This window comes from Vibrio sp. 10N.261.45.E2 (assembly GCF_002875705.1).
Classification (GTDB): Bacteria; Pseudomonadota; Gammaproteobacteria; order Enterobacterales; family Vibrionaceae; genus Vibrio.
Genome location: NZ_MCZZ01000142.1, coordinates 57,672 through 115,342, shown reverse-complemented (window position 1 = coordinate 115,342; position 57,671 = coordinate 57,672). Strand labels below are relative to the sequence as shown.

Genomic DNA, 57,671 nt, shown 5'->3' with positions numbered 1-57,671 from the left:
TTGTCTTGTCCCGGTTCGTCCTTCATACGCATGCTGAGTGCAATACGTTTACGCTGAACATCCACTTCCATCACTTTCACTTTCACGATGTCACCGGCTTTAACCACTTCACGTGGGTCAGAGACAAAGCGATCAGTTAGCGCTGAGATATGCACTAAGCCATCTTGGTGAACACCAATATCTACGAAGGCACCAAAGTTCGCCACGTTTGAAACCACACCTTCTAAGATCATGCCCGGTTCTAGGTCTGAAACGCTGTTTACGCCATCGGCGAAAGTAGCCGTCTTGAACTCTGGACGAGGGTCACGGCCCGGTTTATCGAGCTCTTTGATGATGTCGCTGACTGTTGGTACACCGAAGTTTTCGTCGGTGTAATCAATCGCATGTAAACCGCGTAAGAAGTCTGTGTTACCCACTAGAGACTTGATGTCTTTGTGGTTTTTCTCAGCGATACTTTTCACTACTGGGTAAGCTTCTGGGTGAACCGATGATGCATCCAGCGGGTTCTTGCCGTCCATGATACGTAGGAAACCTGCACACTGTTCAAAGGCTTTTGGCCCTAAACGAGCGACTTTTTTCAGCGTAGTACGTGCTTCAAAACGACCATTCTCATCACGGAAATCTACGATGTTCTGAGCGATGGTGCTAGACAAGCCAGCAACACGAGTCAGCAGCGCAGCCGAAGCGGTATTTACATCAACACCAACCGCGTTTACACAGTCTTCGACAATCGCATCTAGACGCTTCGCAAGCATGGTTTGGCTAACGTCATGTTGGTATTGGCCCACACCGATCGATTTAGGGTCAATCTTCACGAGCTCTGCCAATGGATCTTGTAGACGACGCGCAATAGACACCGCACCACGGATCGATACATCCATGTTCGGGAACTCTTTTGCTGCTAATTCAGACGCAGAATAAACCGATGCACCGGCTTCGCTGACAATGATCTTTTGCGCTTTTAGGTTTCCACGTTTAATCACGTCAGCCACAAAGCTGTCGGTTTCGCGTGAAGCCGTGCCGTTACCAATTGCAATCAAGTCAACATTGTATTGGCGAACCATCTGCTCAACCACATGTGCCGATTTGTCGTATTGCTTTTGAGGTGGGTGAGGGTAAATCGTTTCTGTTGCCAAAACCTTACCGGTTGAATCCACGACAGCGATTTTTGAACCGGTACGTAAACCCGGATCTAAGCCTAAGGTTGCACGAGGGCCAGCAGGTGCGGCCATTAGTAGGTCTTTTAGGTTGGTTGCGAATACTTCAATCGCTTCGATCTCTGCTCGCTCTTTCATCGCGCCCATCAGTTCGGTTTCCATGTGCATAGAAACCTTAATGCGCCATGCCCAGCTGATTACTTGCTTACGCCAAGCATCGGCAGGTGCGCTGCTTAGGGTAATGCCGTAGTGATCAGAGATGATGTTCTCACAGTAAGAACTACGGGCACCTTCTTCTTGCTCTGGGTCTGCGTTCATCGCCAGCGTTAAGAAACCTTCATTTCGGCCACGTAACATCGCAAGTGCACGGTGAGATGGCACCTTGCTGAGTGTTTCGTTGTGCTCGAAGTAGTCTTTGAACTTCTCGCCTTCTTGTTCTTTGCCTGTCACGACACGAGCGACTAACTCAGAGTTGCGTGTTAGGTGTTGGCGAATCTTTTCAAGTAGGTTTGCGTCTTCTGCAATGCGCTCCATGATGATCGCACGTGCGCCATCGAGTGCCGCTTTGATATCGACAATACCTTTATCGCTGCTGATGAAGTTCGCCGCTTCCGTTTCAGGATCGTGCTGTGGTTCATTCCACAACGTATCGGCTAGTGGTTCTAAGCCCGCTTCAATCGCGATCTGACCTTTGGTACGGCGCTTTGGTTTGTATGGCAGGTATAAATCTTCAAGGCGAGTCTTACTGTCTGCTTGAGTAATATCACGCTCGAGTTCTGACGTGAGTTTTCCTTGGTCTTGAATCGACTTAAGAATCGTTTGGCGGCGATCGTCTAGCTCGCGAAGGTAAGAAAGGCGGCTATCAAGGTTACGTAGTTGGGTATCGTCTAAGCCACCCGTAACTTCTTTACGGTAGCGGGCAATAAAGGGAACGGTGTTACCGTCGTCAATTAGGTTTACTGCGGCAGTGACTTGCTCAGAACGGACATTCAGTTCTTCAGCGATCAGTCGACAGATAGCTTGGCTCATCCGATGAATCTCTTATTTAATATCATGACAAATACATGGGGGTGAGCGTACGCTTTTTCTAGCTTTGGCTGTGTAATTATCCTGTCAGAAGTCGAATTTCCGTTTCTGATACCTGCTTTGTGCGAGATCTCTTACAAGTGATGTGAGACTAAGTCACTTTAAACCGATGAAATCGTCTTCTACGCTTCCTAAGTTATTGATTTTATTTAATTGCGTGTTTGTGGGCGCATTTCCCACCTGAAATGTTTTTTAGGACTACCTAGGAAACTCGCTCAATTACCGTAATATTTAACTTGTCGACAGGGAGTTGGCAGGAACAGGAAAAAGCCTAATGGACTAGGTATCTTCAGGATGAAGATTTGATTACTTAGGATGAGTGGTCAGCAAGGAAGTGATAATCTCTGGATGAGATTCGCCAGTCAGGATGACAGGCTAGAATGGACACCGCTAGGATGGCGATGAACAAAAAGGAAATTGGTTAAAGGATTTAGCCACTATCAAGGAAAGATGCAGGGAGCACCTTATCTCGAAGAGATAAACAGTAGCCGGATTGCTGCGATAGAGACTTAACCCCGCTAGGCGAAAGCCTTGCGGGGTTTTCTTTTATCTGGGATTTGGGTTTGTCTAAACACTCAACCCATCGCTCAGTATTGATTAAGTTTGGTTATTCGTTGTTTGCGTAGCTGATCGAGTTAATGAACCACTCTTTGTCGCCTTCCGGTGTTTTTACCGTAAACTCTTCATCCACTTCTTTCTTCAGTAGAGCTCTAGCCATAGGCGAGTCGATAGATATGTAGCCTTTAGCATCGCCGTAGATCTCTTCTGGGCCGACAATACGAAATTTCTTAATTTCTCCATCATCATTCTCAATTTCGACCCAAGCACCGAAAAAGACCTTACCTTCTTGTTGTGGCGAGTAATCAACGATTGTGACATCAGGTAGGAATTTGCGTAGGAAACGCACTCGGCGATCGATCTGACGAAGCAAACGCTTGTTGAAGGTGTAATCTGCGTTTTCTGAACGATCTCCAAGGCTTGCAGCCCAAGTGACTATTTTGGTGATTTCGGGACGTTTCTCGTGCCATAAGTGGTCATGCTCTGCTTTGAGCTTGTTATAACCTTCTCGGGTGATAAGTTTGGTTTTCATAAATCTGACTTAATGAAATGATGTTCTAAGATAGAATATATAGAAAGGCAACATACGTTAACAATTATTTAGGCGACTTTTTCTCCAATAATGTTACATTTTTAATGTCTTATACCAATATACAATTTACCAAGAATGCTTAACCTTAGGTTTAAGCTTTAATAGGTGGAACCATTACATGCAAGAAAACTACAAAATTTTAGTGGTCGATGACGATGCTCGTTTACGTGCACTGTTAGAACGCTATCTGTCAGAGCAGGGCTTTCAAGTGCGTAGCGTGGCAAACAGTGAGCAGATGGACCGCCTGTTAACCCGTGAAAATTTTCACTTGATGGTATTGGATCTAATGTTGCCTGGCGAAGATGGCCTATCGATTTGTCGTCGTCTACGAAATGCAAACAACTCGCTGCCTATCCTGATGCTGACTGCAAAGGGTGATGAAGTGGACCGTATTGTGGGTTTGGAAGTAGGTGCTGATGATTACCTACCAAAACCATTTAACCCACGTGAGCTTTTAGCGCGTATTAAAGCGGTATTGCGTCGCCAAGTGATTGAAGCGCCGGGCGCACCGAGTACAGAAGAGTCTGTGGTTGAGTTTGGTGAGTTCCGCTTGAACCTAGGTACACGTGAAATGTTCCGTGGTGAAGAGCCGATGCCTCTTACTTCGGGTGAATTTGCGGTACTTAAGTCATTAGTGACTAACGCACGTGAGCCAATGTCTCGTGACAAGCTAATGAACATGGCTCGTGGCCGTGAGTATTCAGCAATGGAACGCTCTATCGATGTTCAGATTTCACGTCTGCGTCGTCTAGTAGAAGAAGATCCAAGTAAGCCTCGTTACATCCAAACGGTGTGGGGCTTGGGTTATGTCTTCGTTCCAGATGGTAAGGCTGTGTAAGTCAGCTTATTAAGCTCTACAGCAGCTTTATCGATTCTGTAATTCTTACGGGCCATCTCATTGATATGTGATGGCCCGTTTTCTATTCAGCACAATTGTGATACCAATCGTAGCAAGTAACTGGTCATCCTAGCTTGTTAAAACGCTCGATAACTTCGTTAGAAATTTTGGTTGTAGAATGGCTACTTACCGAAAATTTCTGCCTTGTTCTCAAGCATTTTTCCTGCGCTATTTATGCTCATTTACTTACTGTGATTGGTATTATAGTTATAGTCATATAACATTTTCTTTGTCTTTCTACATATCGGGTACCCCATGCGCATACGTAGCTCCTTTACTCAGTCGATAGTGCTTTTCTTAACGCTCTTGGTTGCTAGCCAAATTTTTTCTTACTACGCCGTGTTTAACTACGCTTTGATGCCGAGTTTGCAGCAGTTTAATAAGATATTGGCACATGAGTTAAACTTGGTGTTGGACCAAGGCAGTGATATCGAAATCGATGCACCACTGCGCCAGCGTGTACTTGAGCAGTTAGGGGTAACTGTTCACGCCAAGGACAGCGAAGCTGCGGGTGAGTATTATCATGCGGTAGAGATCGACCTGATGAGCGAGGAGATGACCAAAGAACTGGGTTCTGAAACGAAAGTGCGGCTCATTTTGGGTAAAGAGAGTTATGTGTTGTGGATGGACATCGCGCAGATGCCTAACTCCTTGATTCGTATTCCACTATCTGAGCTACAAGAAGAAGATTTTGCACCGCTATTTCGCAATAGCTTGATCATGGCGATGTTGATTGTCGCTGGTGGTTGGCTGTTCATTCGATTGCAAAACCGCCCGCTCATTGCGCTTGAGAAAGCGGCGCAAGGGGTTGGGCGAGGTGATATTCCACCGCCACTGCCAGTACAAGGTGCTCAAGAGATTCGCTCAGTAACTCGAGCCTTTAATCAGATGTCGAAAGGCATTCAAGAGTTAGAAGAAGACCGCGCTCTATTGATGGCCGGTATCAGTCATGATTTACGTACCCCGTTGACTCGTATTCGCTTAGCGACGGAGATGATGTCACCAGAAGATGCCTATTTAGCGGAAGGGATCATCAGTGATACCGAAGAGTGTAATGAGATCATCAGTCAGTTTATGGACTACCTAAAGCCTGTCGACCGAAATTCGTTCCAAGCGGTGTTCGTTGATGATATTGCGCGTGAAGTGTCGAGCTCGGAAGGTGGCTATGAAGTTCAGATTGAAACGGATATTCCTGATAATATGAAACCTGCGTTGGGCAACCCAATCGCGATGAAGCGCGCAGTGAGTAACTTGGTGGTGAATGCGCTGCGTTATGGCAATGGTTGGGTCAAAGTATCAACTGGCATGACGGCAGACAATAAGCTTGCTTGGGTGACAGTAGAAGACAATGGCCCTGGTATTCCACAAGACCAGATTGGTAAGTTGTTTGAACCCTTCACGCGTGGCGATACCGCTCGAGGCAGTGAAGGAACAGGCTTAGGATTAGCGATTGTGAAACGTATCGTTAGCCAACACCAAGGTGCAGTAGTGGTGAATAACCGCAGTGAGGGTGGCTTAAAAGCGCAGATCAGTTTCCCCGTTAAGCCCTAGTTATCATCGGTCTGTATTATGGCGACAGGTTCGGTTCGGGGAGCTGTTAAGAGATCCCCGACTCGGTCATTCTTCCCTCTAGTGAGGAACGAACGAATAGGGAATCTCGCTCTTGGCTTATAGGTAAAGACCTTCGAGTATTGAGCTACCATTGATGTCAAAAAGGCTTCCTTGAGGGAAGCCTTTCTACGTTCTGGGCGATGGTATCTTGTCTAATTAAGCTTTGGAATAAACATCGCGTTCACCCAACCAGCGGTTGATGATCGCCTTGGCGTTGTCTGGGTAGCTATCGTGAATATGACGCGCGATACGCTGCACCTCAGGGATCAAACGTTGGTCTCGCACTAAGTCAGCAATCTTAAAGTCTGCTAAGCCCGTCTGCTTAGTGCCAAGCAGTTCTCCGGGTCCTCGAATTTCTAAATCTCGCTGAGCAATCACAAAACCATCATTACTTTCGCGTAGCACACCTAAGCGTTTCTGAGCGGTTTTAGACAGCGGTGAGTGATACAACAATACACAATGACTAGCGACCGAACCTCGGCCGACACGGCCTCTCAGTTGGTGCAGTTGCGCTAGACCAAGACGCTCTGGGTTTTCGATGATCATTAAGCTCGAATTAGGTACATCCACACCCACTTCAATCACAGTTGTCGCGACCAACAGATGTAGTTTGTTCTCCTTAAATTCCTGCATCACCGCTTGTTTCTCGGCAGGTTTCATTCTGCCGTGCACGAGGCCAATTTTCACGTCGGGCAGTTTGCGTTGCAGCTCTTCCGCAGTATCAGCCGCAGCTTGAGCTTCCAATACTTCGGACTCATCAATCAGCGTACACACCCAGTAAGCTTGCTTGCCCTCATTGAGACACGCATTTTTCACTCGTTCGACAATGTCATCGCGTTTGGTATCTGGAATCGCCACGGTTTGAATCGGTGCGCGACCCGGTGGCAACTCATCAATAATCGAAGTTTCGAGATCGGCATAGGCGGTCATTGCTAGCGTTCTTGGAATTGGCGTTGCCGTCATTACTAATTGGTGAGGGTAGTAGCCCTGCTTAGCGCCTTTCTCACGCAGCTCTAATCGCTGGTGGACACCAAATCGGTGTTGCTCATCAATGATTACTAAGCCAAGGTTTTTGAACTCGACGTGTTCTTGGAATAGAGCATGCGTGCCGACCACCATTTGCGCTTCGCCGCTGGCAATACGCGCTAGCTCAGTCTCGCGCGTTTTGCCTTTGAGTTTACCTGCAAGCCAACCCACTTGAATGCCCATTGCTTCAAACCAGTTGGCAAAGTTGATTGCGTGCTGCTCTGCTAATAGTTCGGTTGGTGCCATCAGTGCCACTTGTTGGCCATGTTCTAGTGCGCGAACAGCTGCCAGTGCTGCGACCAAGGTTTTACCTGAGCCTACATCGCCCTGAACTAAACGCATCATTGGGTGCGGCTTTTCCAAGTCAGCCTCGATCTCTTGGGTTACACGCGCCTGAGCATTGGTTGGTGAGAATGGTAGCTGAGCCAGTAGTTTATCTTTCAGGGTATTCACTGGAGGAAATGGCATCGCCTTGTCTTGTTGGCCTTTACTGCGAACAGACAACATAGATAGGTTTTGAGCCAGTAGCTCTTCCATAATCAGGCGCAGCTGTGCAGGGTGCTTACCTTCATCAAACAGCTCTAGGTCGATGCCCGGAGGTGGCCTATGAATGGTATGCAGTGCTTGTGCGAGGGTGATTTGGTGATCGTATAGGCCAGATGGTAGCAACTCATTGACGGCTGCTTTGTCGATAAGTTCTAACGCTTGGTCAGTCAGGTTGCGCAGCGTGACTTGTCTCAACCCTTCGGTGGTTGGATAGACTGGAGTTAAGTTAGCTTCAACATCTGGTTGCTGCCTTGGTGCAAAGAATTTGTAGTCGGGGTGGACAATCTCTAGCCCCATGTTACCGCGCTTGATTTCACCGTAGGCATGGACTTGTTTGCCTTCGGCAAAGTTGTTCTTCATGCCTGCGGTAAAGTTGAAAAAGCGTAGCGTAATGGTGCCGTTACCGTCACTTATCTTTACCGCCAACATCTTACGTTTACCGAAAATGGTATCGACGTGCATTACCTTGCCTTGCACTGCAGCCCATAAGCCCGCGTGCAGTTTTACGATTGGGTAGATGCGAGTTCGATCTTCATAGCGCAAAGGCAGGTGAAACAGCAGGTCTTGCACATTGTTAAGCCCAACCTTTTCCAGTTTCTCTGCGACTTTTGCGCCGACTCCAGATAAAGAGTTGAGAGGGATAGCAGATAAAAGCTGTGACATAACAAGGCTCATAAACGTAAGAAAGATGATCTATTCAAGCATTTTACTGGATTTTTGTACAGGGTAAAGCTTAGAAGCAGATACGGGATGCGAGTAAACGAGATTCGAAGAGATCAAGGGCGGATACGGGATGCGGGTAAACGGGATACGAAGGGATTAAGAGCAGATATCGGGAGTGAGTGAATGGGATATGGAATGATTAAAGCAATACATAAAATTAAAGCAGACTCAAAATACGAAAGGTTGAGTGGTGAAAAGCTTTTGCTCTTCGCATCTCAAGACTCGTATCTCTCATCTGCTTTATTTATCGAGATTCGAAAAAACTAAAAGCAGATGTGGAGCCAAGATAGTGAGTCACGAAGTCTTTTGGTCTTCGTATCTCGCCATCTCGAATCCCTCATCTGCTCTTGGATCAGTTCTTACGACGTCTTACTTTCAGCGCGTGTGGCATCACACGCAACTTCTTCATAATGCTCGCAAGGTGAACACGATCTTTGGTGGTCAGCAAGATTGTCACTGTGTACAAGCGTCCATCACGTTCTTCAGTTGAAATACCGTGGATGTTAGAGCCTGTTTTCGAGATAACGTTAGTTAACTCAGCCAGTGCACCTTGGTGGTTCTGCAGATCAACCTGAAGTTCAGCAGTGAACTCTTGCTCGTAATCGTCAGACCATTCAACCGCCATGTATCTGTCTGGTTCTTTTTGGTAACCACGAACGTTTGGACACGTTTCACGGTGAACCACAAGACCACGACCTGGAGATACATGGGCAATGATGTGATCATCTGGAATCGGGTGACAACAGTTGGCGAATGTCAGTAGTAGACCTTCAGCACCACGGATCGGAAGCTTCTTCCTAGGCGTGTCGCTGTTGTTTTCTACTTCTGTCAGTTCGTCAGCATCACCAAGCAGTCGACGAGCAATAACGATACTCATCAGCTCACCAAGACCAATTGACGCTAGCAAGTCTTCAACGTTGTCGAGACGTAAGTCAGATAACACATGTTCAACGTTCTCTTGGCCGATATCACCAATCGAGTGTTCGCCAAGTGCGTGGTTCAGTAGACGACGACCAAGGGTAATCGATTCTTCACGACGCATAGTTTTCAGAACCTGACGGATCTTAGTACGCGCACGTGATGTCACCACGTAGTTGAGCCATGCTGCATTCGGACGTGCGCCCGGAGCACTGATGATCTCAATAGTTTGACCGTTCTTCAGCGATTTACTCAGTGGGTAAGGGTTCATGTCGACACGAGCACCTACACACATGTTGCCGACATCGGTGTGCACCGCGTAAGCAAAATCGACCGCTGTCGCGCCAGCAGGAAGTTCGACAATGCGACCCTTCGGCGTGAACACGAAGATCTCATCTGGGAACAGATCAGATTTAACGTTTTCAATGAATTCGAATGAGTTACCCGCGCTTTGTTGCAGTTCAAGTAAGCTCTGCATCCAACGTTGTGCTTTAACCTGTGCGGTTGTGCCATTACTGCTGCGTGAGCCATTGCCTTTATAAGACCAGTGCGCCGCGACACCTTTGTCTGCCATTTGATCCATATCTTCAGTACGGATCTGAACTTCAACTGGCACCCCATGAGGGCCGATCATTGACGTGTGCAGAGATTGGTAGCCGTTGGCTTTTGGTACCGCAATGTAATCTTTCATGCGGCCAGGGCGAGGTTTGTACAGGCTGTGAGCCTGACCAAGTACGCGATAACAAGTATCTGGTGTATCAACCACCACGCGGAAAGCGTAGATGTCCATGATGGTGTGGAAGCGCTGTTCTTTAGTTTTCATCTTGTTATAGATGGAGAACAGGTTCTTTTCACGACCAAGTACGCGAGCAGGCAAACCGACTTCTTCAAGGCGGCCTTCGATTTCGCTATGGATACGTTGGATCATTTCCTTACGGTTACCACGCGCAGCTTTCACTACGTTTTTTAGTACGCGATAACGGTTAGGGTAGAGGGCTTCGAAGCCCAGCTCTTCTAGTTCGGTCTTGATGTTATGAATACCAAGACGGTGAGCTAGTGGAGAATAGATCTCTAGGGTTTCACGAGCAATACGACGCTTTTTGTCAGGACGAAGCGCCCCAAGCGTACGCATGTTGTGAGTTCGGTCAGCTAATTTGATCAAGATAACGCGGATGTCTTGCACCATGGCGAGAACCATCTTACGGAAGTTCTCTGCTTGCGCTTCTTTGCGATCACGAAATTTAAGCTTATCCAGCTTAGATACACCATCAACCAATTCAGCAACGGTATTGCCAAATTTTTCCTCTAGATCTTCTTTAGTGACATCACAGTCTTCAATCACATCATGAAGTAGAGCAGCTTGTAGGGTTTCGATATCCAGACGCATTTCTGCCAGGATTCTTGAAACAGCTACAGGGTGGATAATGTATGGTTCACCGCTTGAGCGGGTTTGCCCTTCATGGGCGTCTCTCGCTACCACATAAGATTGACGCAGAGCCTCAATTTGAGGCTCTGTTAGGTATTCTTGGGCAACGTCTTTGAGGCTATCGAATAGATACAAATTAAAGGCCCGGAAGGTTAATTAGTTCGAATGACGTTCTTATCGAGTGTGAGCGATGCTGCTTACTGCTGCAAGTTCAGCCGCTTCTTGCTCTTGTTGCTCTTGACGTTCACGAGCATCTAGTACGTCTTTAGTGATAAGACCTTCTTCGATTTCGCGAAGAGCGATAACCGTTGGCTTATCGTTTTCTTCAGGCACTAGTGAATCTTTACCGCCAGTTTGCATTTGACGTGCGCGGCGAGCCGCAATAAGAACTAGGTCGAAACGGTTGCCAACTTTTTCAACAGCGTCTTGAACAGTTACGCGTGCCATGAGGACTCCAAATAGTAATTAACTAATAAATTTTTGATGACGAGAAAGTATACAAGTTTAACTAGAGACTTTCTAGATCACCGTATACTTATCTCAATGGAAAATCTAGGGGATCTAGATTATTCCGCCAATAAAGCAGTAAGCATGCCGCTGTATTTAGCTGCTTGCTTATCTTCTTTCAAACGCTCCGCACGAATGATTGCTCTGAAGTCCATTAGGGCTGCATCAAAGTCATCATTCACGATTACATAGTCGTACTCACTGTAGTGAGAAATTTCAGACTTTGCTTCGCTCATGCGTTTCGCAATAACTTCGTCGCTGTCTTGACCACGAACATTTAGACGACGCTCTAGCTCACCATTTGATGGTGGAAGAATGAATACACTCTTCGCTTGAGGCATCTGTTCACGGATCTGACGAGCACCTTGCCAGTCAATATCGAGGAATACATCGATACCGCGGTCTAGGTTTTCTTCAATCCAAACGCGTGAAGTACCGTAGTAGTTGCCGAATACTTCAGCGTACTCTAGGAATTCATTCTTCTTGATGAGATCTTCGAAGTGATGCTTCTCTACGAAGTGGTAGTGAACACCATTTTCTTCACCAGGGCGCATACCGCGAGTGGTGTGTGAAACAGATACCTTCATTGCGTAGGTTGGATTGGTTTCTAGCATTGCTGAGATCAAGCTCGACTTACCTGCGCCACTAGGTGCAGATACGATGTAAAGAGTACCTTTGCCCATCTGTATATTTCCACTGTTGGTTGGATTGAGTGAAGGCGATAAACCGACACTATAAAAGATAGCACTGACTCTAATTGTGTTCCGGTGATTGCGCGTATTAAGCGGTAACTGGTGAAAATTAGGTCAGAAAAATGGAGGCGAAGAGTAGCATATTTAGATGATTGAGAACAACTGGCTTGATCGTTATTTATTAGCGAATGATCTTCTCAAGGATCTTTGTAGAAATGTAATAACTCATCAGCTGCACTTTTTTATGTGATCTGGACAAAATTTGTTGAAGTTTTAATCTCAATCCTTACAATCCGCGCAAACGATTAAATGCTGTATATATCTAGTGATATGGACTAGATGTTTCTACTACCGAGCCTACCTTGGTGACTACAGTTTTTAGTGTAGAGACCTCTCTATCCTCACAGCATTTGAATCACCAAATTCTTAATTTATTGCAAAGGTTTTGTTGTGAGTACCGATTCCACCCTGAAAGCCCAGAACACCTCTGGCTCGCTTGATTCGATGTTTAAAATCACTGAAAGAAAAACCACGATTGGCACTGAGCTGTACGCGGGTTTCATTACTTTCTTGGCAATGAGCTACATTCTGGCGGTTAACCCAGCTATTTTGGGTGATATTCCAGGCATGGACAAAGGTGCCGTGTTTACTGCAACGGCTCTGTCTGCGGCTATTGCAACCCTAATCATGGGCATTTGGGGCAACTACCCAGTTATGCTTGCACCGGGCATGAGCATGAACGGCTTTTTCAAAGGCTTGTTATTAAGTGGTTCAGTCGCGGTACTTTGGAATGAAGCGCTATTCGGCATCTTCTTGTCAGGTATCCTGTATCTTGCGTTCTCGCTAACCAATATTCGTAAATCGATGATTGAGTCGATTCCTGAAGATTTGAAGTTGGCGATTACCGTATCTCTCGGGTTGTTCATCGCTTTCTTAGGTCTTAAGAATGCTGGCATCATCGTTTCTAACCCATTTGTACTGGTTGGCTTAGGTGACATTTCCGATCCAAAAGTGATCATCGCTTACGTGAGCATCTTTATTGCATTAGGTTGTATGGTTCGCGACATCAAGCTAGCAACGTTCATCTCGTTCGTTTCGGCTATCGTGTTGACGATCCTTGCTGACGTATTCATGGGCACATCAAACGCGCCAATCCCAGAGCAGCTAGTTGCGATGCCACCGAGCATGGCAGGCAGCTTCGGCGCTATCTTTGATTTCTCTGCTTTCACGCCTGAGAAAATGTTCGACCTATTGTTCATCGTGCTTATCTTTTTGATTGTCGATTTCTTCGATGGTTTAAGTACGATTGTTGGTGTAGGTCGCGATGCGGGCATCATTGATAAAGATGGCAAGGTGCCTAACGCGAAGTCAGCTCTAGTGGCGGATGCGGGTGGTACAGTGATTGGTTCGATTCTTGGTACTACATCGATCACTGCTTTCTCTGAATCTGGTATTGCTTCTTCTCAAGGTGCGAAAACGGGCTTAGCGGCAGTCATGGTGGCTGGTCTGTTCCTAATCTCGCTATTCCTATACCCAATCTTCTCTATCTTCTCGGCTGCGATGGTTGCACCGGCGATGGTAGTAGTAGGCATTTACATGGTAGGTCGCCTGGGTCAGATTAACTGGGAGAAGAAAGAGTCACGCATTGCAGCCTTCTTTACCATCATGTTCACAGTGCTAAGCTTCTCTCCGGCGAACGGTATGGCGATGGGCTTCATCAGCTACGCATTCACAATGGTTGTGGCAGGTAAGCGCAAAGAAGTACACCCGCTTATCTATGGACTGTGTGTGGTGTTCTTAACTTATCTGATTCTGCTATAAGGCTCATTAGCTACTAAGAAGTCGCTAAGTAAAAGACAAATAGATGGCTCTGCAGTGAATGTGGGGCCATTTTTGTATCTGTTGCTTCTCTGAGCGAATGCAATTGATGGCGTTAATGCTTTGAGAGTACGCGACTTATATTGATGCATGCTATTGTAGAGACTGGATTAATTATTTTTTGAAGAGTGACTATGCCTTCTCACTTACCTAAATCTTTTAGTAAGCCGTTTTTAAAAGTATTCCACATTATGGAAGCGGTATTGCTGGTGGCGATCACGCTCGCGACCTTGTTTGCGATGGTCGAAGAGTTCATGCATGTCTTCGCTGAACGCCGAGTGCAACTGACCGATATCCTGTTGATGTTCATCTACTTAGAAGTGTTGGCCATGGTTCAGCAGTTTGTGATGAACGGTAAGATCCCAGTGCGATACCCAATCTATATCGCGATGATGGCGATTGCTCGTTACATCACTTTGGGTATGAAAGAGCTCGATGCGGTTTTGATCGTTTGGCTATCGTTAGCGGCATTTATCTTAGCTGCTGCAACACTGTTGATCCGTGTTGGGCACCATTATTGGCCGTATGTCGATCTTCGAACCAAGCAGCCAGATGAGTAACACTTTGAAGGTTAAAGTTTTATAAATGAAGCCCAACGATATCGTTGGGCTTTTAATCTAAGCCAGTTGAACAAAAAAACATCAAATTATCCAAATAACGCTTTACAAGCAGGCCCAGATCACCAAGAATGGCCTGGCTCTGTTTTCAGGGTTATTAAATGAAACATCCAGTTGTAAAGTAAAACCCTTAGTATTGCTTCATTGTTATTCTCAGTGTTTCCCTTAGCTTCATAGATACATTAAATAATTCAAGCTTTCAGCGCATCGCACTTTTTGGCGATTAATTTTTTATTTTTATATAAGGGACACATCATGTCTAACAAAGTAAACGGCGTAGTAAAATGGTTTAACGAAGAGAAAGGCTTCGGTTTCCTAACTCAAGACAACGGCGGCGCTGACGTATTCGTACACTTCCGTGCAATCGCTTCTGAAGGTTTCAAGACTCTTAAAGAAGGCCAACAAGTGTCTTTCGAAGTAGAGCAAGGCCAAAAAGGTCTTCAAGCTGCAAACGTTGTAGCTCTATAAGATTTTAAGTCGGCGCAGGTTGCAGCAGCAACTTGCGTCACTTTCTCCCTCAAATCTGTTTCCCCTCTGTTTTACCGTAACACTCTTCTCGACTTGCAAGACCTCCTCAAAATATCTTTAAATCCTTTTGTACATCCGCTCTATTTTATCTATAGCTGTATCTATTTTTTGTTCTAAGTAAACCTCCGCGTAATAACCTGCTTACTGACTAATCCTGATTGTCATTACTGCATCCATAAAAAAAGCCCCTACAACTAGGAGCTCATTTTTAGTTAATCAAGACTGCTTTTAGCAGACTGTTATTCAATATTCTGAATTTGCTCACGCATCTGTTCGATAAGAACTTTAAGCTCTACGCCTGATGCTGTGATGTCTGTGCTGATAGACTTAGACGCTAGCGTGTTTGATTCACGGTTGAACTCTTGCATCATGAAGTCTAGCTTACGGCCACAAGCGCCACCTTTCTTCAATACGACATTCGCTTCTTTCACGTGAGAGTCTAGACGGTCTAGCTCTTCTGCTACGTCTGACTTTTGCGCAAGTAAGATAAGCTCTTGCTCAACGCGAGAACCTTCAAGCTCAATTTTTGCATCTTCAAACTTGGTAAGAAGACGCTCACGTTGCCACTCTAGGATCTCAGGCATGCGTGTACGAACTTTAACTACTTCTTCAGTGATCGCATCTAAGCGCGTTACGATTAGCGCCTTCATGTTCTCACCTTCACGAGCACGAGCGTCAATGAACTCTGCGATTGCATCGTTGAACGCTTCTAGTAGGTCTTTGTTAATAGCATCCATGTCTTGCTCTGGCGTTTCCATCACGCCAGGCCAGTTCATCACTTGGAATGGGTTCAGACGGCTGTCTTCACCTGTCATCGTCATAACTTGGTTCGCAGCATTGATTACTTGCTGAGCCAAACCTTCGTTGATGCTTAGCTCGCCCTTTGCCGCAGGGTTTGCTTCAAAGCGTAGGTTACATTCTACTTTGCCGCGCGCTAGGCGCTTACGGAAGCGCTCACGTAGGATAGGCTCCAAACCACGGAACTGTTCAGGCATACGGAAGTAAGTTTCTAGGTAGCGTTGGTTTACACTACGGATTTCCCATACTGCGCTGCCCCAATCGCCTTTTACTTCTTTGCGTGCGTACGCGGTCATACTATAAATCATCGAATTTTCCTGTCTTTTATCATTCTGAAAATAACGCGCACGCATAGTATCACGATATGGTGTGCTCTCGAAGCCTGTCGCTTTTCACTATAAATCGCCTTTCGTGATAAATAGCTTTGAACGGCAAATAGATTTGCACGATAAACTGCTATATAATCTTGCCCCAATCAAAACTGTCTCACCCCTTTCTTAGGTGATGCACTCTTTCGATAGTAAATCACTTCAGACTGTTAATAAGGTAGATACCAATGCGTCCAAATGACCGCGCTGTAGATCAAATTCGTCCAATTAAAATTACTCGTAACTACACAGCTTATGCTGAGGGTTCTGTATTAGTTGAGTTCGGCAACACTAAAGTTCTATGTAATGCGACGGTAGAAGAAAACGTACCGCGTTGGTTGAAAGGTCAAGGAAAGGGTTGGGTAACGGCTGAATACGGCATGCTGCCACGTGCAACGCACACTCGTAACCGTCGCGAAGCGGCGAGCGGTAAGCAAGGTGGTCGTACGATGGAAATCCAACGTCTGATCGCGCGTAGCCTACGTGCTGTTGTTGACCTGAAAGTAATGGGTGAAATCATGATCACTGTCGATTGTGATGTTATCCAAGCAGACGGCGGTACACGTACTGCGTCTATTTCAGGTGCAAGCGTTGCAATGGCGGATGCTATCAACAGCCTACTAGCAAGCGGCAAACTGAAAAAAAACCCAATGAAAGGCCACGTAGCGGCAGTTTCAGTGGGCATCGTTGGTGCACAAGCACTGTGTGACCTTGAGTACGTTGAAGACTCAGCAGCCGATACCGACATGAACGTTGTCATGACGGAAGACGGTAAGATGATTGAGATTCAAGGCACCGCAGAAGGCGAACCGTTCAGCCACGAAGAGCTGATGCAGCTTTTAGCCCTGGCGAATAAGGGCATTGCCGATATTGTTGAAGCGCAGAAGTCGGCGTTAGCAGAATAGTTTTTAGATAGCTCCCATTTGGGGGCTATTTTTTTATTTTCGTCATATATAACTCTACACCTGTGTTAGCTACAATTTTTCACCCTAATCACATAGGTTCCCTATGCTCATAGGGCTGAAAAACTTTGCTGCCTTGTTGTAGAGCTATCTATTTAGAAAATACATCATCGTTAGCTTTCGAAGTGATCGGAAGTTAGAAATTGGAAAGTAAATTAATTTAGAGGATGAGCATGAAAGCATATCAACGTGAATTTATTGAATTTGCACTAGAGAAAGAAGTACTTAAATTTGGTGAGTTTACTTTAAAGTCTGGCCGTAAGAGCCCTTACTTCTTCAATGCTGGATTGTTTAATACAGGTCGTGACCTAGCACGCTTAGGTCGCTTCTACGCAGCGGCGTTGGCTGATTCAGGTATTGAGTTTGATGTACTATTTGGCCCTGCATACAAGGGTATCCCAATTGCAACGACAACAGCCGTAGCACTGGCAGATCACCACGATGTGGACACGCCTTACTGCTTTAACCGTAAAGAAGCGAAAGACCACGGTGAAGGTGGCAATCTAGTTGGTAGCGCACTTGAAGGCCGCATCATGCTGGTAGATGATGTGATCACTGCAGGTACTGCAATTCGTGAGTCGATGGAAATCATCCAAGCGAACGGTGCGGATCTAGCGGGTGTGCTTGTTGCTATCGACCGTCAAGAGAAAGGCAAAGGCGAGCTATCTGCAATTCAAGAAGTTGAACGCGATTTCGGTTGTGCAATCATCTCAATTGTTAGCCTAACTGACCTTGTGACTTTCCTTGAAGAGAAAGGTACAGATGCAGCACATCTAGACGCAGTAAAAGCGTACCGCGCTCAGTACGGGATTTAAGGTAAGTAAGGCCCAACATGAATGGGTAGGGGGATTTAAATCAAGGTAATCCCCCCTCCCTCTCTAGTTATGTATCATGCGTAATATTTATTAATGAGAGTTGTCATAGATTTCGCTACCATCACGTTGTGTTTTCAATAAAGGTAGATTCCACATATATTGTTCTGGATGAGGGAGCAAAAGTTCTTCAATTGCTTGGTTCATAGCTCTTGCGTCGATTTCTTCATTTCCTGAAGGGAAATTTTCGATTGCAGGTAATATATGTACTTCGTATTTACTTGTTTTATCGTTATACGCAGGAAGAATAGGAATAACTTTAGCTTTTGATAAACGAGCCATCTTACCAAAACCTTTTAATGTTGCTTTTTCAGTTGCAAAGAAGGGGACAAAAACAGAATTTACTGGGCCATGATCTTCATCTGGAAGCCAGTAGCCCAAGTATCCATCTTTAATTGAACGCACAAAAGGTTTTACGCCAGCACTTCGGGCAAAAATTCTACCTCCATACTGCATACGTTGGACATGCATTAGCCAGTCGCCTATTGGGTTTCGTTGTGGTTTCATTATTGTTGTTACTTTGTACCCTTTCGCAGCCAACATTACAGCAGGGTAATCTACAGCCCATGCATGTGGGGCTAAAATAATTACGTTATCACCGGCGTCAAGAAGTGGTAGTAAGTTCTCTTCACCTATCATCACGCCACGCTTTTGATTATGTTTGGTTGACCTCACGATAAACTCAGAGTAACCAAGCATATACTGTGCTGCTTTAACAAACGTTTCTTCTAAGATTTTTTGCCGTTCTTCATTCGTTTTGTTAGGAAAGCAATACTTGAGGTTTACTTGTGAACGTCTTACAACCCTACCATTTTTTTTAACAACGAACGTTGATAGTTTTCGAGCTAGGCCATCACGAGCTTTAGGTGGAATAAATGCGAATACGATGCCAAAAAATATTGCTACCCATGTCCCCCAATGTTTCGGGTGCAAGAAAGACCATTGAAATGTTGGGTTATGTAGGTAGTTATCGATACTGTTTTTTGTTTCATTGTTGCTCATTAAAGCAGAGCCTCTTATTTATTGATAACGGGAGTTGGTTTGGCTGTGATTTGGAAGAGACTTAAATCTCTTGTGTAACCACATCCATTGTTCAGGTGCTCTCATAATTATTTCTTCGATGAAGCTATTCATGTAAGTCGCTGCTGCAATTTCATCATTTTTAGGATAGTTATCGCCTATAGATCTGTCAGCTATGATTTCGTATTTCCCCTCTGAGTTTCGAAAACCAGAACCAGGAACAATGGCGCATTTACTCGTATAGGCAAGAATGCTTGTCCCTGTCGTTGTACATGCTTCATTGACAGCAAAGAAAGGAACAAAAACTGACTTATTGTGGCCGTAATCTTGGTCTGGGAGATAAAATAATCGTTCTCCCTTACGCAATACTCGAATCATTTGTTTAATGTCCCGACGGTAAATAAGTCTATTCCCATTTTGAGTGCGACCTCTAAACTGTATAAACTCATAAGCGGGGTTACTATGAGGCCTGTAAGCTCCATAGCCCTGCAAACCGAGTACGGCAAATGCGCGAGCTGTAATCTCAAGATTTAGCGCATGTACACAACAGAGAAGCACTCCTTTTCCCTCATTCGTTAATCGTTGCAATGCTTGAATATCTTTTGCGATTAAAATTCGTTTAAAGCGCCAAGTTGGCCAAAACCATGTAATTCCTGTTTCAATTAAAGCCATCCCTGTGTTTTTAAAGTTTTCTTCAACCATCGCTTTGCGTTGTTCGTAATTCATATCTGGAAACGCCAGTTCTAAATTACGCTCTGCTATTTTTACTCGTGATTTACCTACTTTTATCCCTAGTTTGCCAATTGTTCTACCGATACGGTAGAGTATCGCATAAGGAAGTATGTTTACTATTAGTGCAAGTAAACCAAAACCGAACCATACTCCCCAGTATTTAGGGTGAAGGAGGCTAAGTGTAAATTCTGGTTTCTCAACAGTCGTTTTTTTCATAGTCGTCACTTAATTTGTGCGCTTAGCAGTGCCCAGTAAGCATCAAAGTTTTCTGTCGGTTGATATTTGAAGTCTGAGCGAACAAATCGATTCAAGCTGCCTTCAACTTGACCGAGCAGCTGAGCGGCTAAGATCTTCTCATCAACCGGGAATGATTTCCCTTCACGAAGCTTTCTTTCACGCAGGATCTGGCGAAGTTGCGTCTCAATGCGTTCGAAAAGCTGGTTGATGCGGTCGCGTAGGCGTTCATTCTCAAACATTAGAGCATGGCCAGACAAAATTCGAGTCAGGCCTGGGTTACGTTCTGAGAAAACTAAGATAAGTTGTAGCACTAGGCGTATGCGCTCTAGCGTGTCTTTCTCTTCATCTAGAATACGGTTGATTCGAGACATCAACGCTTCTTCAATGAACTCGATCAGGCCTTCAAACATGCGAGCTTTGCTTGGGAAGTGGCGGTATAACGCAGCTTCAGAAACACCCACTTGCTTAGCCAACTTTACCGTTGTGATACGAGAAGCACCTTCGGTCGATTCCAACATTTGTGCGAGAGCTTGTAGGATTTCTTCACGACGGTTTGATTTTCGAGCACCAGCCATCTATTTACTTCCTTTCCTAAAGATGAGGATTGAGTGAAGAAGGATTATAAACACCATTCAATTCTGTTTCCTAGTTTTGTAAGCCCTAGGTCAACAGAATCGAGAGGTGTCAGCAGATTGTCAGAGCAAATTTGTGCATTTATGCATCAATAAGCTGTTGGATCTGATCGAGGATCTGGAAACCAAGGGTGTCTTTGCTATCCAACGGCAGAGATTTATCGCCGCCTTTCCAATAAAGGTGCAGCTCATTGTTACTGCTATTGAAGCCTTGGCCTTCGACAGACACATCATTGGCGCAAATCATGTCGAGGTTCTTTCTTTCTAACTTACCGCGCGCGTATTTTTCAACATCTTGCGTTTCAGCCGCAAACCCAACAGTAAATGGGCGGTCTTCAGTCATTGCAGCAACAGAAGCGACGATATCAGGGTTCTTAACCATTTGAATGGTCATGTCGTCTTTACCATCAACCTTTTTGAGCTTTTGGTCTGCGATGGACTCAGGGCGATAGTCTGCAACTGCAGCACAACCGATGAAAATGTCGTGCTGAGCTGCGCGTGAAGAAACGGCATCTAGCATCTGTTGAGCGCTATCAACATCAACGCGAGTGACATTATTCGGTGTCGCGAGTGATACTGGGCCACTGACTAAAGTAACCGCAGCGCCTTGTTTAGCGGCTGCTTCAGCTAGTGCATAGCCCATTTTTCCTGAACTGTGATTAGTAATGTAACGTACAGGGTCGATCGCTTCACGAGTCGGGCCTGCAGTAATAAGCACAGATCGACCAGCAAGTGGTTTAGGTTGGAAAAAGTCTTCACAGCGGTGCACGAGCTGCATCGGTTCTAGCATGCGGCCCATACCGACATCACCACACGCTTGCTCGCCAGCCGCCGGTCCCCAAATCTCACAACCACGACGTTTTAGTGTTGCGATATTCTCTTGAGTGGCAGGGTGGCTGTACATTTGTTGGTTCATTGCCGGAGATACCGCAACTGGCGCATCGGTTGCTAAAACCAAAGTAGTTAGCAAGTCGTTACCCATCCCTGCTGTCATACGTGCAATCAGGTCAGCCGTTGCTGGTGCTAATAATACCAAGTCAGCCCACTTTGCGAGCTCAATGTGTCCCATGGAAGCCTCAGCAGCAGGATCAAGCAAACTATCAGACACTGGCCTTCCTGAGACGGCTTGCATGGTGAGGGGAGTGATGAACTCCTTGGCTGCATTTGTCATGACGACCTGTACTTGTGCTCCGCGCTCAATGAGGCGGCGAGTCAGTTCGGCACATTTATAAGCAGCGATACCACCACTAATGCCAAGTAGAATTTTTTTCCCTGCTAGGCCTTGTTGGTCAGCGTTACTCAGTGGATTAACCTGTGTTTGCATGATTCTGTTCCTTAATTTTTCTGCGACTTACGATATCAGAACAAAGGAAGAGTGCCTAGAAGCAGAACCGGAACAGATTTGACGCTCATCAAGTTGGTGTTATCAAACTTATCAATTACACGTTTTTGCTAGTGAGTCGTTTCCTTTTATTTCAATCGAAGGATCTCTGATTACGATCTCATTAGGGTGGTGGGTCGTGTTCATGACCAGTGGTTAGCTTTGATATGCCAATAGACAAAATGCCTGCCGAATCGATGCCGAGAGAAAAGTTATTGAGTCGAGGGCCTGATTCTTTGAGTGATGCGGAACTGCTCGCGATATTTCTGCGAACAGGGACACAAGGAATGAATGTGTTGGAGTTAGCAGACAAGTTGATCAAAGATTTTGGCTCGCTTCGTCATCTTTTTTCTGCAACTGAGGAAGAATTTTGCGCTCATAAAGGGATGGGGCAAGCCAAGTATGTTCAGTTGCAGGCTGTGTTAGAGATGACGCAGCGCTATCTCGCAGAGACTTTATCTCGAGGTGATGCACTTACTAGCCCGAGTCATACAAAGCTTTATCTTTCAAGCATATTGCGCGACCGCCAGCGAGAAGCCTTCTATATATTGTTCCTCGATAACCAAAATAGGGTAATAAAAGACGAAGTGATGTTTGAAGGAACCATCGATGCCGCATCAGTTTACCCACGAGAAGTGGTTAAACGGGCACTTCATCATAATGCGGCGGCATTAATCTTAGCGCATAACCATCCTTCAGGTGTCGCAGAGCCTAGCCAAGCGGACAGGCGGATTACACGGCGATTAACCGATGCATTAGCGCTGGTGGACATCCGAGTTCTCGACCATTTTGTGGTTGGAGACGGTGAAGTTGTCTCTTTTGCAGAGCGTGGATGGATTTGAATCACATTTTAGGTTGTTAGTTGCGTTAAATCTGCTATTATTCCGCCCACATTTTTAGACCTAAAATCAGCTCTGATTACTCAAGCAAGCTGCGCTGCACAAAAAAAGATCACGAAATCCGTAAAAAGGATCTGTTCGGGTCTTGAGCAATGCGTGTCAAGTTAGTATAATGCGCGACCTTTGATAGCCTTGTATGGATTTTCCATAACGGTTTTTACCTTCTATTTTTATTGATAGAGAGGTTCGGCCACCAAGGTTGATATCGAGCTGAAACGATTGGAGAAGACATTCATGTCCCGAGTATGCCAAGTAACTGGTAAGCGTCCAGTAACGGGTAACAACCGTTCACACGCACGCAATGCTACTAAGCGCCGTTTTCTGCCGAACCTACAAACTCATCGTTTCTGGGTAGAGAGCGAAAAACGTTTTGTTAAACTACGTCTAACTGCTAAAGGCATGCGTATCATTGATAAGAAAGGCATCGATGCTGTTCTTGTTGATATCCGTGCACGTGGCGAAAACGTTTAAGAGGAATTAAGCAATGGCTAAAGGCATTCGTGAGAAAATTCGTCTAGTATCTTCTGCAGGTACTGGTCACTTCTACACAACTGATAAGAACAAGCGTAACATGCCAGGCAAATTTGAGATCAAAAAGTTTGATCCAGTAGTTCGCCAACACGTTATGTACAAAGAAGCTAAAATCAAGTAATTGATGCTTTTTTTGCTCTTCTTCAGTAGAAGAAAGAATTGAAAAACCCAGCTTAATCGCTGGGTTTTTTTATATCTAAAATTTGAGCTATTCAACAACCCTTGGCTGGTGTCGCACTTAATTAGTAGAAGGCGTACAGGTAAAGGGCATATTTGGCAGAAAACCACTCAACATAGAAAGTCTTCCCACTTTCACGATATACTGATTACTGAATAGGTTAGATGAGCAGAATCAGATGAGATATCGTGGACGCCGATGGAACAATATACTCATGCTAAGCGTGATCGCTTTTATTGGTGTATTGAACCTTCCAACTTTGATCAAAGCGTACCTTATCGAACCTGAGCCGCAGGTTGATAGCCCTTATCCTTATCTTCTTAACCCAGTAGCAGAACTTCAAGCCTTGCACTTTGCCAAGTGGTCTGTCATTCAACAAGACAATCAATGGGTTTTCCAGTTCAAAGATACAGACTTCCCTCAAACCACCAATGCACAAGAGTTGTCACAACGTTGGAAAGAGCTTGTGGGCACGGAAGTCGACTCACAGACCTACACAGACCTTACGCCTCGGTTAAAGACACCACACACCATCGAAGTATGGTATCAAGACCAAGAAGAGCCCCAGCGTATTACCTATTATCAATTGCCTGAGTTCTGGTTGTTAAAAAACTGGAATGATCAGTGGTTGGCGGTGTCTATTGAAGAGAGCTACCTGTTTCCAAATTTTAGCTCGAAACCTTCATTTAAATCAGACAAACCACCTAAATCGGACGACTAGATTATGCCTGAATTACCCGAAGTCGAAGTAAGCCGTATGGGGATCTCGCCTCATTTAGTCGGCGAGACCATTAAAACGCTTACCTTTCGCACTCCTAAGCTGCGCTGGGATATCCCTCAAGAATTGAAGCGATTAGAAGGGCAGGTGATTCGCTCTATCTCACGCCGAGCTAAGTACCTATTGATTGAGACGGAGACTGGCACTGCCATTGTTCACCTTGGTATGTCTGGCTCACTGCGCGTGTTAGATACGGACTTCCCAGCAGCAAAGCACGATCACGTGGATCTTAAGCTCACCAATGGCAAAGTGCTGCGTTATAACGATCCGCGCCGCTTCGGTGCTTGGTTGTGGTCAGCGCCCGATGAAATCCACTCAGTGCTGCTTGGTTCTGGCCCTGAGCCACTAACTGACGACTTCAACGCTGACTACATAGCCGAGAAGGCAGAAAAACGTAAAGTGGCCGTAAAGCAGTTTATCATGGACAATAAAGTTGTGGTCGGGGTAGGGAACATCTACGCCAATGAAGCACTATTTTCTTCACGTATTAGCCCTTTGCGCCCAGCAAGTAAAGTGACAAAAGAAGAGTGGGTCTTGTTGACCCAAGAGATTAAACAAGTACTCGCTACCGCCATCAAACAAGGCGGTACTACGCTTAAAGATTTCGCCCAAGCAGATGGTAAGCCCGGATACTTCGCACAAGAACTGCAAGTTTACGGTAAAGCTGGTGAAAAGTGCCCGAGTTGCGGTGAGAAAATTGAAGAGCAAAAAATTGGACAGAGAAATACGTTTTTTTGCTCTCAATGTCAGATATAAATCTGAATTATAACTTCAAGTGAGCTCTTGAAGTTATGCAGAGCCTTTCTGGTGTAATGCATCTGCGACGATCTTTGGGACAAACTGGTCAACATCGCCACCGTGAATAGCCACTTCACGCACGATCGTGGAAGAAATAAAAGCATGCTCTTCTGCTGGAGTTAAAAAAACGCTCTCTAAATCAGGCATTAAACGGCGATACATATTGGTCAGACCAAATTCGTACTCGAAGTCGACTGTTGTACGTAAACCACGAATGAGAACATTTGCTTTCTCATCCCGTGCAAAGTCTACCATCAAACCAGAGAAGCCTTTCGAAGACACGTTGTTTAGGTGCTGGGTTACTTCTGCTGCAAAGTCGACGCGTTCTGCAAGAGTAAACATGGTCTTTTTACTCGGGCTTGCTGCGATTGCTATGATCACTTCATCGAACATTTCTGCCGCTCGCTCGATAAGATCAAGATGGCCGTTAGTGATAGGGTCAAAAGTACCAGGGTAGATGACGCGAGAGAGGCGTTTTTTAGTCACAATATTTACTCACTATGTTATATCTCATTCAATCTTAACAAAAAGGCTCAAAATTACCTATTGAAGTAGGTAGTATAGAGTTTGTGAATTGTGAGCAATAGAAGATAAGTAGGATATGAAAAAGCTGCTAGTAATTAGAAATGACAAAATTGGTGACTTTATGTTGGCATGGCCGAGTTTCGCTATGTTGAAATCATCAATGCCTTGTTGTCATATCACTGCTTTGGTGCCGAGTTATACGGTTGCACTTGCGAAGCTTTGCCCTTGGATTGATGAGGTAATGATTGATCCTACGGAGAAAGCAGGTAAATCAGAGCAGAAGCAGTTAATCTCAGATATTAAGGCGCAGCAGTTTGATGCCTCTATCAGCTTATTCTCTACGACTTATAATGCCTTATTGGTATGGAAAGCTCGAATTCCATACCGCCTTGCTCCTGCAACCAAACTAGCACAAATTTTTTATAATCATCGCATCAAACAGAAACGCTCTCAATCTGCTAAACCGGAGTTTGAATACAATTTAGATTTAGTCCGTGCATTTTTGAATGATGCCGGTGAAAGTATCATCGAACCGGAAGCTCCTTTTTTAAGTTTTAACTACGAAGAGTTAGAATTACAAAAGCTGAAATTGGCGAAGCAGTTTGAACTGAACCAAAGTAAACCTTGGGTGTTTCTCCATGCTGGGAGTGGCGGCTCCGCTAATAACTTGTCCTTACAACAATATACTGAGTTATCAGTAGGCTTAGAGCGTGATGTTGAATTTGTATTAACCGCAGGGCCTGGCGAACAAGAGAAAGCCAAAGAACTACAATTGTTATTGACACAGCACTCTGTTCATTCGGTGGTGTATGACAAAAATGATGGGTTGGTGGATTTTGCACGCTCAATTGCTTGCGCAGATTTGTTTATCGCGGGCTCTACTGGACCATTACATATTGCTGCGGCGATAGATGTGCCAACGGTAGGTTTCTTCCCAAGCAAACGTTCAGCAACGCCGTTAAGGTGGAAACCGATTAACTCGGAAGGTCGTCATTTAGCTTTTTGCCCGCCACAAACAGGTGATAAAGCTAGTCAAGATGATATGAGTCGTATTGAGATTGCTACGCTTGTTGGTGAGTTTAACCAATGGATTGAGAAGATCTTAGTTAATTAAGGCTAAGATCCTCTCTAATCATGTGTGCAGTGAGGGAAAGTCAGTATCAAAGGTGAGTTTTAATACTTGGGCATTTCATCTGTACTGGTTCGAATCCATAAATCAGCGTACTTAACAAAGGTTGAATGCGCTGACAATAAGGATAACAAGAAGCCTTGTTTACCATCGAGAAAGCCTGCTTTCAGCACATACATTTTTAAGAAGCAGCCGAATGCATGAAAAATACCTTGGCTAATACTGCTTTTCTTACCTCGTTTATGACGTTGTTCTGCCCATGCCTCTGCATAACCTGCTGATTTAATTAAGTAATGTTTCATATCGTTATAAGTATAATGAATAGCATCACCCGCTAATTTTTCTACTTTCATGTCAGCCGAGGTTTCAACTTTCTCGTGAACAAGTGAGTCGTTGTATTGAGTTAGCTTCGTTGGGTATAGGCGTAGTACTCGGTCGGGATACCAGCCACAGTGACGAATGTAGCGACCAAAAACCCAGCTTAAACGTGAAAAGCTATAAAGTACATTTGGCTGATTGGTTGACACTGCCGCTAATATGCTTTCTTTTAATTCTGGAGTGACACGTTCATCGGCATCTAGCCAAAGTACGTAATCTGATTTGATATGAGATTGAGCAAGACGACGCTGAGGGCCAAAGCCAGGCCAAGTATCATTGACAACAAAATTGTTGGTATAAGTTCGTGCAATTTCTTCAGTGTTGTCTGTGCTGCCTGAATCCATCACAACGATTTCATCAACCCAATCATGAACGGTATCTAAACACGCTTTTAAGTGCTGAGCTTCATTTTTGACAATTAAAGCTACGGCTAATGTTGGTTTGGTCACTCTCATACCTCGAATGTTGGGTGGTGTTTATTTAGTGATTTTCAGCTATCGCAATAGTGTAGCGTGAAATATGGTGGATAGAACTAGTTCAACCTTGCGTTACTTTATTAAACATGGCGATAACGTCCTTCGCTTGGATACGTTGCATTGCTTGTTCGTCTTTGACTCGTGAACGCCAACTTAACTCAGATTTGTCCTTCCCTGTTTCTGCTTTTATCGCCTCATCGTAAGCAGAGACAACATAATCACGATATAAATATGGTCCTGTGCGTTCAGGGTTATGGTGTGCATACAAACCGATAACCGGCGTGTTCATAGCATTGGCCATGTGGGCTGGTCCTGTATCAGGCGCGATAACTAAATCAGCTAAATCGAGTAAAGCGAGCATTTGTTTTAAGCTACTTTTACCAACTAGGTTGGTCACCGGATTAGTAATGAGTTTTTCTATGTCAGAGGCTAAATCCAGCTCAATTTGTGCAGGGCTACCAGCGAGTAGGATATTCCAGCCTTGCTGTTGGGCGTGGGTTATCACTGCCGTGTACCCTTCAGCCATCCAGTTTTTATAGCCTTTACTGGCTGCTGGTACTATCACCAGGTTTTTTCTCTGTGGCATTATTTGCTGTTCCGCCCACGTTTTATCGTGAAAATTGTAGCCTAGTTGCCATGATGCTTTGGTATCTTTAACGCCTAAGCATGTAGCGAATGCGAGTAGGCCATCTAGCACATGTGTCTCTTTGGGCGAGGGAACTTTTACATTCGTGAAGAGAGTTTGAAAGTCTTGGCTACGCGCAGTATCGAAACCGAGTTTGTATCTTGCTTTGATCCCTAATGTCGCAACGCTTGCTCGAAACGCATATTGCATATGTAAAAGTGCGTCGAATCTCTGGCCTTCAAGTTCCTTCCAAAGTTGTGTGTAAGCTTTCCAACCTTGTTTCTTATCGAAGACTATGACATCAATACCTTTTAGGTCCTTGATTAATTGAGCTTCTAACTTTCCCGTGATCCAAGTTATTTGGGTCGTAGGCCACTGTTTTTGAATTGATTGTACTGCTGCAATGGTATTGCACACATCCCCGATTGCAGATAGACGCAAAATACAAAGCGATTTAGGAGCTGAAGAAAAAAGAGCCATAAGAGTGCCACGTAGAGAAAGTTATCAAGGATTATGCAGATAGTACCATTAGATGTAAAATGTTGTTGCAACTGTATTAGCGAGGCTTTTGCCACTATTAAAGCTGAAGAGTAGATCGAGATAAAAATGAGAGAACTGACTCTAGATAATCAAACAATTTGGTATGACGAAGTATTATTGTCAGAAGAGCCCAGCCGGTGCTTTGACCCTGAATTTTGGCAACAAGCCGGTAAAGTTGTGGGTAGCGCGCAAGGTCGAGGCACGACTTGGTTTGTGCAAACTGAGAAGATAGATGCAGCTCTGCGGCATTATCACCGTGGTGGTTTATTTGGAAAGTTAGTTAAAGACCACTACATTTTTCCTGGCTGGAAAAATACACGCAGTTATCAAGAGTTTCAGTTATTGAACCTACTTACCGAGGCTGGGGTTAATGTCCCAAGACCGATTGCGGCTCGCGCCGTTAGGCGTAAGTTCTGCTATCAGGCTGATTTGTTAAGTGAGAAAATTCCAAATGCACGGGATTTGTTTTCAATTCTTCAAGAACGCTCGTTATCTGCTGATATGTACAAGAAAATTGGTGATCAGATTAAAAAGATGCATGAAGCTCAAGTCAACCACACAGACCTAAACATTCACAATATCCTGATTGATGAGAATAACACCGTCTGGATCATCGATTTTGATAAGTGCTACCAACAGCTAGGTAACAGTTGGAAGCAAGGTAACTTAGATAGACTTAAGCGCTCGTTCATTAAAGAGCTCAACAAGCGCCAAATTAAGTGGGATGAGAGCGAGTGGAACTACGTTGTTAATACTGCGTTTAACTCGAACTAAATTATTAATGAATGTGAATTGAGTAGTACAAGAATGAGTAATATAAAGTACAGGCCAGATATTGATGGTCTTAGAGCTATAGCTGTTATTTTAGTGATAATTTTCCATATGAATGGAAGTTGGATACCTGGCGGATTCATTGGGGTTGATGTCTTTTTTGTTATCTCGGGCTATATCATCACTTCAGCAATTTATCCGCAAATACTAACTAAAAAATTTTCATTTAATGAATTCTACGTTAAAAGAATTAAGCGCATATTACCGCTTTTTTACGTTGTCTCATTAAGTAGTTTGGCTTTGTCATATTTGTTGTATACACCCAATGACTTTTCAAGTTTTGCTGATAGTTGGAGGTATGCGAGTTCATTTATTGCAAATATATATTTCGAAAGGCTATCAGGTTACTTTGCTCCAACATCTGAAACTCTACCTTTATTGCATACATGGTCACTTTCGATTGAAGAACAATTTTATTTTGTTTGGCCACTAGCTTTACTTGTAGCGTCTAAACTTTTGAGTAAGAAAGCATTCGCCATACTGATGGTAGTCACTCTATTTAGTTTGCTTGGATATTCGGAATTTATCTCTTTAACTCAGCCTGGTGCGGGTTATTACTTAATTCAAAGCCGAGGCTTTGAGCTTTTGATCGGTGCGCTGCTATCGATAATCTTTTTCTATAAGAGAGAAAAAGGGGTTTCATTCTCAAGGCATGTCTATCAACTGAGTGGCATTATTGGGTTTACCAGCTTATGTGTATTAGCTTTTTTCCTCGATAAGAATAGTGTCTTCCCCGGTATTAACGCATTTTGGGTTGCAGTAGCATCAGCGATGATCATTTTCTCTGGGGAGTCCAGAACTACGCTATTGTCTTCGTTGTTAAGTCAAAAACCTATTGTGCTAGTTGGTCGTTTATCTTACTCCCTATATTTGTGGCATTGGCCGGTACTAGCATTTTACCGCTATTACAATGACGTTTTTACTGTAAGAGACGCATTGATATGTGGACTCATAACAGTCTTGCTTTCTGTCGCCTCGTGGAAGTTGATAGAAAACCCATTACGTCATTTTGATCTTAGAAAACGTTGGGTGTATCTATTTTATTTCATTCTTCCAGTAACTCTATCTATTGTCGCTGCAAAAAATATCGCCTCGAATGATGGTTACCCTGAGCGCTTCACGGATGAGGCTTTACGTTTATATCAAACGTCCAGTTATACCTATGATGAAGAGAAGTTAGGACAGCCCCAAACAGAAGACTTTTTCCCTTTTGAACCTTACATTATTGGTGATGTTGAAAAGCCAGTTTCAACATTTATATGGGGTGATTCGCATGGTGGACATTTTAGAAGCTTTGTGGATGAATTAGGTAATGAGTTTGGGTTCTCTTCACTATTTGGTGGGTTAGGGGGGTGCCCTCCATTACTTGGCTCTGATTTAGTGAAACATGGTGAACCTGAAGCATCTTGTTCGACTAGAAATAATGAGCTTGCTGAACTTATAATTAAAACAAAGCCATCAATGGTATTTATTGCAGGTCGCTGGGCCATGTACACAGAGACTACTCGTGCGGTAGGTGAAAAAGGAAGTCGAGTCTTCTTAGGTGATACTTCGGACTATACTGAATCTATTAAAAATAGCCGTAGAGCTCTGAAGATGGGGTTAGAACGCTCAATTGAGTTGCTAGTTTCTAACGGCATTACCCCTGTTTTATTCGAGCAAGCACCGTCTTATTCTTTTAAGCCTAGTAACTGCCTTATTAAATCGGAAAACATACCTTGGTTGACTTCAGATAATTGTGACCTTAAAGTTAAAGATATGGAGTTACGTCAGAAGTATGCGAATCAAATAATTAAAGATGTTGTGAATAAATATCCAGAAGTTATCTTGATTCCAGTTGTTGAGCTTTTATGTGAACAAGAAATATGTAAGAGCCAACTAGGGTCTACTCCTATTTATAGTGATAATAATCATTTAAGCTCTCAGGGGGCGAGAGTTCTCGCTGAAAAATGGCTAAAAAACGATGCAAAGGTTAATCAAATTAAAGATCTATTGAAATAGTTTAGCTAAATATGAAATTAGGCTTCTCTCAATATAAACGAAGAGAGAAGCTTAGTTTTATGAATGGAATTTTAATCCAGTAAAGTCGGCTATAACTTTGGCTGAATTATTTCCGATTACGCGTTCATCAGGGTGATTTTTTGTTACAATTGCACAACTGGCGACAACGCTATTAGAGCCGATTTCGACACCTTTCAGTATGGTAGAACGAGCACCTATCCATACTTTGTTTTTTATATTAATAATCTTATCTGTGTTTATTTGAGTTCCATCAATTCTTGAAACTCGGTGTAAATCAGAATCCATGAATAATGTTTGCCACGATATTAGACACCCTTGCCCAAAATTAATCTCTTTATTACATATAATGGTGGCTTCACCTGTGAAATTACACTCAGAAGCAATGTTAAGCGTTCCTCTTATATGCAATTTAGAGCCGGTACCAACTTTAATGTGTTCACCAAAATTGATAATCCCTTCTTTTTCGACATTCCATAGAAACCTTGAGTACTTGTTATCAGATATTTGTACTCGCCCGAAGCCCAATTTTATTTTTCCAGTTTTAGCATTTCTAGGTACAGTTATACCCCCTCCGAGAGCTATGAATTTAGTTCTATAATTTACAAGTATTGGGAAATGAATCGCCTGTGTAAATGGAAGATAATAAAAATTGAAAAAAATGGTTTTTGGTATGCATCGGACGTAATGGTATACCTTAGAAACTTTTTTTAATGACATAGACTACCCTAATATGTGGCAAAGAGATTTGTTTATAGCCCCTGTGTTTTTCTCTACGATAGCATAGGCTGCTATTCCTTTTTCCTTCAACTCTTTGGGGTTGTTAAATAGGTTTAATAAGGCATCTGTAAGCTCCTCTTCAGTATGGATTACTTCGGTTGCTCCGACATCAGACAACTGTTTAGTTATATCTTTAAAATTAAAGTAACTAGGTCCAATTAGCGTAGGAATCCCTAAAGCCGCTGGTTCTAATAAGTTGTGGCCTCCAACTTTAGAGCCGAGAAAACTACCACCCATGAAACATATATCTGATGAAGAAAGAATCGTTATCATTTCCCCCATAGTATCAGCGATATAAACTTCAATGTTGGAGTTTGATTGGATTTTACTTGTTCTTGAGTTGGTAGAAAACTCTCGCCTAGCCAATTTTTTTACCAAATTAAATCTTTCTGGATGTCTTGGAATTAAAATAAGCAATGCTTCAGGTTTTTTTTCTAATATCTTCTTATGAACCTTAAGTATTTTTTCATCTTCTCCACTATGAGTGCTTGCAGCTACCCAAATAGGGCGTTTAGTGCCAAAGGTTCTTCTTAAAGCTTGTCCGGATTTAATAGCTGAATCGCTAGTTTTGATATCAAACTTTATTGATCCTGTAATATGGATCTTATTTTCTTCAACACCTAGCAATGAGAATCGCTTGGCATCATCTTGATGAATGCATAATACCTTCGTTAACTTCCCTGCCATTGTAATAAAAAGTTTTTGTACTTTTTGATAATTTTTAAATGACTTTTCAGATAGCCGAGCATTAAGGATATATATGGGGGTTTTTGATCTAGAAACTATTTCAATAGTGTTAGGCCATATTTCCGTTTCAACAATAATTAACTTGCTTGGGTTAATACGATTTACAAAGTTACTCACGGTAAAACAAAAGTCAATTGGCATATAGCGATGAGTAACAAGGTCTTTGAGGGACTCTGCTTGCTTAGCTCCAGTTGCCGTAGTCGTTGTTAAAACAACAGTTAAATCAGGGTTTTGTTGTTTAAGAGCTTTAATAAATGGAGTCACAGCAATCGTTTCACCTACGGAGACAGCATGAATCCAGATGACTTCCTGTGATCGGCAGTTTAAGACTGGGCCGTAGCCAAACAGTTCTTTCCATCTAGATCCAATTACAGGCTTATTTGGTTTTCTTTTTAATAGGCTAAATAATAAAAAAGGTGCAGCTAGTAACAGTGCCAATGTATAGAGGATTCGGATCAAGGTCATATCCTCTTTAAAAGATCTTCTGGTTTTTTATGTGTCCACTTACTTCTAGGCTTGTCAAGGTATTGGAAATGCTCATTTGTAAATGTACCTTGGATACAGACGTATTTTCGCTCTTTGGAAAATACCTTCTTATTTTCCAGTACATTTGTAATCACCATCGGCCCGGTTAGGAAATAAACACCTTTCTCAATATTTCTATTTTCTATATTTTCAACAATGTCATTGATGGCGATTGCATAATCTGGGTTGTTTGGCGAAGAGGCTAAGAAAAAATTTGTATAATGGTCATTTTTTTTTAGCTTAACATACATAGCACTTTCATTCTTCGGGAGGATGTGTTTTAGAGGCCATACAAGAGTCGCATCTATATCCATATAGATTCCCCCCATTTTATGGATTGTGACAAGTCTCCAAAGATCCGCTTGGGCAGCTCCATCGTTAAGTTGCATATATGCGTTATACACACGCTTTGATGAATTTTTCTTCATGAATTCAGCTCTTTCTTCTGTACTTACATACCTATATTCATAATTCAAAGACATTAGCCGGTTAAAAAGGTAATTCATATAAACAGGGAGTGTACTTTTTGCAGAAAAATTGGTTTGCCAAATTATCCTTGGAATGTTCGTTTCTTTAGACGAATTCACTTTAGCTTTTGATAAAGAAGGGATCTCGAAGCGTTTTTTTGGAAATAAAAAATGGAAAGGGTATGACAACATTTTAAAAATGTTGCCAATGAGTCTAATCAGGCGATTTGACGCGACTACACAGAAATTATTCATGGCTAGGTACTACTCGTAAAGCTATTAATTGCTGAAATGACTTGCTGAGGCATTAACTTGTTTAAGCAATTTTGATGTCCTAGAGGACATTCTCGCTTAAAACATGGACGGCACTCTATATCAGTATGAACCATTTGTAGCTTAGTTGTAAGTGGTGGGGTGTATTTTGGTGAGCTTGAACCATAGATTGCCACAATGTTACAACCGACTGCAGCAGATACATGCATTAGTCCTGAATCATTTGAAATAACCGTTTGGCAAACAGCGAGCAAGTCGACGACTTCTGTGAGGGATGTTTTACCTGCTAGATCGAAGCAATCGTGTTTATGTGCTTCCTGCAAAGCGGAACGGATTTTATGGGTGACTTCTTGGTCTTTAACGGAACCGAATAGCCATACTTGATAACCCGACTTGATTAAATAAGAAGCAACTTCAGCATAGTGTTTGTCAGGCCACCTTTTAGCTGGTCCGAATTCGGCTCCTGGACATAAACCAACTACTGGTTTGGATTGTGATAAACCTAGTCGGAGTATTGCAGCCTGTTGTGAGGACTCTTCAATTGAAAGTTTTGGTTGAGGGCAGGCATCTAAGTCGACTTGTTGTCGCATCGTTTCTTTATCGTAGGCTAGTGCTACATATCGTTCAACCATATATTGAAAGACTCGCTTATTGGGTCTTAGGTCCGTCAATAGGCCAAATCTAAACTCGCCTTTCCACCCAATTCTTACTGGAATTTTAGCGAACCAAGGTATTAGAGCTGATTTAGCTGAGTTAGGTAATATATAGGCGTGAGTATATTCTTTTTGTTGGAGTTGTTTACCTAGTCTTTTTCTGCCTAGCAAATTAAACTCACCATGCCCAATCGGCATTTCTAGAGCATTATCGATTTCTGGCATTCTTTCTAAAATAGGTTTGCACCACGCTGGAGCTAACACGTCGATACTAGCGTTAGGATTCAGCATTTTCAGTTTTATGTATAAACTTTGCGACATGACCATGTCGCCTACCCAAGATGGGCCAATAATTAAGATCTTCATGAGAGTTAGGGTTCTGTTAGTCTACGGTTTAATAGTCAATTTCATGTTGCCACGTTACATCTTTTTGAACTATTCTAGCAGGGTTTCCTGCAGTAATACTTCCAGAAGGGCTGCTTTTAGTTAGCGTTGAATTGATTCCCACTATTGAGTTGTCTCCAACCGTGACCCCTTTTAGTAAAGTTACGTTATCTGCTAGCCAGACATGACTACCAATGTTAATACTCTTAGCAAAATTGATTCGCTTGCCTTCTTTAATGATGTTGTGCCCATCGCTCGTCATTATTTTTACATTTCTAGAGAACATACAGTCTTCACCTACAACTAGATTTATGTTCTTCTCTCTAGCTGATAGATAGCAGTTTTGTCCAATAGTTGAATTCCCTTTGATGTGTATAAGGCAGTTATTTCCATCTATTTCAATGTGCGATCTTCTAATGTTGACGTTATCGTCGATAAGTAGCTTATTGCCAAAGCCTTTTATTGATATATTACATTGTCGAATTCTTGAACTTTTTGCAATACTAAGTGTGTTATTAGATTCAACTTTTACTTTATTTCTTAGGCGAAGTCTTAGAAAGTTGCCTCGTTTTATTTCTGTTTTCGTCTCGTTTAGATAATGGTCAAATAACTTGTCTACATGCGATTTCATAGAAAACTCAGATTGAGCTCGTTCAAACGCTTTTTTGGCGTTTTGGCCCAGATAGTGCTGATCAATTAAGTATTCTTCGATTTTGTCGGCGATGCTTTGAGGGGAGAGTGGATTACAAAGCAATGCAACAGGTTCAAGTATCTCTGGTAAGGCGCCTGTATTAGAACCCACAATTGCTTTTTTTGCTGCCATAGCTTCAATAGCCGTTAGGCCGAATGCTTCATTATGGTTGGGAAGACATACGATATCCATCGCAGCTAGCATGCGGTTAGTATCTTTTCTGAATCCAACTAAATGGACACTCTTCGTCAACCCTAGCGTTGAAATTCTGTCTTTTAGAGTTTTCACAAACGCATTATCAGAGCCTTCGGAAACATCGAGCCCTCCAACGAGTAAAAGGTGCATATTTGATGTTGATTGTTTTAGCAAAGAGAAAGCTTCGATTAACTCTAATTGGCCTTTACCAATACATAGCCGTCCAATATTACCTACAACAACTGAATCAACCGGAATTGCTAGTTCTTGTTTTATTTTTTTTATTTCATCGACATCTTCAATAGGATATTCTGGAATGTCAGTACCTAACCAAAGTCTAGTTAATTTTTGTGGTTTAATCGGGAGAGCATTTATATTTCGCTCGTAAGTCTCATCACTAATCGAAAAGATGCGATCTAAATGTGAATAAACCCAGCGGTGGTAAGGATCTTTTTTAGATCGAGTAACTCCCATGTGCTCGGTAAAAAATGCTTTTCGTTTAGTTAAAACATCAAGTAGTGAAGATACTAAAATATCTCCAGACTTATGGCTATGTATTATCCCTACATTACGACTTCGTAACCATTTATCTAGTTTTGTTACCTGTGAAAGAACAAGTGATTTTTTACTTGAAACTTCGAAAACCTCGATGCCAGCTGCCTTCATTCCTGTTGCAACTTGGGTTCCTTCTACGCATATACCATATGTTTTGTAACCACGAGCGATGCTTTCTTTTCCTGTGCGTATTGGGTACATTTCCAACCCCCCCCAGCCTTGAGAAAGACAAATGTGGGCGATTGCAGGTTTTTCTATTTCTATATTCACATTAACTCCTTCTAAATAGGTTATTTTACATCGTCAGCTTGAAGGTAGCCGTTTAAAGCTACGATTTGTTGCTTTTCTATAGTGTCGTTAAGGAGTTCTTGAGCTAGCTTATCCCGAGTTAATTCAGGGTGCATCAGGTGAAGGATTACCGCTTGATAGAAAATGTTTTTCACTCTGACACCACTTTTTTTTAAGCGGTACTCTATATCAGAGTCTTCACCGACGCCTGGCACTTCATATCTATTATCGAATCCATTTATGCTTAGTAAATCTTTCTTATATAGAGAAAAATTGCATCCTACAATACCTTTTTTCTTTCTATTTAATTTTTTTGATAAAATAGAGTTGGTAATTCGAATTCCTTTTTCAACATTCTTGCCGTGGCCGAGTAAGTATTTTGAGAAAATATCTAATTTATTACTTTCAAAAAAAATCTCTGGCTCGGGGGCTTCATAGAGTTTATCTTTGAAGGATGATGCCAAATCAACTCTTCTCCCATTGAGTACTACGCCGATTTCTCGATTTCTAATATGGTCCTGGACGAAGTGACGTTGTGGGGTACAATCACCGTCAATAAAAATAATATAATCACTACGAGATGCTTTTATAGCTTTATTTAATATTCTATTTTTTCGAAATCCATTATCACTCTGCCAAATGTGTCGAATGGGTAAAGGTGAATTTTTAATGATACTTAATACTTCTGAAACTTTATCATTTTTCGAACCATCATCCGCAATTATTATTTCGAAATTATCATTTTGGTACTCTAAAGCACGTATTATACATGAAAGTGCTTGAGTGTTATTGTAAAACGAAATTACAATGCTAGCGTCGAATTTTTTATTTTTCATAGTAGTACTCATCATTAGTTATGCGTGCGTAGCATAATGCAACAAGTGAAAAGAATATTGATGTTTGGAATTCTAAACCACTAGTATAAAACATACCCGTAATTATATAGGTTAATATTAACGCCATCGCAGAGTATGCAATATTTGGATTTGTTTTTGCTTTTTTTAAGAAGTGCAGAAATAAAGCTAATAATAAAGAGACATAAGAAAGTAAATATATAAAACCTAACTTTATTGCTAGATCTAGGTAAGTGTTATGCATATCAGTAAATGAATAATTATTTTCAGTTAACTCTATGAGCTGTTGCTTTATCCCTATAGATTCTATGTAATAAGTATAGCTCTCTTCAAAGTTATTTATTCCTACACCAAATAAAAATGATGTTGGGTTATTAATAAGATTATGAACTGTAAAATTAAAACCTTGTTCCCACATTGCTAGTCGTGCACTATTAGATGGTAGTGTATTTAAGCCAAATATACTGAATACACGCTCTGTAATGGAATGAATAGCCGGGACGTCTTGTCCAATAAAAGCAACGAAGATTATAGTAGTTGCGATCGCGATTAGCAGTTTAGGGTTACGTATTAGGAGGTATATAGTTAGTGTTATAATTATTGCTAATAACGGACCTCTTCCCCCACTAACGAGTAAGCATACACTACTAATTAAAATAGTAAAAAGTAGTATTATATTTTGTGTTTTTGTTTTTTTATTCTCTAAATAAAATGGTACTGTCATAGCTAGGATATAGCCTAATACTTCAGACCAACGTCCAACATCCCAAAAGCTAGCAATCCTTTCTCCTGACCACCCGCCTAAAACTATCATGTTGTATATAGAATAACCTACTGCGATATACAGGCCAGTAAATAATGAAACTTGAGCGAAGTGTAAATTTCTACTATTTTTTAGTTGGAGCGTTAATATAGGGAAAAGTAATAATAATATACTTTTTCTGATGAACTCACCTGAATCGACAAAGTTAAGATTATAGGGGAATGTAGTTATAATCCCTAGCACAAATGTTGAAATGGAAATTGTGAATAAGTGATTGCTGCTTATATAATCAATTGCTTTTTTATTGTTATGTAATAATACCAGTTGTAATATCAACAATAATGTAAGCGATATATAAATAGCCGATTTAGACACTAATAAGGAAAGGAAAAAGAGCCCTAAAATATAGGGCTCGTATCTGTTAATAAAATTAATCATTCTGTTTATTGATTATCATGGTCTTATTTAAATGATTATAGATTAATAATCTTCATATATTCACTGACGCCAGTGGCAACGGATTTAAACTCAATATCGCACCCAGCATTACGAAGCTTAGTTAAGTCAGCTTGGGTGAACTCTTGGTAAGCGCCTTTCAAATGCTCAGGGAAAGGAATCGTTTCGATTTCGCCTTTACCATGGTGTTTGATTACTGCTTTTGCGACTTCTTCAAAAGACTCTGCGTTGCCTGTACCTAGGTTGAAAATACCTGAAACACCGTTTTCTAGGAACCACAGGTTTACTGCTGCTACATCACCGACATACACAAAATCACGCTTGAAGGTTTCACTACCTGCGAACAACTTAGGGTTTTCACCGGCGTTCATTTGGTTGTTTAGGTGAAATGCTACCGATGCCATGCTCCCTTTGTGTTGCTCACGAGGTCCATAGACATTGAAGTAACGGAAGCCAACGATTTGTGGAAGCGTTTCGTTATGCGCTGCTGCATCTGCGGTTAGGCGGCGAACATAGTTATCAAACTGCTGTTTCGAGTAGCCGTAGACATTCAATGCACCTTCGTATTCTCGCTCTTCAATGAAAGTATCAGTTTCACCGTATGTTGCAGCGGAAGAGGCATATAGGAACGGAATTTCACGCTCAACACAGTAATGAAGTAGCTCTTTAGAGTACTCATAGTTGTTGAGCATAACGTATTTTCCGTCCCACTCAGTGGTGGCAGAGCATGCTCCTTCATGGAAAATGGCTTCAATATGTCCGAAATCATCACCAGCCATAATTTGAGTTAGAAAATCATCACGATCTATGTAATCTGTGATGTCTAGGTCCACAAGGTTCTTAAATTTCTTACCATTTTTTAAGTTGTCGACGACTAGAATATCGTTGTGGCCCGCTTCATTAAGCGCCTTAACAATATTGCTGCCAATCATGCCAGCACCACCAGTTACGATAATCATATTTTTCCTACTCTTTTGAATATAAAACTACTGAGATTATAGCAATAAATGACCAATGCGGGCTAGTGGAATAATTCTTTAACATAAACTTGTCAGTATATCTATTAATCAAAATGCCTGTTGGATTTACTCATAAATTGGGAGTTTATGGTGAAGATTACAGTTGCAGGGACAGGGTATGTTGGCTTGTCAAACGCAATGCTGTTAGCACAACATCATGAAGTGGTCGCGGTAGATATCATCGATGAAAAAGTGACAATGCTGAATAGTAAGCAGTCGCCTATTGTAGATAATGAGATTGAACACTTTCTATCAAATAAAGCGCTGAACTTCAGGGCGACAACAGATAAAGCGGCTTACAAAGATGCTGAGTTTGTCATCATTGCCACTCCAACCGATTATGATCCAAAAAATAATTATTTTGATACCAGCTCTGTGGAATCGGTCATTAAAGACGTCATGGATATCAATCCCAATGCCGTCATGGTCATCAAATCAACGGTACCTGTTGGTTATACTGAGCGCGTTAAGCAAGAGCTGAACTGCGAAAACGTTATGTTCTCACCTGAGTTTTTGCGCGAAGGCAAAGCCCTGTACGATAACTTACACCCATCACGAATCATTGTTGGTGAGTGTTCTGAACGAGCTAAAGTGTTTGCTAATCTTCTTGTTGAAGGTACAGAAAAAGAGAATATCGATGTGCTATTTACTAACTCCACGGAAGCGGAAGCAGTAAAGCTATTCTCAAATACCTACCTAGCGATGCGAGTTTCTTACTTCAATGAACTTGACTCTTACGCAGAAGCTCACGGTTTGGATTCTCGTCAGATCATCGAAGGTGTGGGTTTAGACCCTCGAATTGGCAATCATTATAATAACCCTTCATTTGGCTATGGTGGTTACTGCTTACCGAAAGACACCAAACAGCTGTTAGCTAACTATCAAGATGCACCAAACAACATTGTCGGTGCCATTGTCGATGCTAACCGCACTCGTAAAGACTTCATTGCGGATTCAATTATTAAGCGCTCCCCTAAAATTGTAGGTATTTATCGTTTGATCATGAAGGCCGGGTCGGACAACTTCCGTGCGTCGTCGATTCAAGGGATTATGAAGCGCTTGAAAGCTAAAGGTATTGAAGTAGTGGTGTTCGAACCTGTGTTAGAAGAAGAGCATTTCTTTAACTCGAAGGTTTATTCTGACCTCGAAGAGTTCAAAGCCGTATCGGATGTGATTGTATCTAACAGAATGGTAGAAGATATCGCAGACGTTGCAGATAAGGTATATACACGAGATCTGTTTGCCATTGATTGATTCCAGCAAGGATTGATAGCAAGCTGAATTTTAGCGCTTGCTAATTCGACCAGATGTTAACAGCTCGATCTATCCGTTTAGTGGCGATATACTGAGCCACTAAACGGATAGGGATACTAATTACTAATGAAAACACGTGACAAGATTGTTTACGCTGCACTAGAGCTTTTTAATGAGCACGGCGAGCGCAGTATTACGACCAATCATATTGCTGAACATATTGAGATTAGCCCTGGCAACCTCTACTACCACTTCCGCAACAAACAAGAAATTGTCCGTGATATCTTTACTCTCTATTCAACAGAGTTGCTTGAAAGGTTCACACCGATTCAAGGGCAACAAGAAAGTCTCACGCTACTAAAGAGCTACTTAGATTCTATCTTCACGCTGATGTGGAAGTACAGATTCTTCTATGCGAACCTACCTGAAATATTGTCACGTGATGAGCAACTTCACCTTGATTACATGGCCGTGCAAGAAAGATTGCAAACCAACCTTGTCGATATCATGAGAGCCTTCGTTGAGTTGAACTTGCTCAAAGCAACGGATACGGAAATGAAGTCGATGGTCACTTCTCTTCACTTGATCGCGTCGGGTTGGTTGGCTTATCAGTCTGCGATGTCTCCAAAAGCTCAAATTACTGAGCAAGTCGTCCATCAAGGTATGCTGCAGATGATCGCTACTGTTAAACCGATTGCGACAGCTCAAGGTTTTGAACAGCTGACATTATTGGAAGATGGTGTAAGGGCGTTGAACTCTAAGTAGAAAGAGGCGAGTAATGAAGATCGGGAAAGAGCAGATTCGAGTAGCGAGATACGAGTAAACGAAAAACAGGGTAGAGCGACGACGAGGCTAGACCCTGTAACCTTGTATCGGCTTTCATGCTTTTTGTATCTCGGTGACCCGAACCTTGCGCTGCTCTTAAGCTCTTCGCATCTCGATGACTCGAACCCCGCGTCTGCTTTTAAGCTCTTCGCATCTCGGTTACTCGAATCCCGCATCTGCTTTTAAGCTCTTCGCATCTCGATTGCTCGAATCTCGCATCTGCTTTTATCTAACCAACCAACTCTTTGGGTTTTGAGCTTGGCTGTTTCTGCGAATTTCAAAATACAGAGATGGGCGAGTTTGGCCGCCAGTGTCACCAGCAAGCGCGATGGCTTCGCCCGCTTTAACCTTGTCACCTTCTTTCTTTAAAAGCGCTTGGTTAAAGCCGTAGAGCGTCATATCGCCTTTACCGTGGTCGAGAAGAACCACTAAACCATAACCTCGCAGATACTCGGCAAATACCACCGTACCTGAGTAAACGGATTTTACCTGCTGACCGTACTTGGCGTTGATCACCATGCCTTTCCAGTTAATTTGACCCGTTTGGCGTGAACCATAGTTATGTAGCACTTTATCTTTGATCGGCCAAGGTAGCTTACCTTTATGTTTTGCTAGACCATCCATCGGGACTGCATTACGTCTTTCTCGAGCCGCTTTTTCTGCTTTCGCAATTTCAGCTTTAAGGCGGGTTTCATTTCGCTGGAGCTCTGCCAAGTAATTCTTGTCACCCGAGATGTTTTTCTTGATGCTGCCAACCGTTTTCTTACGCTGTGTTTGCGTTTGAGATAACTTGTCGCGCTTTGTTGTTTGCTGTTTTAACAGGGTCGCAATTTGTTCTTGCTCAAGTTGGCGCTGCTTGTGACTTTCTTCTAACTCAAGTTGTGTCTGTTCAATCGTTTTGATTGTTGCAGATCGCGCTTTGGCAAGGTGTTGGTAGTAATGACTGATGCGATCTTCTTCCACACCTGTATTGAGGATGTGAGAAGAAGCTTTAGCTCGGCTTGTCATATAGTAAGTCTGAATCAGTTGCTCTAACTTGTCGGTATGGACTTTTTTCTGAGCCGTAAGCGCTTTAATCTTGGTGTCTAAGTTAGCAATATTTGCATTAGCCGTATTGAGTTGCTTTTTACTGTCTAGAATCGCTTTTTCAAGCGAAGCGATGGATAGCTCTTGTTTCTTGAGGCTTGCTTGTAGGCTATCGAGCTTTTTTTGCTGTGAGGATAGGTTTTTTTGTTGGCGAGATATTTCACTCGACACGCCTTTCAGTTCCCCCTGAGAGGCGGCAAATGAGGGTGTAGATAAAAGAGCAACACAAAGGCTGGCAGATATCAGAAGAGTCCGGCTAATGGCTCGAATTTGTTTCATCATTGTCGTCATTTAGTTGTATTCATCTGCTCTTAATTTTTCGAATTTCGCTGAATCGAATCCCGCATCTGCTTTTGAGCTCTTCATATCGCGTAGCGTGAATCTGGCATCTGCTCTTAAATCCCATCACCATGGATGAAGTTCTGAGAGCGACCATTGAACCCTTGATCCATATCTAAAGATGGCTTGTCTGTTTTAGGCTTTCCGACAATTTTTGCAGGAACCCCTGCGACTGTTGTATGGGGCGGTACGGCTTGTAGAACCACAGAGCAAGAGCCAATCTTAGCACCTTCGCCAACTTCAATATTGCCGAGGATTTTAGCGCCGGCACCAATCATAACGCCTTCGCGGATTTTAGGGTGACGATCGCCGCCTTCTTTACCTGTACCACCAAGGGTCACGTCTTGAAGAATCGACACATCATTTTCGACTACGGCTGTTTCGCCAATCACAATACCTGTAGCGTGGTCGAGCATGATCGCTTTACCGATACGAGCCGCCGGGTGAATATCAACTTGGCAAGCAACCGAAATTTGGTTCTGTAGGTAAGTGGCAAGCGCAATACGACCTTGCTTCCACAACCAGTTAGCCACTCGGTAACCTTGAAGGGCGTGGTAGCCTTTCAGATAAAGCAGAGGCATCGAGTACATCTCGACCGCAGGATCTCGATTTACCGTCGCGCAAATATCACAAGCGGCAGCATCAATTATCGATTGGTCCTGCTTAAATGCTTGTTCAACCACTTCACGCACTGCCATTGCTGGCATTGAAGCTGTCTTTAACTTGTTTGCCAGAATGTAGCTGAGTGCAGCCCCCAAGCTTTCGTGGTTGATGATCGTGGCATGGTAAAAACTCGCAAGCATAGGCTCTTGCTCTGACTGCTGTCGAGCTTCCTTCACAATGCATTGCCAAACTTTTTGTTGTTCACAGTGTTTCATTTTTCCATCCATTTTTATAGACCAGATACGTGTAGCGAGATGCTAGATTCGAAGAGCGATAGAGCAGGTTAGAGTCATGAGCTTCGAAAAATCGCTCTTGAGTGTGCTCTTAATCTTTTCGTTACTCGTTTACTCGAATCCCGTATCTGCTCTTTTACCTTTCTGACTTTTTGTCTCGAGCAAGTAAGTCTTGTGCCGCTAAGTGTGCATCTTTTCCTTGATACAACACTTGATAAATTTGTTCAACAATTGGCATCTCAACGCCCATGCGTTCTGATAGTAACCAAACTTCTTTGGTGTTGCGATAACCTTCGACCACTTGGCCAATTTCTTCTTGCGCCGTGTCGACGTCTTTACCTGAGCCTAAAGCTAACCCAAAGCGACGGTTACGTGATTGGTTGTCGGTACATGTCAGTACTAAGTCGCCCAATCCAGCCATGCCCATGAAGGTTTCTGGCTGTGCACCAAGTGCAGCGCCTAAGCGACTCATTTCAGCTAAACCACGCGTGATCAATGCTGTACGAGCATTGGCACCAAAGCCAATACCATCCGACATGCCTGCGCCAATTGCGATAACGTTTTTAACCGCGCCGCCAAGCTGCATGCCAATGAAATCTGAGTTTGCGTATACGCGAAATGTTTTGCCACAGTGGATTTTTTCTTGAAGTTGTTCAAGGAACTCTTCATCAGGTGAAGCTACAGAGATCGCCGTTGGCATACCCATCGCTAACTCTTTGGCGAAAGTAGGCCCTGATAGAACCGCTAACGAGTACCCATCACCAAGCACATCGTGCGCGACATCTTTAAGCAAGCGTCCTGTTTCCGGTTCTAGGCCTTTGGTCGCCCAACAGATTCGAGAGTCTGAGGCTAAGTAAGGTTTAACGCTATTAAGCACAACGCCGAATACGTGGCTCGGGACGACAAGCAAAAGGTCTCGGCTTGAAGTCACTGCTTTTTCTAAGTCTGATTCAATGATCAGGCTTTCTGGGAATTCTATATTTGGTAGAAACTCATTATTAGCGCGCTCAGATTCAAGGCGAGCCATATGAGCAGGGTCATGCCCCCAAAGAACAACATTGGCACCATTACGCGCTAGAGAGATCGCTAAAGATGTTCCATAAGAACCTGCGCCAATCACTGTCATCGCAATGTCTTTACCGTAAGCGCTGTCTTTACCGTAAGCGGCTGTCGCGCGAGTTGTTTCTGTCATGCTTCCACCTAAAAATAATGAGGGAAATCGAAGAGTTCTTGAGATGTTTTCTAAATTAAGAAGAAAAAGCTCTCTATCAAAATACAGTGTAAATAAAAAATGCACATCGCAGAAGCTGCGATGTGCATTTAAAAGCTAAGCTTCTTATAACATAAGCTATTTAAGCGTTCGTTAGAGTTAAGTTCTACTGTGAGACTTAAGCCTGTTCGCCTTCAGCTTGCTGAGCTTGGTTTTGTAGGTAGTTCATGAACAAAGCATCAAAGTTTACTGGTGCTAGGTTCAGTTGTGGGAACGTACCTTTAACTACTAGGCTAGAAATTGTTTCACGAGCGTATGGGAACAGGATATTCGGGCAGAATGCACCTAGGCAATGAGCCAGTTGACCAGCTTCCATTTCGCTTGCAGAGAAGATACCGCCTTGTTGAACTTCACAAAGGAATGCTGTGTCTTCTGCGTTCTTAACCGTAACAGTTAGACGTAGGATTACTTCGTAAACACCTTCGCCAAGTTCACGGCTTTGAGTGTCTAGGTCCAGTTTTACATCTGGGTTCCACTCTTTCTGAAACATGTCTGGAGAGTTTGGCGCTTCGAAAGATACGTCTTTTAGGAAGATACGTTGGATTGCGAAGTTTTGTTGTGCGTCTTGTTGTGCTGCTTCAGCCATTTTCTTGTCCTTAAAAATTTATAATTAGGTTTTGTTCGTCATATCAGCCGAACAAAACCTTAAAGTCATATTCGTGTAATCAGGTCAGTCTGCTTCTTGTCGTTAACGGTTTATTGCCTTTAACTACTTCTTACCTTTAACCAAAGGTAAGTTAGCTTCGCTCCAAGCCACTAAGCCGCTTTTCAGTACGCTTACGTTTTCGAAACCTGCTTTAACCAGCAAGTTAGCGCTTTCTTGAGCGGTTTGACCTGTCTTGCATACTACGATGATTGGGTCTGCTTTGTGGCTTTCAAGGCTACCAAAGCTATTTGCTTTGATATCTGACGGCAAAATGTGAACTGCGTCCGTAATATGGCCCTTTTTGAACTCATCCTTAGTACGAATATCAACCACAACACCGTTTTCACGGTTAATCATGTGTGTGGTTTGCGCTGCCGTGATCTCTTTGTAGGCTGCGTTTGATGTCTTGATAACGTTCGCAATGATGGCAACAACCAAGCCGATCCATACGATGGCTAAAATCATATTCTCTTGAACAAATGGAACTAACTCTTGCATATCTTGAACTCTTATTCGTTATTGGGCGAAAAACTATAGGTCAGGAGTATAGCGAGTTTTGGGGTTTGGTGTACATAGAGTTAGCTTACCCGCGCACATAACTGGATTTTTTTTTGATTATATTCATTGATACATAGATAATAGAGGAATTTACATTTTAAATGTTTGAATGCGTAGTGTGGTTTTCGCTTTGTGACCAAAGGGCGGTAGCATGCCTGGTGGAGATTGCTCGTACGTGTTAGTTTTTGATTTTAAAGCTATATTTTAGGAGTTTTTGTGAAGATATTAGTCACCGGTGGCGCTGGTTTTATCGGCTCAGCAGTTATACGTCACATTATAAATAATACAACGGACAGTGTGGTAAACGTTGATAAGCTAACTTATGCAGGTAACTTAGAATCTCTTATAGAAGTGCATTCGAATGAACGTTACGCGTTCGAGCAAGTGGATATCTGTAATCGTTCAGAACTCGACCGTGTTTTTGTAGAACATAAACCGGATGCAGTAATGCATCTAGCTGCTGAATCTCATGTTGACCGTTCTATCACCGGTCCCGCGGCATTTATTGAAACAAATATAGTTGGCACATATACGTTATTAGAAGCGACTCGTGAATACTGGAATTCGCTTGAAGACCGTACAAAAGCAGAATTTCGTTTTCACCATATCTCTACTGATGAAGTGTATGGTGATCTTCCACATCCAGATGAAGTACCTGAAGGCTCCGAGCTACCGATGTTCTTAGAGACGACTTCGTATGAGCCATCAAGCCCATACTCGGCCTCAAAAGCATCGAGTGATCACCTTGTGCGAGCCTGGTTACGTACTTACGGCCTTCCAACGATGATAACAAATTGTTCAAATAACTACGGCCCTTATCATTTCCCTGAAAAGTTGATCCCGTTGGTCATCTTGAATGCCTTGGAAGGAAAAAACCTTCCTATCTACGGTAAAGGCGACCAAATCCGTGACTGGCTATTTGTTGAAGATCACGCTCGAGCGCTCTACAAAGTCGTTACGGAAGGTAAAGTGGGAGAGACATACAATATTGGCGGCCACAACGAGAAGAAAAATCTCGAAGTGGTGAACACGATTTGTGACATCTTAGATACGTTAGTACCGAAAGAGTCAGCGTATGCAGAGCAAATTACCTATGTTCAAGACCGTCCTGGTCACGACCGCCGCTACGCCATTGACTCATCTAAAATGCAGCGTGAGCTGGGTTGGACACCTGAGGAGACGTTCGAAACAGGTCTTCACAAAACGGTACAGTGGTACTTAGATAATTCCGCGTGGTGTCAAAATGTACAAGATGGTAGCTATCAACGTGAGCGTTTGGGCGTAGAAACAACTGAATCAAAGGGAAATAAAGAATGAAAGGTATTGTTCTAGCTGGAGGTTCTGGCACTCGCCTATACCCATTGACTCGTGGAGTATCAAAACAACTCTTGCCGATTTACGACAAACCAATGGTGTTTTACCCAATCTCGACGTTAATGCTCGCAGGCATTAAAGATATCTTGATTATTACTACGCCTGAAGATAATGCTGGTTTTCAGCGTCTACTTGGTGATGGCTCAGATTTCGGTATTAACCTTGAATACGCTATTCAGCCAAGTCCAGATGGTTTAGCGCAAGCTTTCATTATTGGTGAAGAGTTTATCGGTGACGATTCTGTGTGTTTGGTATTAGGTGATAACATCTTTTACGGACAACATTTTTCGGAATCTTTACTTTCTGCTGCTAGCCAAAGCCACGGTGCTACTGTTTTTGGATATCAAGTAAAAGATCCTGAGCGCTTTGGTGTAGTAGAGTTTGATGAAAATATGAAGGCGGTTTCCATTGAAGAAAAGCCGGAAGTGCCAAAATCGAATTATGCAGTAACAGGCTTGTATTTCTACGATAATCGTGTTGTTGAAATGGCGAAGCAAGTTAAGCCATCTCATCGTGGTGAGCTAGAAATTACAACTCTTAATGAAATGTACCTCAATGATGGTTCTCTTAATGTGGAATTATTAGGTCGTGGCTTTGCATGGCTAGACACAGGTACACACGAAAGTCTTCATGAGGCTTCTTCTTTCGTTCAAACGATAGAGAATGTACAGGGATTAAAAGTTGCTTGCTTAGAAGAAATAGCTTGGCGCAACGGTTGGTTGAGCAGTGAACAAGTTCTAGGTCTAGCTAAACCAATGATGAAGAATGAGTACGGTCAGTATTTATCGCGCTTGGTTAATGAAAGCAAACTGAAGGCGGAAGCTTAATGCGTTTATTAATTACCGGTAGTCATGGCCAAGTCGGTACTTGTCTCACTAGACAGTTAGCAGACAATGAAAATGTTGAAGTATTGGCTCTTGATCGAGAGCACCTTGATATTACGAGTCAAGAAGCTGTCAACGCGGTTGTTGCTGAATTTCAACCGGAGATCATTATTAATGCGGCGGCACATACCGCGGTTGATAAGGCCGAAGAGGAAGTCGACCTTTCTTACGCGATAAACCGTGATGGTCCCAAATACCTCGCACAAGCAGCGCAGAGCGCTGGTGCTGCAATACTGCATATTTCAACCGACTATGTTTTTGAAGGTAATAAAGTGGGAGGGTATATTGAAAGTGATACCACAAACCCTCAAGGCGTATATGGTAAAAGTAAGCTCGCTGGTGAAATCGCTGTAGTGCAAGCGTGTGAAAAACACGTTATCTTGCGCACTGCATGGGTATTTGGCGAGAATGGTAATAATTTTGTGAAAACCATGCTGCGTTTAGGAGAAAACAGAGAGACATTGAGTATTGTCGGCGATCAGTTTGGTGGGCCGACGTATGCGGGTGATATTGCGGGTACATTAATTCAAATCGCGAAGTGCATTACTCAGGGAGACACGGTCGATTACGGTGTTTACCATTACTCGGGCTTGCCTCATGTCAGTTGGTTTGACTTTGCTGATGCCATTTTTGATGTTGCGGTTGAGCAAGGGGTGCTTGTGAAAAAGCCGAACTTAACGAGTATTACCACCGACCAATACCCGACACCAGCAAAGCGTCCAAGTAACTCTCGCTTAAGTACCGAGAAAATCACTTTAGGTTTCTCTGTTGAAGCGAGTGATTGGAAGGCCGCTTTAAAAAATATTCAAGCGTATACCGGATAATAAAATGAAAGTAATTGATACTCGCATCCCTGATGTGAAAATTATAGAACCAAGTGTGTTTGGTGATGAGCGTGGTTTCTTTATGGAGACTTGGCAACAAGAAAAATTCGAACAACTAGTAACAGGTGGGCCAACTCAATTTGTACAAGATAATCATTCTAAATCTGGAATGGGCATCCTACGTGGTTTGCATTATCAAACTGAAAATACTCAGGGTAAACTAGTAAGAGTTGTATCAGGAGAGGTTTTTGATGTAGCTGTCGATATACGCAAGAGCTCTCCAACATTTGGACAATGGGTTGGAGTATATCTATCAGAAGATAACAAAAGACAACTTTGGGTACCCGAAGGGTTCGCCCATGGTTTTCTTGTCACGAGTGAGACTGCTGAGTTTGTCTATAAATGCACCGATTACTATAATCCTTTGTTTGAGCACTCCATAGCATGGAACGATAAAGATCTATCCATTGACTGGCCTGAAGTGCCTCAAGTGCTACTATCTGAAAAAGACAGGCTCGGAAAAGCACTTATAGAAGCGAAGGTATTTGAGTAATGGATAGTTTTAACTCATCTCCAATTGAGATGTTTGCGTCTAGTATCAAACATCGTAGTTTGCTGAAAACAATGACAAAACGAGAAGTTGTTGGTCGTTATAAAGGTTCTTTTTTTGGTCTAATGTGGTCTTTTATCACACCATTGTTGATGCTAGCAGTCTATACATTTGTTTTTGGGGAAGTGTTTAATGCACGTTGGCATACGCAATCTGAATCATCAGGACAGTTTGCATTGATGCTATTCGCAGGCCTGATAATTTTTAACCTATTCTCTGAAGTCGTGAACAGAGCTCCTAGCCTAATTTTGGGTAATGTAAGTTATGTAAAAAAGGTAGTGTTTCCACTAGAAATACTACCTGTAACAGTTGTATGCTCGGCTCTTTTTCATTGTGTCGTTAGTATTTCTGTGTGGTTGTGTGCTTATATTGCTTTATTTGGTCCCCCTCATGTGACGATTCTTTTCTTACCTATTGTTTTAGTTCCTTTGATTATTCTGATTCTTGGATTAGCATGGCTATTAGCTGGATTAGGTGTATTTATCCGAGATATCGGTCAAATGGTCGGCCTATTAACAACTGCTATGATGTTTTTGTCACCAATTTTCTTTCCAATAACGTCCTTACCAGAGCAATATAGAGATCTAGTCTACTTTAATCCCTTGACGCTACCTATTGAAGAATTGAGGTTGATACTATTTTGGGGAGAGGTTCCTAATTGGGATAGAATTGGGGATTATAGTATTATTGCACTATTAATAGCTTCTTCAGGTTTCTATTTTTTCCAAAAAACAAGAAAGGGTTTTGCTGATGTCCTTTGATAATAATACTGCGATTAAAGTAGATGGTATTAGTAAAATTTTTCAAATATACGACAACCCCCAGAATAGACTAAAGCAGGCTATATATCCTAAGTTACAACGAGTATTTCGCTTAGATGAACATCAATACTATAATGAGTTTTCCGCGTTGACTGATGTTTCATTTGAAATTAAAAAAGGTGAAACAGTCGGAATTGTGGGAAGAAATGGTTCGGGTAAATCAACGATTTTGCAGATAGTTTGTGGCACATTATCTCAAACAACAGGCTCAATTAAAACTAATGGTCGAATAGCTGCGTTACTAGAATTAGGTTCTGGCTTCAATCCGGAGTTTACTGGTCGTGAAAATGTATTTATGAATGCAGCAATATTGGGTTTAACTAAAGAAGAAACAAAAAAGCGCTTCAATAGCATCGTAAATTTCGCAGATATAGGTGCTTTTATCGATCAACCGGTCAAGTCTTATTCTAGTGGTATGGTTGTTAGGTTAGCGTTCGCAGTATCTATTAACGTTGACCCTGAAATTCTAGTTGTCGATGAAGCATTATCTGTTGGTGATGAAAAGTTTCAACGTAAATGTTTCTCTAGATTAGAAGAGTTAAAGAAAAGAGGCACTACAATACTATTTGTATCTCACTCTGGCCCTCAAGTCATTGAGCTATGTGATCGTGCTATTCTAATGGATTATGGTGAGAAATTAATTGAAGGTAATTCAAAAGAGGTTGTCGGTCATTACCAGCGATTATTATATGCAACGGAAGAAAAGAGCCCTTATATTCGTGCGGAAATTGTTAAGTTGAGCAACCCGCCCTCACAAAATACTGAGAAATTTGATGCGAATAATTCCAATGTTGCTGGGTTTTCTGATACGAAGGAATTAAATCGGGGAGATTACTCTAGTTCGTCAAGTTTCCAAGAGTCAATGGAAGACTATTTTGATGAGAACCTAAAACCATCGAGCACTATTGAATATGAGTCTAATGGTGCGGTTATTTCGGTGCCATTTATTTATTCTAGTGATGATAGAAAGGTGAACAATTTAATACCTAGAGGCAAATATGTTTACAAATACAAGGTTAGATTTACTAAGAGCGCAGAAAACGTAAGGTTTGGAATGCTAATTAAAACCTTATCTGGACTTGAGCTTGGTGGTGCACACACTGCAAACAACTCTAGTAGCGCAATACCTTCTGTTCAAGAAGGAGATATCTATGATGTAGAATTTACATTCAATTGTAATTTGACTCAAGGTGTCTATTTTATGAATGCAGGAGCCGTGGGTACAATTGACGGCTTGGAAACGCACCTACATCGATTATTAGATGTACAAATGTTTAGAGTTCTTCCAGACGTAGACAACTTAAGCACTGCAATTGTAGATTTTGGCTGTATTTCAAATATTGTGAGTTACGAATGAATGTTAGGAAATTAATCGTTGTATTAGGAATGCATCGAAGTGGAACAAGTGCGATTACAAAAAGTCTGCAAACATTGGGTGTTGGTTTAGGAACCGACCTTTATGCCGCTGGAGCTGATAACCCTAAAGGCTTCTGGGAAGATGTAGATTGCTTGGCAATAAATGAGAAATTACTATCAATTCTTGGCTCAGCACATGACCATCTTGCTTTTTCTTGGACAGAGCTTGAATCTAACTTGGAATTGCAAGACTTAAAGAGACAAGCTATTGACTTAATTAATAGAAAACTAGATGAGAATGGCGGTATTTGGGGGTTTAAAGATCCCAGAACATGTAGGCTGTTAAGCTTTTGGCAAGATGTATTCAAAAATATCGAATGTGATGTGAGCTATGTAATTGCGATACGTAACCCATTAAGTGTTGCTGATTCTCTTTTGAAAAGAAATCAAATGGCAAAAGCCAAATCACATGTGCTTTGGCTACAGCACACGATACCTAGTTTAGAGTTAACTCATAATACTAGTAGAGTTATTGTTGATTATGATAACTTGATGAAGGAACCATACCCACAGATCGTTAGGCTTGCTGGAACCCTATCAATGGCAGTGCCGAGTAAAGATTCTCAGCAGGTAAGTTCTTTTATTAATGACTTTATCGATGAAGATTTAAGGCATACAGAGTATACGCTAGAAGACCTCAAGAATAACGAAGATGTCCCCTTGTCTGTTTATCAATTTTATTCATTTTTAAATAAACAATCCTGTCGTGAAGAGAATGTTGATGTAATTGAATTGAATAAAGTGTTGACTGGTTTGAGGTTGAGCTGTGGAGAAATAAAACCTCTGACTATACTAGTAGAGTCTCTTGAGCAAGAGATTGGGAGCTTATCTGCTGAGTTACTATTGGTAGGTGAGGATAAAAGGGACTTAACACAAAAGATTCATGAACTAGAAGCTAAGTTACTAAACTTGAATGAAGAATATGAGGGTTTAAAAAGCATTAACTCTGAATTGAATGTCAGCAACGAGAACTACGAGAGAGCGATTCAATCAGAAAAAAAGCAAAATACTTTAATTTTAAACAGTCGTTCTTGGAGAGTAACCAAGCCTCTTCGTAATGTAAGTGCATTTTTTTCAGATATACGAGAGCAATTTTTATCATATGATCCTAGAAGTATTTGGCATAGATTACCGATATCTACAGACTTTAAAATAAAATTGAAGTCAGCTGTCTTTGAGACATTTCCTTTCGTATTTAGAAATACTGATGCTTATAAAGCTTGGTATAATATGAATCACTCTGAATCAAATGACTGGACGATAGCTAATACTTCTCGAATCACTAAAGACTTTGATAGTAGCACTTACGTATCTAAAACCACTGTCCCTTGTCCAAGTGAGCTCCCTGTTAAGCTAATTGCATTTTATTTACCACAGTTTCATGAAATTCCAGAAAACAATGAATGGTGGGGAGATGGCTTTACGGAGTGGACTAATGTTAAATCGGGTCAACCTCTTTTTGAGGGCCACTATCAGCCGCATGTACCGGATGAGGATATTGGGTATTACAATCTATTAGACTCAAAAGTACAACAACAACAGATTGAAATGGCCAAGCTTTATGGAGTAGGTGGATTTTGTTTTTATTACTATTGGTTTGGTGGTAAACGACTCCTAGAGCAACCAATAGAGAATTATCTGGAAAACAAAGAACTTGATCATCCTTTCTGTCTCTGTTGGGCTAATGAGAATTGGTGTCGTCGATGGGATGGTCGCGAAAACGAGATTCTGATTTCACAAGATCACTCATGTGAAGATGATATTGCCTTTGCTGCCGACGTAGCTAGATATATGCGTGACTCTAGGTATATCCGTATAGATGATAAGCCACTTTTGGTTGTTTATAGACCGAGCCTACTGCCATCCGCTAAAAAGACCGTTAAACGCTGGCGTAATTATTTCAGAGAGAACGGAATTGGCGAGGTTTATATAGCATATACTCAATCTTTTGAACGTTTTAACCCTAAGAGACTAGGATTTGATGCCGCTATTGAATTTCCACCAAACAATTCGACGCCACCCAATATTACTAACAGTGTAAAACCTTTAAACAGCTCATTTTCCGGGAATGTTTTTGATTGGTCTATATTTTTGAAACGTTCAAGAAAATGGAATAAACCAGTCTCATACAGGCTGTTTCGTTCGGTGTGTCCATCTTGGGATAACACAGCAAGAAGAAAGAATAACAGTACAATTTTTGCGGGTAGTAACCCAGCGGATTATCAAAAATGGCTAGAGAACGCTGTACAGGATACTTGTGACAATATAGAAAACCCTGACGAGCGATTAGTTTTTGTAAATGCTTGGAATGAATGGGCTGAAGGGGCACATTTGGAACCCGATCTGAAGTATGGCTATGCTTGGCTAGAAGCGACTCGAAAAGCGCTGACTGGCGAGTTAGATGTTGGTGAAAAAAAAAAGATCGTTGTAGTATCACATGACGCTCATCCACATGGAGCCCAGTTCTTAGCATTGGGCCTCGTCAGATCATTAGCTTTGGATTTCAAATTTGAAGTACATACGGTTTTTCTGGGTGGTGGCAAGTTAAAAAGTGAATTTCAAAAGTATTCTCAAACGCATTCGGTAATTTCAGAAGCTAATTTTGATAAGGATGCTATTGATGTAGTTAAAAACCTAAAAACCTCCGGAGTGTGTCACGCAATTGTCAATACGACGGTATCGGGAAAACTTATAAAATACCTTTCTGAGGCAGGTATCGATTGTCTAAGTTTGATACATGAGATGCCTAATGTAATTAAGCAGTATTCATTAGAGCAGTGCACTTTAGATATTGTAGAGCATGCCTCAAAGGTAGTATTTCCTGCAGAAGTTGTAGCTGATGGTTTCTCGGAATTTGCCTCGTTAAATGATGAAAAAAAGGTTATACGTCCCCAAGGATTATGGAGAAGAATCCACAATAGGCATAAGGTAGATGATGTTAGGCGACAAGTAAGAGACAATTTAGGTGTACGTCCTGGAACAAAAATCGTCCTTGCTGTTGGCTATGGCGATCATAGGAAAGGTCCGGACTTGTTTGCTAGAGTTGGTTTAGAGATCCTTGAGAGTTATTCGGATTTGGACGTGCTTTTTGTTTGGATCGGACATTGGGACAGTGTTACTAGATCAGAAGTTGATGAGATTATAAAAGATAAAGAGAGACACTTTAAATTTTTGGGGTATGAGCCTAATACGGAACAATACCATCTTGCATCAGATGTTTTCGCTTTAACTTCTAGAGAGGATCCATTTCCTAATGTAGTGCTCGAATCATTTGATGCAGGAGTACCGGTTGTGGCTTTTGAAGGATCAGGTGGCGCAGCTAAACTGGTAGGTGATGTGACCGGGTTATCTGTTCCGATGGGGGACGTTAAGAGTTTTTCAAACACTATTGCGACTTTGCTGAGAGAGCCTACAAGACTAAAGGTGCTTAAGAATGAGTTGAGAAACTTGGTAGACAATGAGTATTCCTTTAGGAATTACATTTTCAATATTTTAGAACATCTCAATCTTAAATTACCGAGGGTTTCGGTAATTGTACCAAATTATAATTATGGCAACCTTATTAAGGAAAGGCTAGATTCTATATTGAAGCAAACTATGCCCTTTTACGAGCTCATTATATTAGATGACATGTCAAATGATAATAGTTTGGAAGAGATTCAAAACTGGATAAAGACAAATCAAGTTGAATGCAAACTTATAGTCAATGAAGAAAACTCGGGCTCGGTGTTTAATCAGTGGTACAAGGGATCCATGCTAGCTAAAGGTGATTTAATCTGGATAGCTGAAGCTGATGACTTGGCGCTACCTAATTTCTTAAAAATGGTAGTTGAACCCTTTAATTCGGTTCAAGGTACTGTGTTGAGCTACTGTGACAGTATACAGATTGATCAAGAAGGCCGTGTACTTGCTGGTAACTATTATGAATACACGAAAGACCTTTCAGATACTCACTGGCTTAACAGTTTCAGCGTAGACGGTTATGATGAAGTTTCAAAATATCTAGCAATTAAAAATACTATTCCTAATGCAAGCGGTGTAGTCTTCAAATCTGATGTATTGCAAGAAACATTAAATATGTACCTTGATGATATTAAAGGCTTATCTAATGCAGGTGATTGGCTAATTTATGCTATGGCTTTGAAAAGAGGAAAATTAGCTTTTGAGCCTACAAGCATGAACAAACATAGAAGACATAACCAAAGTAAGATAGGTAGTGAGAACAAACAGTCTCTCGTCAGAGAAATAGAGCAAGTACAAAGGCTTATATCCAATGAGTTCGATATAGCTGACGATGCTAAAATTAGTGCAAGCAAGTATATAAGTCACCTAAAACAACAATTCAGGTTAGTAGAGTAGATGAACAACATATTAGAAAATTCAAGGTGTTTAGTACTAGGTGGATCTGGTTTCATAGGAACGAATCTTTGCAACCAGTTACTTGGTAAAGTAAAGAGCTTACGAATATTCGATCGAGCGCAAGGGCATATTGACGGCGTGGAATGGGTACAAGGCGATTTCCTTTCTAATGATGACCTGAACAATTGTACGCGTGATATTGATATTGTATTCCATTTAATTACAACCAGTACACCTGCGAGCTCTTTGGAAGACCCAGTACGAGATGCTCAACAGAATATTCTCCAAACACTGCAGCTACTAGAGTCTTGTAGAATCAATGGTGTTAAGAAAGTAGTATTTATTTCATCTGGTGGGACGATATATGGCAATAGTAAAGTCTATCCT

At 42.3% G+C, this 57,671-nt stretch carries 52 protein-coding genes, 1 pseudogene and 1 riboswitch (2 of these 54 cut by a window edge); of the genes and pseudogenes, 25 read left to right on the top strand and 28 right to left on the bottom strand.

Annotation, left to right across the window (positions count from 1 at the left end; genetic code table 11):
- Both BCT34_RS17625 and greB read right to left on the bottom strand, forming a co-directional pair.
- On the bottom strand, positions 1 to 2,186 hold the 5' portion of the coding sequence (locus BCT34_RS17625) for a Tex family protein (protein ID WP_076650738.1). The gene continues 145 nt to the left of window position 1, outside the view; only the first 2,186 of its 2,331 coding nucleotides appear in the window; it begins with the start codon at positions 2,184 to 2,186; the stop codon falls past the left edge of the window.
- Between the two features lie 664 nt (positions 2,187 to 2,850).
- Positions 2,851 to 3,333: a transcription elongation factor GreB gene (gene greB / locus BCT34_RS17620; RefSeq protein ID WP_076650737.1), complete on the bottom strand. Its 483-nt coding sequence runs from the start codon at positions 3,331 to 3,333 to the stop codon at positions 2,851 to 2,853.
- 178 nt (positions 3,334 to 3,511) lie between these two features.
- Between greB and ompR the strand changes: the two genes are divergently transcribed.
- Positions 3,512 to 4,231 carry a two-component system response regulator OmpR gene (gene ompR / locus BCT34_RS17615; protein WP_008218409.1) on the top strand — a complete coding sequence of 240 codons (720 nt, stop codon included), beginning with the start codon at positions 3,512 to 3,514 and terminating at the stop codon, positions 4,229 to 4,231.
- A gap of 315 nt (positions 4,232 to 4,546) precedes the next feature.
- On the top strand, positions 4,547 to 5,842 hold the full coding sequence (gene envZ / locus BCT34_RS17610) for a two-component system sensor histidine kinase EnvZ (RefSeq protein WP_076650736.1): 1,296 nt from the start codon (positions 4,547 to 4,549) through the stop codon (positions 5,840 to 5,842).
- A 216-nt stretch (positions 5,843 to 6,058) separates the two neighbouring features.
- Here envZ and recG read toward each other — a convergent pair whose 3' ends face one another.
- The 4 genes from recG to gmk form a co-directional block, all read right to left on the bottom strand.
- Positions 6,059 to 8,137, bottom strand: a complete 2,079-nt coding sequence (gene recG / locus BCT34_RS17605) for an ATP-dependent DNA helicase RecG (RefSeq protein WP_076650735.1) — start codon at positions 8,135 to 8,137, stop codon at positions 6,059 to 6,061.
- Between the two features lie 412 nt (positions 8,138 to 8,549).
- Positions 8,550 to 10,676, bottom strand: a complete 2,127-nt coding sequence (gene spoT / locus BCT34_RS17600) for a bifunctional GTP diphosphokinase/guanosine-3',5'-bis pyrophosphate 3'-pyrophosphohydrolase (protein ID WP_076650734.1) — start codon at positions 10,674 to 10,676, stop codon at positions 8,550 to 8,552.
- A gap of 39 nt (positions 10,677 to 10,715) precedes the next feature.
- Positions 10,716 to 10,988, bottom strand: coding sequence for a DNA-directed RNA polymerase subunit omega (gene rpoZ / locus BCT34_RS17595; RefSeq protein ID WP_009848003.1), 273 nt, complete (start codon positions 10,986 to 10,988; stop codon positions 10,716 to 10,718).
- Between the two features lie 119 nt (positions 10,989 to 11,107).
- The gene (gene gmk / locus BCT34_RS17590) at positions 11,108 to 11,731 is read right to left on the bottom strand and encodes a guanylate kinase (RefSeq protein ID WP_076650733.1); all 624 of its coding nucleotides are present in this window, start codon (positions 11,729 to 11,731) and stop codon (positions 11,108 to 11,110) included.
- Positions 11,732 to 12,032: 301 nt separating this feature from the next.
- Positions 12,033 to 12,132, top strand: a riboswitch (purine riboswitch).
- A gap of 58 nt (positions 12,133 to 12,190) precedes the next feature.
- Between gmk and BCT34_RS17585 the strand changes: the two genes are divergently transcribed.
- The 3 genes from BCT34_RS17585 to BCT34_RS17575 all read left to right on the top strand — a co-directional run bounded on the left by BCT34_RS17585 (position 12,191) and on the right by BCT34_RS17575 (position 14,703).
- Entirely contained in the window at positions 12,191 to 13,561 is a 1,371-nt protein-coding gene (locus BCT34_RS17585; protein WP_017629496.1) for an NCS2 family permease, read from the top strand.
- Between the two features lie 191 nt (positions 13,562 to 13,752).
- Positions 13,753 to 14,178 carry a phosphate-starvation-inducible PsiE family protein gene (locus tag BCT34_RS17580; protein WP_017062464.1) on the top strand — a complete coding sequence of 142 codons (426 nt, stop codon included), beginning with the start codon at positions 13,753 to 13,755 and terminating at the stop codon, positions 14,176 to 14,178.
- A gap of 312 nt (positions 14,179 to 14,490) precedes the next feature.
- Positions 14,491 to 14,703 carry a cold-shock protein gene (locus tag BCT34_RS17575; protein ID WP_017071067.1) on the top strand — a complete coding sequence of 71 codons (213 nt, stop codon included), beginning with the start codon at positions 14,491 to 14,493 and terminating at the stop codon, positions 14,701 to 14,703.
- Between the two features lie 299 nt (positions 14,704 to 15,002).
- On the opposite strand, the gene BCT34_RS17570 is transcribed toward BCT34_RS17575, so the two are convergent.
- Positions 15,003 to 15,869 (bottom strand): YicC/YloC family endoribonuclease, encoded by an 867-nt coding sequence (locus BCT34_RS17570; protein ID WP_076650732.1) that lies wholly within the window; start codon positions 15,867 to 15,869, stop codon positions 15,003 to 15,005.
- A gap of 248 nt (positions 15,870 to 16,117) precedes the next feature.
- Between BCT34_RS17570 and rph the strand changes: the two genes are divergently transcribed.
- Together rph and pyrE are read left to right on the top strand one after the other, a co-directional pair.
- Complete coding sequence (gene rph / locus BCT34_RS17565; RefSeq protein ID WP_019826449.1) at positions 16,118 to 16,834, top strand: ribonuclease PH; 717 nt, start codon at positions 16,118 to 16,120, stop codon at positions 16,832 to 16,834.
- A 230-nt stretch (positions 16,835 to 17,064) separates the two neighbouring features.
- Positions 17,065 to 17,706, top strand: a complete 642-nt coding sequence (gene pyrE / locus BCT34_RS17560; protein ID WP_026084102.1) for an orotate phosphoribosyltransferase — start codon at positions 17,065 to 17,067, stop codon at positions 17,704 to 17,706.
- Positions 17,707 to 17,796: 90 nt separating this feature from the next.
- On the opposite strand, the gene lpxM is transcribed toward pyrE, so the two are convergent.
- The 4 genes from lpxM to coaBC all read right to left on the bottom strand — a co-directional run bounded on the left by lpxM (position 17,797) and on the right by coaBC (position 21,708).
- Positions 17,797 to 18,765 carry a lauroyl-Kdo(2)-lipid IV(A) myristoyltransferase gene (lpxM, locus tag BCT34_RS17555; RefSeq protein WP_076650731.1) on the bottom strand — a complete coding sequence of 323 codons (969 nt, stop codon included), beginning with the start codon at positions 18,763 to 18,765 and terminating at the stop codon, positions 17,797 to 17,799.
- 18 nt (positions 18,766 to 18,783) lie between these two features.
- Positions 18,784 to 19,731 carry an LpxL/LpxP family Kdo(2)-lipid IV(A) lauroyl/palmitoleoyl acyltransferase gene (gene lpxL, locus BCT34_RS17550; RefSeq protein ID WP_076650730.1) on the bottom strand — a complete coding sequence of 316 codons (948 nt, stop codon included), beginning with the start codon at positions 19,729 to 19,731 and terminating at the stop codon, positions 18,784 to 18,786.
- A 5-nt stretch (positions 19,732 to 19,736) separates the two neighbouring features.
- Positions 19,737 to 20,327, bottom strand: a complete 591-nt coding sequence (slmA, locus tag BCT34_RS17545) for a nucleoid occlusion factor SlmA (protein ID WP_017063086.1) — start codon at positions 20,325 to 20,327, stop codon at positions 19,737 to 19,739.
- Positions 20,328 to 20,466: 139 nt separating this feature from the next.
- The gene (gene coaBC, locus BCT34_RS17540) at positions 20,467 to 21,708 is read right to left on the bottom strand and encodes a bifunctional phosphopantothenoylcysteine decarboxylase/phosphopantothenate--cysteine ligase CoaBC (RefSeq protein ID WP_076650729.1); all 1,242 of its coding nucleotides are present in this window, start codon (positions 21,706 to 21,708) and stop codon (positions 20,467 to 20,469) included.
- A 224-nt stretch (positions 21,709 to 21,932) separates the two neighbouring features.
- Here coaBC and radC point away from each other — a divergent pair, with 224 nt between their 5' ends.
- From radC to mutM, 5 genes are all read left to right on the top strand, one after another.
- Positions 21,933 to 22,607 (top strand): DNA repair protein RadC, encoded by a 675-nt coding sequence (radC, locus tag BCT34_RS17535; RefSeq protein ID WP_076650728.1) that lies wholly within the window; start codon positions 21,933 to 21,935, stop codon positions 22,605 to 22,607.
- Positions 22,608 to 22,898: 291 nt separating this feature from the next.
- Positions 22,899 to 23,135, top strand: coding sequence for a 50S ribosomal protein L28 (rpmB, locus tag BCT34_RS17530; RefSeq protein ID WP_004728407.1), 237 nt, complete (start codon positions 22,899 to 22,901; stop codon positions 23,133 to 23,135).
- Positions 23,136 to 23,148: 13 nt separating this feature from the next.
- Positions 23,149 to 23,316: a 50S ribosomal protein L33 gene (rpmG, locus tag BCT34_RS17525; protein WP_002535344.1), complete on the top strand. Its 168-nt coding sequence runs from the start codon at positions 23,149 to 23,151 to the stop codon at positions 23,314 to 23,316.
- A 235-nt stretch (positions 23,317 to 23,551) separates the two neighbouring features.
- The gene (locus tag BCT34_RS17520) at positions 23,552 to 24,094 is read left to right on the top strand and encodes a hypothetical protein (protein ID WP_076650727.1); all 543 of its coding nucleotides are present in this window, start codon (positions 23,552 to 23,554) and stop codon (positions 24,092 to 24,094) included.
- 3 nt (positions 24,095 to 24,097) lie between these two features.
- Complete coding sequence (gene mutM / locus BCT34_RS17515; RefSeq protein ID WP_076650726.1) at positions 24,098 to 24,907, top strand: bifunctional DNA-formamidopyrimidine glycosylase/DNA-(apurinic or apyrimidinic site) lyase; 810 nt, start codon at positions 24,098 to 24,100, stop codon at positions 24,905 to 24,907.
- A gap of 33 nt (positions 24,908 to 24,940) precedes the next feature.
- On the opposite strand, the gene coaD is transcribed toward mutM, so the two are convergent.
- Positions 24,941 to 25,435 (bottom strand): pantetheine-phosphate adenylyltransferase, encoded by a 495-nt coding sequence (gene coaD, locus BCT34_RS17510; RefSeq protein ID WP_076650725.1) that lies wholly within the window; start codon positions 25,433 to 25,435, stop codon positions 24,941 to 24,943.
- A 115-nt stretch (positions 25,436 to 25,550) separates the two neighbouring features.
- Here coaD and BCT34_RS17505 point away from each other — a divergent pair, with 115 nt between their 5' ends.
- The gene (locus tag BCT34_RS17505; RefSeq protein WP_076650724.1) at positions 25,551 to 26,588 is read left to right on the top strand and encodes a glycosyltransferase family 9 protein; all 1,038 of its coding nucleotides are present in this window, start codon (positions 25,551 to 25,553) and stop codon (positions 26,586 to 26,588) included.
- Positions 26,589 to 26,647: 59 nt separating this feature from the next.
- On the opposite strand, the gene BCT34_RS17500 is transcribed toward BCT34_RS17505, so the two are convergent.
- Both BCT34_RS17500 and BCT34_RS17495 read right to left on the bottom strand, forming a co-directional pair.
- On the bottom strand, positions 26,648 to 27,436 hold the full coding sequence (locus tag BCT34_RS17500; protein WP_076650723.1) for a glycosyltransferase family 2 protein: 789 nt from the start codon (positions 27,434 to 27,436) through the stop codon (positions 26,648 to 26,650).
- A gap of 82 nt (positions 27,437 to 27,518) precedes the next feature.
- A complete protein-coding gene (locus BCT34_RS17495; RefSeq protein WP_076650722.1) occupies positions 27,519 to 28,562 on the bottom strand; it encodes a glycosyltransferase family 9 protein in 1,044 nt (347 codons plus the stop codon).
- A 126-nt stretch (positions 28,563 to 28,688) separates the two neighbouring features.
- Between BCT34_RS17495 and BCT34_RS17490 the strand changes: the two genes are divergently transcribed.
- Positions 28,689 to 29,396 carry a 3-deoxy-D-manno-octulosonic acid kinase gene (locus BCT34_RS17490; protein WP_076650721.1) on the top strand — a complete coding sequence of 236 codons (708 nt, stop codon included), beginning with the start codon at positions 28,689 to 28,691 and terminating at the stop codon, positions 29,394 to 29,396.
- A 33-nt stretch (positions 29,397 to 29,429) separates the two neighbouring features.
- Complete coding sequence (locus BCT34_RS17485) at positions 29,430 to 31,454, top strand: acyltransferase family protein (protein ID WP_076650720.1); 2,025 nt, start codon at positions 29,430 to 29,432, stop codon at positions 31,452 to 31,454.
- A gap of 57 nt (positions 31,455 to 31,511) precedes the next feature.
- Here the strand turns inward: BCT34_RS17485 and BCT34_RS17480 are convergent, their stop codons facing one another.
- The 9 genes and pseudogenes from BCT34_RS17480 to rfaD form a co-directional block, all read right to left on the bottom strand.
- On the bottom strand, positions 31,512 to 32,192 hold the full coding sequence (locus BCT34_RS17480) for an acyltransferase (RefSeq protein WP_076650719.1): 681 nt from the start codon (positions 32,190 to 32,192) through the stop codon (positions 31,512 to 31,514).
- Between the two features lie 3 nt (positions 32,193 to 32,195).
- Positions 32,196 to 33,464: a lipid IV(A) 3-deoxy-D-manno-octulosonic acid transferase gene (waaA, locus tag BCT34_RS17475; protein ID WP_076650718.1), complete on the bottom strand. Its 1,269-nt coding sequence runs from the start codon at positions 33,462 to 33,464 to the stop codon at positions 32,196 to 32,198.
- Positions 33,461 to 34,246 (bottom strand): glycosyltransferase, encoded by a 786-nt coding sequence (locus tag BCT34_RS17470; RefSeq protein ID WP_076650717.1) that lies wholly within the window; start codon positions 34,244 to 34,246, stop codon positions 33,461 to 33,463. Before BCT34_RS17470 ends, waaA begins: the two co-directional genes overlap by 4 nt.
- A 2-nt stretch (positions 34,247 to 34,248) precedes the next feature.
- Entirely contained in the window at positions 34,249 to 35,283 is a 1,035-nt protein-coding gene (gene waaF, locus BCT34_RS17465) for a lipopolysaccharide heptosyltransferase II (RefSeq protein WP_076650716.1), read from the bottom strand.
- Positions 35,284 to 35,311: 28 nt separating this feature from the next.
- On the bottom strand, positions 35,312 to 35,875 hold the full coding sequence (locus tag BCT34_RS24685; RefSeq protein ID WP_241902795.1) for an acyltransferase: 564 nt from the start codon (positions 35,873 to 35,875) through the stop codon (positions 35,312 to 35,314).
- 99 nt (positions 35,876 to 35,974) lie between these two features.
- Positions 35,975 to 37,012 (bottom strand): annotated as a pseudogene (locus tag BCT34_RS24680) (glycosyltransferase family 4 protein); the annotation flags it as partial.
- Between the two features lie 20 nt (positions 37,013 to 37,032).
- Positions 37,033 to 37,866, bottom strand: a complete 834-nt coding sequence (locus BCT34_RS17455; RefSeq protein WP_102300668.1) for a glycosyltransferase — start codon at positions 37,864 to 37,866, stop codon at positions 37,033 to 37,035.
- A complete protein-coding gene (locus BCT34_RS17450; protein WP_076657089.1) occupies positions 37,856 to 39,085 on the bottom strand; it encodes an O-antigen ligase family protein in 1,230 nt (409 codons plus the stop codon). Before BCT34_RS17450 ends, BCT34_RS17455 begins: the two co-directional genes overlap by 11 nt.
- A gap of 35 nt (positions 39,086 to 39,120) precedes the next feature.
- Positions 39,121 to 40,062, bottom strand: a complete 942-nt coding sequence (gene rfaD, locus BCT34_RS17445) for an ADP-glyceromanno-heptose 6-epimerase (RefSeq protein WP_076657088.1) — start codon at positions 40,060 to 40,062, stop codon at positions 39,121 to 39,123.
- A gap of 150 nt (positions 40,063 to 40,212) precedes the next feature.
- Between rfaD and BCT34_RS17440 the strand changes: the two genes are divergently transcribed.
- Together BCT34_RS17440 and BCT34_RS17435 are read left to right on the top strand one after the other, a co-directional pair.
- Positions 40,213 to 41,376: a nucleotide sugar dehydrogenase gene (locus BCT34_RS17440; RefSeq protein ID WP_076657094.1), complete on the top strand. Its 1,164-nt coding sequence runs from the start codon at positions 40,213 to 40,215 to the stop codon at positions 41,374 to 41,376.
- A 126-nt stretch (positions 41,377 to 41,502) separates the two neighbouring features.
- A complete protein-coding gene (locus BCT34_RS17435; protein WP_076657087.1) occupies positions 41,503 to 42,141 on the top strand; it encodes a TetR/AcrR family transcriptional regulator in 639 nt (212 codons plus the stop codon).
- Between the two features lie 285 nt (positions 42,142 to 42,426).
- On the opposite strand, the gene BCT34_RS17430 is transcribed toward BCT34_RS17435, so the two are convergent.
- From BCT34_RS17430 to BCT34_RS17410, 5 genes are all read right to left on the bottom strand, one after another.
- Positions 42,427 to 43,578: a peptidoglycan DD-metalloendopeptidase family protein gene (locus BCT34_RS17430; RefSeq protein ID WP_076657086.1), complete on the bottom strand. Its 1,152-nt coding sequence runs from the start codon at positions 43,576 to 43,578 to the stop codon at positions 42,427 to 42,429.
- A gap of 104 nt (positions 43,579 to 43,682) precedes the next feature.
- Positions 43,683 to 44,504: a serine O-acetyltransferase gene (gene cysE / locus BCT34_RS17425; protein ID WP_009847961.1), complete on the bottom strand. Its 822-nt coding sequence runs from the start codon at positions 44,502 to 44,504 to the stop codon at positions 43,683 to 43,685.
- Positions 44,505 to 44,658: 154 nt separating this feature from the next.
- Positions 44,659 to 45,714 (bottom strand): NAD(P)H-dependent glycerol-3-phosphate dehydrogenase, encoded by a 1,056-nt coding sequence (gpsA, locus tag BCT34_RS17420; RefSeq protein ID WP_076657085.1) that lies wholly within the window; start codon positions 45,712 to 45,714, stop codon positions 44,659 to 44,661.
- A 196-nt stretch (positions 45,715 to 45,910) separates the two neighbouring features.
- Positions 45,911 to 46,378, bottom strand: coding sequence for a protein-export chaperone SecB (secB, locus tag BCT34_RS17415; protein ID WP_009847959.1), 468 nt, complete (start codon positions 46,376 to 46,378; stop codon positions 45,911 to 45,913).
- Between the two features lie 123 nt (positions 46,379 to 46,501).
- Positions 46,502 to 46,936 carry a rhodanese-like domain-containing protein gene (locus BCT34_RS17410; protein ID WP_016786319.1) on the bottom strand — a complete coding sequence of 145 codons (435 nt, stop codon included), beginning with the start codon at positions 46,934 to 46,936 and terminating at the stop codon, positions 46,502 to 46,504.
- A gap of 276 nt (positions 46,937 to 47,212) precedes the next feature.
- Between BCT34_RS17410 and rfbB the strand changes: the two genes are divergently transcribed.
- The 8 genes in view from rfbB to BCT34_RS17370 are tightly spaced (at most 4 nt apart) and all read left to right on the top strand, a layout consistent with a single transcriptional unit that may run on beyond the window.
- The gene (rfbB, locus tag BCT34_RS17405) at positions 47,213 to 48,313 is read left to right on the top strand and encodes a dTDP-glucose 4,6-dehydratase (RefSeq protein WP_076657084.1); all 1,101 of its coding nucleotides are present in this window, start codon (positions 47,213 to 47,215) and stop codon (positions 48,311 to 48,313) included.
- On the top strand, positions 48,310 to 49,197 hold the full coding sequence (gene rfbA / locus BCT34_RS17400) for a glucose-1-phosphate thymidylyltransferase RfbA (protein WP_076657083.1): 888 nt from the start codon (positions 48,310 to 48,312) through the stop codon (positions 49,195 to 49,197). The genes rfbB and rfbA overlap by 4 nt, the downstream gene beginning before the upstream one ends.
- Entirely contained in the window at positions 49,197 to 50,078 is an 882-nt protein-coding gene (rfbD, locus tag BCT34_RS17395) for a dTDP-4-dehydrorhamnose reductase (protein WP_076657082.1), read from the top strand. Before rfbA ends, rfbD begins: the two co-directional genes overlap by 1 nt.
- A 4-nt stretch (positions 50,079 to 50,082) precedes the next feature.
- Complete coding sequence (gene rfbC / locus BCT34_RS17390) at positions 50,083 to 50,631, top strand: dTDP-4-dehydrorhamnose 3,5-epimerase (protein WP_076657081.1); 549 nt, start codon at positions 50,083 to 50,085, stop codon at positions 50,629 to 50,631.
- Positions 50,631 to 51,449 carry an ABC transporter permease gene (locus tag BCT34_RS17385; RefSeq protein ID WP_076657080.1) on the top strand — a complete coding sequence of 273 codons (819 nt, stop codon included), beginning with the start codon at positions 50,631 to 50,633 and terminating at the stop codon, positions 51,447 to 51,449. Before rfbC ends, BCT34_RS17385 begins: the two co-directional genes overlap by 1 nt.
- Positions 51,439 to 52,866 carry an ABC transporter ATP-binding protein gene (locus BCT34_RS17380; RefSeq protein ID WP_076657079.1) on the top strand — a complete coding sequence of 476 codons (1,428 nt, stop codon included), beginning with the start codon at positions 51,439 to 51,441 and terminating at the stop codon, positions 52,864 to 52,866. The genes BCT34_RS17385 and BCT34_RS17380 overlap by 11 nt, the downstream gene beginning before the upstream one ends.
- The gene (locus BCT34_RS17375; RefSeq protein ID WP_076657078.1) at positions 52,863 to 57,284 is read left to right on the top strand and encodes a glycoside hydrolase family 99-like domain-containing protein; all 4,422 of its coding nucleotides are present in this window, start codon (positions 52,863 to 52,865) and stop codon (positions 57,282 to 57,284) included. Before BCT34_RS17380 ends, BCT34_RS17375 begins: the two co-directional genes overlap by 4 nt.
- On the top strand, positions 57,285 to 57,671 hold the start of the coding sequence (locus BCT34_RS17370; protein WP_076657077.1) for an NAD-dependent epimerase/dehydratase family protein. Its footprint extends 534 nt past the window's final position; only the first 387 of its 921 coding nucleotides appear in the window; the start codon lies at positions 57,285 to 57,287; its stop codon lies off the right edge, out of view.

Excerpts from the sequence above, each read along its gene's own strand:
- greB (WP_076650737.1), bottom strand. The coding sequence starts at position 3,333 with ATGAAAACCAAACTTATCACCCGAGAAGGTTATAACAAGCTCAAAGCA.
- ompR (WP_008218409.1), top strand. The coding sequence starts at position 3,512 with ATGCAAGAAAACTACAAAATTTTAGTGGTCGATGACGATGCTCGTTTA.
- envZ (WP_076650736.1), top strand. The coding sequence starts at position 4,547 with ATGCGCATACGTAGCTCCTTTACTCAGTCGATAGTGCTTTTCTTAACG.
- recG (WP_076650735.1), bottom strand. The coding sequence starts at position 8,137 with ATGTCACAGCTTTTATCTGCTATCCCTCTCAACTCTTTATCTGGAGTC.
- rpoZ (WP_009848003.1), bottom strand. The coding sequence starts at position 10,988 with ATGGCACGCGTAACTGTTCAAGACGCTGTTGAAAAAGTTGGCAACCGT.
- gmk (WP_076650733.1), bottom strand. The coding sequence starts at position 11,731 with ATGGGCAAAGGTACTCTTTACATCGTATCTGCACCTAGTGGCGCAGGT.
- BCT34_RS17580 (WP_017062464.1), top strand. The coding sequence starts at position 13,753 with ATGCCTTCTCACTTACCTAAATCTTTTAGTAAGCCGTTTTTAAAAGTA.
- BCT34_RS17575 (WP_017071067.1), top strand. The coding sequence starts at position 14,491 with ATGTCTAACAAAGTAAACGGCGTAGTAAAATGGTTTAACGAAGAGAAA.
- BCT34_RS17570 (WP_076650732.1), bottom strand. The coding sequence starts at position 15,869 with ATGATTTATAGTATGACCGCGTACGCACGCAAAGAAGTAAAAGGCGAT.
- rph (WP_019826449.1), top strand. The coding sequence starts at position 16,118 with ATGCGTCCAAATGACCGCGCTGTAGATCAAATTCGTCCAATTAAAATT.
- pyrE (WP_026084102.1), top strand. The coding sequence starts at position 17,065 with ATGAAAGCATATCAACGTGAATTTATTGAATTTGCACTAGAGAAAGAA.
- lpxM (WP_076650731.1), bottom strand. The coding sequence starts at position 18,765 with ATGAGCAACAATGAAACAAAAAACAGTATCGATAACTACCTACATAAC.
- lpxL (WP_076650730.1), bottom strand. The coding sequence starts at position 19,731 with ATGAAAAAAACGACTGTTGAGAAACCAGAATTTACACTTAGCCTCCTT.
- slmA (WP_017063086.1), bottom strand. The coding sequence starts at position 20,327 with ATGGCTGGTGCTCGAAAATCAAACCGTCGTGAAGAAATCCTACAAGCT.
- coaBC (WP_076650729.1), bottom strand. The coding sequence starts at position 21,708 with ATGCAAACACAGGTTAATCCACTGAGTAACGCTGACCAACAAGGCCTA.
- radC (WP_076650728.1), top strand. The coding sequence starts at position 21,933 with ATGCCAATAGACAAAATGCCTGCCGAATCGATGCCGAGAGAAAAGTTA.
- rpmB (WP_004728407.1), top strand. The coding sequence starts at position 22,899 with ATGTCCCGAGTATGCCAAGTAACTGGTAAGCGTCCAGTAACGGGTAAC.
- rpmG (WP_002535344.1), top strand. The coding sequence starts at position 23,149 with ATGGCTAAAGGCATTCGTGAGAAAATTCGTCTAGTATCTTCTGCAGGT.
- BCT34_RS17520 (WP_076650727.1), top strand. The coding sequence starts at position 23,552 with ATGAGATATCGTGGACGCCGATGGAACAATATACTCATGCTAAGCGTG.
- mutM (WP_076650726.1), top strand. The coding sequence starts at position 24,098 with ATGCCTGAATTACCCGAAGTCGAAGTAAGCCGTATGGGGATCTCGCCT.
- BCT34_RS17505 (WP_076650724.1), top strand. The coding sequence starts at position 25,551 with ATGAAAAAGCTGCTAGTAATTAGAAATGACAAAATTGGTGACTTTATG.
- BCT34_RS17500 (WP_076650723.1), bottom strand. The coding sequence starts at position 27,436 with ATGAGAGTGACCAAACCAACATTAGCCGTAGCTTTAATTGTCAAAAAT.
- BCT34_RS17495 (WP_076650722.1), bottom strand. The coding sequence starts at position 28,562 with ATGGCTCTTTTTTCTTCAGCTCCTAAATCGCTTTGTATTTTGCGTCTA.
- BCT34_RS17490 (WP_076650721.1), top strand. The coding sequence starts at position 28,689 with ATGAGAGAACTGACTCTAGATAATCAAACAATTTGGTATGACGAAGTA.
- BCT34_RS17485 (WP_076650720.1), top strand. The coding sequence starts at position 29,430 with ATGAGTAATATAAAGTACAGGCCAGATATTGATGGTCTTAGAGCTATA.
- BCT34_RS17480 (WP_076650719.1), bottom strand. The coding sequence starts at position 32,192 with ATGTCATTAAAAAAAGTTTCTAAGGTATACCATTACGTCCGATGCATA.
- waaA (WP_076650718.1), bottom strand. The coding sequence starts at position 33,464 with ATGACCTTGATCCGAATCCTCTATACATTGGCACTGTTACTAGCTGCA.
- BCT34_RS17470 (WP_076650717.1), bottom strand. The coding sequence starts at position 34,246 with ATGAATAATTTCTGTGTAGTCGCGTCAAATCGCCTGATTAGACTCATT.
- waaF (WP_076650716.1), bottom strand. The coding sequence starts at position 35,283 with ATGAAGATCTTAATTATTGGCCCATCTTGGGTAGGCGACATGGTCATG.
- BCT34_RS17455 (WP_102300668.1), bottom strand. The coding sequence starts at position 37,866 with ATGAAAAATAAAAAATTCGACGCTAGCATTGTAATTTCGTTTTACAAT.
- BCT34_RS17450 (WP_076657089.1), bottom strand. The coding sequence starts at position 39,085 with ATGATTAATTTTATTAACAGATACGAGCCCTATATTTTAGGGCTCTTT.
- rfaD (WP_076657088.1), bottom strand. The coding sequence starts at position 40,062 with ATGATTATCGTAACTGGTGGTGCTGGCATGATTGGCAGCAATATTGTT.
- BCT34_RS17435 (WP_076657087.1), top strand. The coding sequence starts at position 41,503 with ATGAAAACACGTGACAAGATTGTTTACGCTGCACTAGAGCTTTTTAAT.
- BCT34_RS17430 (WP_076657086.1), bottom strand. The coding sequence starts at position 43,578 with ATGACGACAATGATGAAACAAATTCGAGCCATTAGCCGGACTCTTCTG.
- cysE (WP_009847961.1), bottom strand. The coding sequence starts at position 44,504 with ATGAAACACTGTGAACAACAAAAAGTTTGGCAATGCATTGTGAAGGAA.
- gpsA (WP_076657085.1), bottom strand. The coding sequence starts at position 45,714 with ATGACAGAAACAACTCGCGCGACAGCCGCTTACGGTAAAGACAGCGCT.
- secB (WP_009847959.1), bottom strand. The coding sequence starts at position 46,378 with ATGGCTGAAGCAGCACAACAAGACGCACAACAAAACTTCGCAATCCAA.
- BCT34_RS17410 (WP_016786319.1), bottom strand. The coding sequence starts at position 46,936 with ATGCAAGAGTTAGTTCCATTTGTTCAAGAGAATATGATTTTAGCCATC.
- rfbA (WP_076657083.1), top strand. The coding sequence starts at position 48,310 with ATGAAAGGTATTGTTCTAGCTGGAGGTTCTGGCACTCGCCTATACCCA.
- rfbD (WP_076657082.1), top strand. The coding sequence starts at position 49,197 with ATGCGTTTATTAATTACCGGTAGTCATGGCCAAGTCGGTACTTGTCTC.
- rfbC (WP_076657081.1), top strand. The coding sequence starts at position 50,083 with ATGAAAGTAATTGATACTCGCATCCCTGATGTGAAAATTATAGAACCA.
- BCT34_RS17385 (WP_076657080.1), top strand. The coding sequence starts at position 50,631 with ATGGATAGTTTTAACTCATCTCCAATTGAGATGTTTGCGTCTAGTATC.
- BCT34_RS17380 (WP_076657079.1), top strand. The coding sequence starts at position 51,439 with ATGTCCTTTGATAATAATACTGCGATTAAAGTAGATGGTATTAGTAAA.
- BCT34_RS17375 (WP_076657078.1), top strand. The coding sequence starts at position 52,863 with ATGAATGTTAGGAAATTAATCGTTGTATTAGGAATGCATCGAAGTGGA.